Annotated in this window: 51 protein-coding genes and 1 other RNA gene (1 of these 52 only partly in view); 26 read left to right on the top strand and 26 right to left on the bottom strand. The window is 66.1% G+C overall.

Annotated elements, in window-relative coordinates; translation table 11 throughout:
* On the bottom strand, positions 1 to 1,059 hold the beginning of the coding sequence (locus KYK29_RS15255) for a ligase-associated DNA damage response DEXH box helicase (RefSeq protein ID WP_254691771.1). The gene continues 1,473 nt to the left of window position 1, outside the view; 1,059 of the gene's 2,532 nt are visible here — the first part of the coding sequence; it begins with the start codon at positions 1,057 to 1,059; its stop codon lies off the left edge, out of view.
* 112 nt (positions 1,060 to 1,171) lie between these two features.
* Between KYK29_RS15255 and KYK29_RS15250 the strand changes: the two genes are divergently transcribed.
* Both KYK29_RS15250 and KYK29_RS15245 read left to right on the top strand, forming a co-directional pair.
* The gene (locus KYK29_RS15250; protein ID WP_254691770.1) at positions 1,172 to 1,684 is read left to right on the top strand and encodes an RrF2 family transcriptional regulator; all 513 of its coding nucleotides are present in this window, start codon (positions 1,172 to 1,174) and stop codon (positions 1,682 to 1,684) included.
* 27 nt (positions 1,685 to 1,711) lie between these two features.
* Positions 1,712 to 2,164 carry a carboxymuconolactone decarboxylase family protein gene (locus KYK29_RS15245; RefSeq protein ID WP_254691769.1) on the top strand — a complete coding sequence of 151 codons (453 nt, stop codon included), beginning with the start codon at positions 1,712 to 1,714 and terminating at the stop codon, positions 2,162 to 2,164.
* A gap of 32 nt (positions 2,165 to 2,196) precedes the next feature.
* Here KYK29_RS15245 and KYK29_RS15240 read toward each other — a convergent pair whose 3' ends face one another.
* Positions 2,197 to 3,168, bottom strand: coding sequence for a class I SAM-dependent DNA methyltransferase (locus KYK29_RS15240; protein WP_254691768.1), 972 nt, complete (start codon positions 3,166 to 3,168; stop codon positions 2,197 to 2,199).
* A 170-nt stretch (positions 3,169 to 3,338) separates the two neighbouring features.
* Between KYK29_RS15240 and KYK29_RS15235 the strand changes: the two genes are divergently transcribed.
* From KYK29_RS15235 to KYK29_RS15225, 3 genes are all read left to right on the top strand, one after another.
* The gene (locus KYK29_RS15235; RefSeq protein WP_254691767.1) at positions 3,339 to 3,605 is read left to right on the top strand and encodes a DUF6460 domain-containing protein; all 267 of its coding nucleotides are present in this window, start codon (positions 3,339 to 3,341) and stop codon (positions 3,603 to 3,605) included.
* Between the two features lie 2 nt (positions 3,606 to 3,607).
* Positions 3,608 to 4,114, top strand: coding sequence for a CAP domain-containing protein (locus KYK29_RS15230; protein WP_254691766.1), 507 nt, complete (start codon positions 3,608 to 3,610; stop codon positions 4,112 to 4,114).
* A gap of 74 nt (positions 4,115 to 4,188) precedes the next feature.
* Positions 4,189 to 5,469, top strand: coding sequence for an MATE family efflux transporter (locus KYK29_RS15225; protein ID WP_254691877.1), 1,281 nt, complete (start codon positions 4,189 to 4,191; stop codon positions 5,467 to 5,469).
* A gap of 255 nt (positions 5,470 to 5,724) precedes the next feature.
* Here KYK29_RS15225 and KYK29_RS22635 read toward each other — a convergent pair whose 3' ends face one another.
* The 3 genes from KYK29_RS22635 to KYK29_RS15210 form a co-directional block, all read right to left on the bottom strand.
* Positions 5,725 to 5,955, bottom strand: a complete 231-nt coding sequence (locus KYK29_RS22635) for a DUF2934 domain-containing protein (protein WP_437437258.1) — start codon at positions 5,953 to 5,955, stop codon at positions 5,725 to 5,727.
* Between the two features lie 133 nt (positions 5,956 to 6,088).
* Positions 6,089 to 7,177: a quinone-dependent dihydroorotate dehydrogenase gene (locus KYK29_RS15215; RefSeq protein ID WP_254691765.1), complete on the bottom strand. Its 1,089-nt coding sequence runs from the start codon at positions 7,175 to 7,177 to the stop codon at positions 6,089 to 6,091.
* Positions 7,174 to 7,521, bottom strand: a complete 348-nt coding sequence (locus KYK29_RS15210) for a DUF952 domain-containing protein (protein ID WP_254691764.1) — start codon at positions 7,519 to 7,521, stop codon at positions 7,174 to 7,176. The genes KYK29_RS15215 and KYK29_RS15210 overlap by 4 nt, the downstream gene beginning before the upstream one ends.
* A 104-nt stretch (positions 7,522 to 7,625) precedes the next feature.
* Here KYK29_RS15210 and KYK29_RS15205 point away from each other — a divergent pair, with 104 nt between their 5' ends.
* Together KYK29_RS15205 and mscL are read left to right on the top strand one after the other, a co-directional pair.
* A complete protein-coding gene (locus KYK29_RS15205; protein WP_254691763.1) occupies positions 7,626 to 8,051 on the top strand; it encodes a hypothetical protein in 426 nt (141 codons plus the stop codon).
* Positions 8,052 to 8,180: 129 nt separating this feature from the next.
* Positions 8,181 to 8,612: a large conductance mechanosensitive channel protein MscL gene (mscL, locus tag KYK29_RS15200; RefSeq protein ID WP_254691762.1), complete on the top strand. Its 432-nt coding sequence runs from the start codon at positions 8,181 to 8,183 to the stop codon at positions 8,610 to 8,612.
* A gap of 56 nt (positions 8,613 to 8,668) precedes the next feature.
* On the opposite strand, the gene KYK29_RS15195 is transcribed toward mscL, so the two are convergent.
* Genes KYK29_RS15195 through KYK29_RS15180 form a run of 4 tightly spaced genes read right to left on the bottom strand, consistent with a single transcriptional unit; the run spans position 8,669 to position 13,031 of the window.
* Complete coding sequence (locus KYK29_RS15195; protein ID WP_254691761.1) at positions 8,669 to 10,276, bottom strand: 5-guanidino-2-oxopentanoate decarboxylase; 1,608 nt, start codon at positions 10,274 to 10,276, stop codon at positions 8,669 to 8,671.
* Positions 10,273 to 11,463, bottom strand: coding sequence for a pyridoxal phosphate-dependent aminotransferase (locus KYK29_RS15190; protein ID WP_254691760.1), 1,191 nt, complete (start codon positions 11,461 to 11,463; stop codon positions 10,273 to 10,275). The genes KYK29_RS15195 and KYK29_RS15190 overlap by 4 nt, the downstream gene beginning before the upstream one ends.
* A 30-nt stretch (positions 11,464 to 11,493) precedes the next feature.
* A complete protein-coding gene (locus KYK29_RS15185) occupies positions 11,494 to 12,117 on the bottom strand; it encodes a TetR/AcrR family transcriptional regulator (RefSeq protein ID WP_254691876.1) in 624 nt (207 codons plus the stop codon).
* 35 nt (positions 12,118 to 12,152) lie between these two features.
* Positions 12,153 to 13,031: a dimethylarginine dimethylaminohydrolase family protein gene (locus KYK29_RS15180; RefSeq protein ID WP_254691759.1), complete on the bottom strand. Its 879-nt coding sequence runs from the start codon at positions 13,029 to 13,031 to the stop codon at positions 12,153 to 12,155.
* A 211-nt stretch (positions 13,032 to 13,242) separates the two neighbouring features.
* Between KYK29_RS15180 and KYK29_RS15175 the strand changes: the two genes are divergently transcribed.
* From KYK29_RS15175 to KYK29_RS15150, 6 genes are all read left to right on the top strand, one after another.
* Positions 13,243 to 14,016 carry an ABC transporter ATP-binding protein gene (locus KYK29_RS15175; protein WP_254691758.1) on the top strand — a complete coding sequence of 258 codons (774 nt, stop codon included), beginning with the start codon at positions 13,243 to 13,245 and terminating at the stop codon, positions 14,014 to 14,016.
* Positions 14,017 to 14,042: 26 nt separating this feature from the next.
* The gene (locus KYK29_RS15170; protein WP_254691757.1) at positions 14,043 to 14,825 is read left to right on the top strand and encodes a transporter substrate-binding domain-containing protein; all 783 of its coding nucleotides are present in this window, start codon (positions 14,043 to 14,045) and stop codon (positions 14,823 to 14,825) included.
* A 69-nt stretch (positions 14,826 to 14,894) separates the two neighbouring features.
* Positions 14,895 to 15,626: an ABC transporter permease gene (locus KYK29_RS15165; protein ID WP_254691756.1), complete on the top strand. Its 732-nt coding sequence runs from the start codon at positions 14,895 to 14,897 to the stop codon at positions 15,624 to 15,626.
* A complete protein-coding gene (locus tag KYK29_RS15160) occupies positions 15,623 to 16,441 on the top strand; it encodes an ABC transporter permease (RefSeq protein ID WP_254691755.1) in 819 nt (272 codons plus the stop codon). Before KYK29_RS15165 ends, KYK29_RS15160 begins: the two co-directional genes overlap by 4 nt.
* A gap of 1 nt (position 16,442) precedes the next feature.
* Positions 16,443 to 17,612, top strand: coding sequence for a M20 aminoacylase family protein (locus tag KYK29_RS15155; RefSeq protein ID WP_254691754.1), 1,170 nt, complete (start codon positions 16,443 to 16,445; stop codon positions 17,610 to 17,612).
* Between the two features lie 264 nt (positions 17,613 to 17,876).
* Complete coding sequence (locus tag KYK29_RS15150) at positions 17,877 to 18,176, top strand: chorismate mutase family protein (RefSeq protein WP_254691753.1); 300 nt, start codon at positions 17,877 to 17,879, stop codon at positions 18,174 to 18,176.
* Positions 18,177 to 18,188: 12 nt separating this feature from the next.
* Here the strand turns inward: KYK29_RS15150 and galE are convergent, their stop codons facing one another.
* Entirely contained in the window at positions 18,189 to 19,181 is a 993-nt protein-coding gene (gene galE, locus KYK29_RS15145; protein WP_254691752.1) for a UDP-glucose 4-epimerase GalE, read from the bottom strand.
* Positions 19,182 to 19,276: 95 nt separating this feature from the next.
* On the opposite strand from galE, the gene KYK29_RS15140 reads away from it, so the two are divergent.
* Entirely contained in the window at positions 19,277 to 19,819 is a 543-nt protein-coding gene (locus KYK29_RS15140; RefSeq protein WP_254691751.1) for an AAA family ATPase, read from the top strand.
* 42 nt (positions 19,820 to 19,861) lie between these two features.
* Here the strand turns inward: KYK29_RS15140 and metB are convergent, their stop codons facing one another.
* Positions 19,862 to 21,022, bottom strand: coding sequence for a cystathionine gamma-synthase (gene metB / locus KYK29_RS15135; protein ID WP_254691750.1), 1,161 nt, complete (start codon positions 21,020 to 21,022; stop codon positions 19,862 to 19,864).
* Between the two features lie 134 nt (positions 21,023 to 21,156).
* Entirely contained in the window at positions 21,157 to 22,008 is an 852-nt protein-coding gene (locus tag KYK29_RS15130; protein WP_254691749.1) for a LysR family transcriptional regulator, read from the bottom strand.
* 95 nt (positions 22,009 to 22,103) lie between these two features.
* Between KYK29_RS15130 and KYK29_RS15125 the strand changes: the two genes are divergently transcribed.
* Positions 22,104 to 22,751 carry a 5-formyltetrahydrofolate cyclo-ligase gene (locus KYK29_RS15125; RefSeq protein WP_254691748.1) on the top strand — a complete coding sequence of 216 codons (648 nt, stop codon included), beginning with the start codon at positions 22,104 to 22,106 and terminating at the stop codon, positions 22,749 to 22,751.
* A 23-nt stretch (positions 22,752 to 22,774) separates the two neighbouring features.
* Here the strand turns inward: KYK29_RS15125 and KYK29_RS15120 are convergent, their stop codons facing one another.
* Positions 22,775 to 23,890, bottom strand: coding sequence for a polysaccharide deacetylase family protein (locus KYK29_RS15120; RefSeq protein ID WP_254691747.1), 1,116 nt, complete (start codon positions 23,888 to 23,890; stop codon positions 22,775 to 22,777).
* A 105-nt stretch (positions 23,891 to 23,995) separates the two neighbouring features.
* Here KYK29_RS15120 and KYK29_RS15115 point away from each other — a divergent pair, with 105 nt between their 5' ends.
* From KYK29_RS15115 to KYK29_RS15105, 3 genes are all read left to right on the top strand, one after another.
* Positions 23,996 to 24,919, top strand: coding sequence for a glycosyltransferase family 2 protein (locus KYK29_RS15115; RefSeq protein WP_254691746.1), 924 nt, complete (start codon positions 23,996 to 23,998; stop codon positions 24,917 to 24,919).
* Positions 24,920 to 25,047: 128 nt separating this feature from the next.
* Complete coding sequence (locus KYK29_RS15110; protein ID WP_367880999.1) at positions 25,048 to 26,688, top strand: lipopolysaccharide biosynthesis protein; 1,641 nt, start codon at positions 25,048 to 25,050, stop codon at positions 26,686 to 26,688.
* A 3-nt stretch (positions 26,689 to 26,691) separates the two neighbouring features.
* Positions 26,692 to 28,434, top strand: coding sequence for an alpha/beta fold hydrolase (locus KYK29_RS15105; protein ID WP_254691744.1), 1,743 nt, complete (start codon positions 26,692 to 26,694; stop codon positions 28,432 to 28,434).
* Positions 28,435 to 28,452: 18 nt separating this feature from the next.
* On the opposite strand, the gene KYK29_RS15100 is transcribed toward KYK29_RS15105, so the two are convergent.
* From KYK29_RS15100 to alr, 3 genes are all read right to left on the bottom strand, one after another.
* Positions 28,453 to 29,213, bottom strand: a protein-coding gene (locus KYK29_RS15100; protein WP_254691743.1) for an IS5 family transposase whose coding sequence is annotated in 2 segments (ribosomal slippage) — positions 28,453 to 28,874 and positions 28,874 to 29,213 — 762 coding nt in all. Because the reading frame shifts where the segments join, the coding sequence is not laid out codon by codon here.
* A gap of 88 nt (positions 29,214 to 29,301) precedes the next feature.
* A complete protein-coding gene (locus KYK29_RS15095; RefSeq protein ID WP_254691742.1) occupies positions 29,302 to 30,552 on the bottom strand; it encodes a D-amino acid dehydrogenase in 1,251 nt (416 codons plus the stop codon).
* A 37-nt stretch (positions 30,553 to 30,589) separates the two neighbouring features.
* Positions 30,590 to 31,723, bottom strand: coding sequence for an alanine racemase (gene alr / locus KYK29_RS15090; RefSeq protein WP_254691741.1), 1,134 nt, complete (start codon positions 31,721 to 31,723; stop codon positions 30,590 to 30,592).
* Between the two features lie 127 nt (positions 31,724 to 31,850).
* On the opposite strand from alr, the gene KYK29_RS15085 reads away from it, so the two are divergent.
* The gene (locus KYK29_RS15085; protein WP_254691740.1) at positions 31,851 to 32,315 is read left to right on the top strand and encodes an Lrp/AsnC family transcriptional regulator; all 465 of its coding nucleotides are present in this window, start codon (positions 31,851 to 31,853) and stop codon (positions 32,313 to 32,315) included.
* Positions 32,316 to 32,374: 59 nt separating this feature from the next.
* Here the strand turns inward: KYK29_RS15085 and cydX are convergent, their stop codons facing one another.
* From cydX to cydD, 5 genes are all read right to left on the bottom strand, one after another.
* Positions 32,375 to 32,518 (bottom strand): cytochrome bd-I oxidase subunit CydX, encoded by a 144-nt coding sequence (gene cydX / locus KYK29_RS15080; RefSeq protein ID WP_254691739.1) that lies wholly within the window; start codon positions 32,516 to 32,518, stop codon positions 32,375 to 32,377.
* Positions 32,519 to 32,612: 94 nt separating this feature from the next.
* Positions 32,613 to 33,767: a cytochrome d ubiquinol oxidase subunit II gene (cydB, locus tag KYK29_RS15075; RefSeq protein ID WP_254691738.1), complete on the bottom strand. Its 1,155-nt coding sequence runs from the start codon at positions 33,765 to 33,767 to the stop codon at positions 32,613 to 32,615.
* 5 nt (positions 33,768 to 33,772) lie between these two features.
* Complete coding sequence (locus KYK29_RS15070) at positions 33,773 to 35,356, bottom strand: cytochrome ubiquinol oxidase subunit I (protein ID WP_254691737.1); 1,584 nt, start codon at positions 35,354 to 35,356, stop codon at positions 33,773 to 33,775.
* Entirely contained in the window at positions 35,347 to 37,110 is a 1,764-nt protein-coding gene (locus KYK29_RS15065; RefSeq protein WP_254691736.1) for an amino acid ABC transporter ATP-binding/permease protein, read from the bottom strand. Before KYK29_RS15065 ends, KYK29_RS15070 begins: the two co-directional genes overlap by 10 nt.
* On the bottom strand, positions 37,107 to 38,768 hold the full coding sequence (gene cydD, locus KYK29_RS15060; RefSeq protein WP_254691735.1) for a thiol reductant ABC exporter subunit CydD: 1,662 nt from the start codon (positions 38,766 to 38,768) through the stop codon (positions 37,107 to 37,109). The genes KYK29_RS15065 and cydD overlap by 4 nt, the downstream gene beginning before the upstream one ends.
* A gap of 331 nt (positions 38,769 to 39,099) precedes the next feature.
* On the opposite strand from cydD, the gene KYK29_RS15055 reads away from it, so the two are divergent.
* Positions 39,100 to 40,254 carry a fumarylacetoacetate hydrolase family protein gene (locus KYK29_RS15055; RefSeq protein WP_254691734.1) on the top strand — a complete coding sequence of 385 codons (1,155 nt, stop codon included), beginning with the start codon at positions 39,100 to 39,102 and terminating at the stop codon, positions 40,252 to 40,254.
* A gap of 24 nt (positions 40,255 to 40,278) precedes the next feature.
* On the opposite strand, the gene pbpC is transcribed toward KYK29_RS15055, so the two are convergent.
* Both pbpC and KYK29_RS15045 read right to left on the bottom strand, forming a co-directional pair.
* Positions 40,279 to 42,363 carry a penicillin-binding protein 1C gene (gene pbpC / locus KYK29_RS15050; RefSeq protein ID WP_254691733.1) on the bottom strand — a complete coding sequence of 695 codons (2,085 nt, stop codon included), beginning with the start codon at positions 42,361 to 42,363 and terminating at the stop codon, positions 40,279 to 40,281.
* A gap of 11 nt (positions 42,364 to 42,374) precedes the next feature.
* Positions 42,375 to 47,828: an alpha-2-macroglobulin family protein gene (locus KYK29_RS15045; protein ID WP_254691732.1), complete on the bottom strand. Its 5,454-nt coding sequence runs from the start codon at positions 47,826 to 47,828 to the stop codon at positions 42,375 to 42,377.
* 457 nt (positions 47,829 to 48,285) lie between these two features.
* Between KYK29_RS15045 and KYK29_RS15040 the strand changes: the two genes are divergently transcribed.
* Complete coding sequence (locus KYK29_RS15040; RefSeq protein WP_254691731.1) at positions 48,286 to 49,230, top strand: AEC family transporter; 945 nt, start codon at positions 48,286 to 48,288, stop codon at positions 49,228 to 49,230.
* Between the two features lie 71 nt (positions 49,231 to 49,301).
* On the opposite strand, the gene KYK29_RS15035 is transcribed toward KYK29_RS15040, so the two are convergent.
* Positions 49,302 to 50,141, bottom strand: coding sequence for a c-type cytochrome (locus KYK29_RS15035; RefSeq protein ID WP_254691730.1), 840 nt, complete (start codon positions 50,139 to 50,141; stop codon positions 49,302 to 49,304).
* 152 nt (positions 50,142 to 50,293) lie between these two features.
* Here KYK29_RS15035 and KYK29_RS15030 point away from each other — a divergent pair, with 152 nt between their 5' ends.
* From KYK29_RS15030 to KYK29_RS15020, 3 genes are all read left to right on the top strand, one after another.
* Positions 50,294 to 51,049, top strand: coding sequence for a 3-deoxy-manno-octulosonate cytidylyltransferase (locus KYK29_RS15030; RefSeq protein WP_254691729.1), 756 nt, complete (start codon positions 50,294 to 50,296; stop codon positions 51,047 to 51,049).
* A gap of 14 nt (positions 51,050 to 51,063) precedes the next feature.
* A complete protein-coding gene (locus KYK29_RS15025; protein ID WP_254691728.1) occupies positions 51,064 to 51,915 on the top strand; it encodes a prephenate dehydratase in 852 nt (283 codons plus the stop codon).
* 74 nt (positions 51,916 to 51,989) lie between these two features.
* Entirely contained in the window at positions 51,990 to 52,226 is a 237-nt protein-coding gene (locus tag KYK29_RS15020) for a hypothetical protein (RefSeq protein ID WP_254691727.1), read from the top strand.
* Between the two features lie 4 nt (positions 52,227 to 52,230).
* Here KYK29_RS15020 and nudC read toward each other — a convergent pair whose 3' ends face one another.
* The gene (gene nudC, locus KYK29_RS15015) at positions 52,231 to 53,205 is read right to left on the bottom strand and encodes an NAD(+) diphosphatase (RefSeq protein WP_254691726.1); all 975 of its coding nucleotides are present in this window, start codon (positions 53,203 to 53,205) and stop codon (positions 52,231 to 52,233) included.
* Positions 53,202 to 53,648, bottom strand: coding sequence for an HIT domain-containing protein (locus tag KYK29_RS15010; protein ID WP_254691725.1), 447 nt, complete (start codon positions 53,646 to 53,648; stop codon positions 53,202 to 53,204). Before KYK29_RS15010 ends, nudC begins: the two co-directional genes overlap by 4 nt.
* A gap of 99 nt (positions 53,649 to 53,747) precedes the next feature.
* On the opposite strand from KYK29_RS15010, the gene ffs reads away from it, so the two are divergent.
* Both ffs and KYK29_RS15000 read left to right on the top strand, forming a co-directional pair.
* Positions 53,748 to 53,845: signal recognition particle sRNA small type (gene ffs, locus KYK29_RS15005), an RNA gene on the top strand.
* A gap of 44 nt (positions 53,846 to 53,889) precedes the next feature.
* Positions 53,890 to 55,215 (top strand): DNA polymerase III subunit gamma/tau (locus KYK29_RS15000; RefSeq protein WP_254691724.1); only part of this gene is annotated, 1,326 nt, incomplete at its 3' end.

The following is a 55,215-nucleotide window of genomic DNA, read 5'->3' as shown; positions in this document are numbered from 1 at the left end:
GAGCCGCGACGCCCCTTTCGGCGCGCCGACATGGATGACGAGATCGACGTCGCCCCAGTCGATGCCGAGGTCGAGGGTCGATGTGGCGACGACGGCGCGAAGGCGGTTTTCCGCCATCGCCTGTTCCACCTTGCGGCGCTGGCCGACGTCGAGCGAACCGTGGTGCAGCGCGATCGGCAGCGTATCCTCATTGATGTTCCACAGTTCCTGGAACAGGATTTCCGCCTGGCTGCGCGTGTTGACGAAAAGCAGGGTCGTCCGGTGCGCGCGGATCGCTTCGTAGACTTCCGGCATGGCGTATTTCGCCGAATGGCCGGACCAGGGAACGTGTTCCCTGCTTTTCAGAATGGTGATGACCGGTTTCGCTCCGCCGGGGGCGATGACGAGGCCGGCATGGCGCTCTTCGCCGGCCTCTTGTCCGACGAGCCAGCGGCGCAGTTCCATCGGTTCGGCGACGGTGGCCGACAGGCCGATGGTCGAAAGGCGCGGTGCGAGCTGCCGCAGCCGTGAAAGCCCGAGCGAAAGCAGATGCCCACGCTTCGATGTGACGAGCGAATGCAACTCGTCGAAGATCACGTATTTCAGATCCTTGAAGAAACGCGGAGCCTCTGCGTTGGCGATCAGCAGCGCCACCTGTTCCGGCGTCGTCAGCAGGATATCGGGTGGGGCGAGCCGCTGGCGCTGGCGCTTGGCCTGCGGCGTGTCGCCGGTGCGCGTCTCGACGGTGATGGGCAGGTCCATTTCTGAGACGGGCTTCATCAGGTTGCGCTCGATATCGACGGCGAGCGCCTTCAATGGCGAGATATAGAGCGTGTGAATGCCGGTGAAGGGGGAGCCCGGCGGGATCTTCCCGCGCCGTGCAAGATCGGTCAACGCGGGCAGAAAGCCGGCGAGCGTCTTGCCCGCGCCGGTCGGCGCGATCAAGAGCAGGCTTTCGCCACGGCCGGCACGGGCGAGCAGTTCAAGCTGATGGACGCGCGGCTGCCAGCCCTTTTCGGCGAACCAGCCGGAAAAGGGCGGCGACAGCAGGACGGAGGCGGTGGTTTCGGAATAGCGCATCGCCCGAGCAAGCTAGCGGATCGGAGCCGAAAGGAAAGACAGGGGAGAAATGCGGCTTGACCTTCATCGATAATCATGGATAAAATATATCTATGATAGGAAGGAGACCCCGTTGAAACTGGGCGAGGGTGTCGAACAGGCAGTCCACAGCGTGGTGATGCTGGCGCAGCTTTCGCCGGACGGGCTTTTGTCGGCTGCCGCGCTTGCGGAGTTTCACGGTGTGCGCGCGAGCTATCTGCTGAAGCATCTGCAAGCTCTGTCGGGCGCGGGTATCCTGCGGACCCAGCCGGGGCCGAAAGGCGGCTATCGGCTGGCCCGCCCGGTCGGAAATATCTCTCTGCTCGATATCGTTCTCGCCGTCGAGGGACCGGAACCGGCGTTCCGCTGTCTGGAAATCCGCCAGCGCGGGCCGAACCCGCTACCGGGAAAGCCTCTGCGGCCCTGTGCGATCAACAGCGCCATGCAGCGCGCCGAACAGGCCTATCGGGCGGAACTGCGGCGCGTGACCATCGCCGATATTCTTACGGACGTGGGGCGTGATGCCGATGCGTCCGCCATCGCGGCCCGCAGCTGCGCCTTCCTCGCCATCCATGAGCGCAAACAGGAAGCCGGTCGGCTTCGCTGACCGTCGCCACAAAGAGGAGAAGACCCCATGAAAGAACGCTTGAACGCCGCCAGCGTCCAGCCCGCCGCCTATAAGGCGGTGCTTGGATTGGAAAACTATGTCGCGAAATCCTCCGGGCTCGACCCGCATCTGATCCATCTCATCAAGCTGCGCGCATCGCAGATCAACGGCTGCGCCTATTGCGTCGATATGCATGTCAAGGAAGCGCGCCGCGACGGGCTGTCGGAACAGTGGATCAACCTTCTGTCCGTCTGGCGCGAATCGCCGGTCTATAGCGACCGCGAACGCGCCGTCCTGGAGTGGACGGAAGCGGTGACCCGTCTTGCCGATACCGGCGCGCCGGATTCTGCCTACGAGCCGCTGAAGGCGCATTTCGATGAGGCGGAAATCGTCAACATCACGGTCGCCATCGCCACGATCAACGTCTGGAACCGTGTGGCCGTGAGTTTTCGCTCGCAACATCCGGTCGATACAGCCTGATTTCGACGGGTCCGCATCGCCATCGTCGGCGATCAGGCCGCGCAGGCTGCCGACAGGACGTCCTCGCCGTGGCGGGCGAGGAAGAGAAGGCCGGATACCGGGGCGCCTGCATCCATGCGGATCACTTCGCAGCGGCAAGCGAGGATCGCAAAGCCGTTTTCCGCCGCCAGTTGGCGGATGAAGGCGGCGGGGTGGGCATAACGCAGCGAGGGCCGAAGCACCGGGCCGGAAGCCTCGCCGCCGTCCTCCAGGGAAAACGCGAAAAGCCCGCCGGGCCGGAGCAGCCGCGCGACGCTCGGGAAAATGTCGTGCAGGTCGCCGAGATAGATCAGGACATCGGCGGCCGTTGCCAGGTCGCAGCGTCCTTCCGGCACACCGGGCCCGAAAAGACCGCTTTCGGCCGCCGGACGTGAGAGATCGGCTTTGGCGAGCCGGTCGTAAACCGCCTTTTCCGCCGCTTGCGCAAGCATATTGGTTGAAAGGTCGAAGCCTTCGAGCGTGCCGGCATGGGAGCGGATGCGCTGGCCGAACAGGCCGGTGCCGCAGCCGAGGTCCGTCACGACGGGAAAGTGGGCCGTCGCTCCGGCGTGATCGAGGATGAGCGCCGCAAGCTTTTCCGGGACGGTATAGGCGAGGCGCTCGACGAGAGCGGTATCGAAGCGGGCGGCATAGTCGTCGAAAAGCCGCTCGACATAGCCGGCCGGCGGGACGGCGGGCGGGCTGGTGGCGCCGAGGAGCGCGAGCTTCAGGCCGGCGCCGAAGATATCCGCCGGATCAAGCCGCAGCACGGTCGAAAGGGCGGCGATCGCCGCCTTCCTGCCGCCGGATTTCTCGGCATAGTCGGCAAGCTGGAACCAGCCGGCAGCCCAGGCGGGCGCTTGCTCCAGCGCTTGCGTCATCACCTCCGCGGCTTCCGCATGGTGTTTGGATTCGGCCAGCATGCGGGCGTAATCGGCCCGACGGTCCGCAACGGGATCGCCGGAGGAAAATGGGTGTCGTGCCATAGGCGAGGAAGCCGGAGCGGTGGAACTGGCGGATATTTTTCCAGGCTACGGCAAAAGGCAAGCGGTTTTTTCAGGAAAAGCGCAAGCGATCGCCGTCATCGTCGGGCGGCTTGCCGGAAGGGAAGCGTCGGCTTATCTGGAGGGGAAACGATCATCAGGAGAATCAGGGCATGTCGGACGGAGTGAACCGGTTTCTCGGCGATACGCCGCTGCGCATTTTCATCAAGCTCGTCATCCTCTCGGTGGCCGCGGGCTTCCTCATGTCGGTTTTCGGCCTCTATCCGGACGATATCCTCTACATGGCGCGCAATTTCGTTCTGGACGTCTGGCATAAGGGTTTCGCAGCACTCGGCCGGGTCGGCGACTATCTGTTGCTGGGCGCGGTCATCGTCGTGCCGATCTTCCTGCTGATCCGCCTTTTGAGCTACAGGCGCTGATCATGCCGCATCGCCGCTTCCCTTCTGCCCGTCCCGGACGGCGCGCCTTTCTCGCCGGTTCGGCCGCGCTTGCGCTGGCCGCCGCCGCCGGTTGCAACACCCGAGGGCCGGGATCGGGCGCCGGCCGCGACGAGACGGCGGCCACCCTTGCCCTCGTCAATCGGCTGCGCGCCGAAAAGGGGCTGCCGGCGCTCTCCGCCGATCCGGCCGCCCGCCGCGCGGCGCTGGAACAGGCGCGCCGCATGGCCGCCAGCGGGCGGATGGAGCATGTGATCGGGATTGGCGCGAGTTTTCCCGCGCGCATGAAGAGCATGGGGGTGACGCTGCCGGCCGCCGAGAATATCGCCGCCGGGCAGGATAGCGCCGCCAAAGCCTTCGACGCCTGGTATCGCTCGCCGAAACATCTGGAGAATATGCTGGGGGCGCATTATCGCGGGCTTGGCGTGGCGGTGGTATCCGATCCCGCGTCCGGTAATCGTCCCTATTGGGCGATGGTGCTTGCGGGGTGAAGAAGGCGCGTTCTTCCGACGCCGCCGGTTCTTTCGAAGTGACGCATCGGCTGGTGCTGTCGATCTCGGTGCCGATGACGCTGGGTTTCCTCACGACACCGCTGATGGGGCTGACCGGCACGGCCGTCGCCGGACGCCTCGGCTCGCCCGATGCGCTGGCGGGGCTTGCCGTCGGGGCGGTACTCTTCGATCTCCTGCTGGGGACATTCAATTTCCTGCGCGCGTCGACGACCGGCCTTGTGGCGCAGGCTTTCGGCTGCGGCGACCGGCGGGAGGAGGAGGCGATCTTCTGGCGCTCGCTGGTGCTTGCCGTCGCCTGCGGCCTGGCGATCGTGCTGCTGTCGCCATTGCTGCATGTGGCGGGCCTCTTCATCATGGCGCCGTCGGCTGGCGTGGCGCAGGTCACGTCCACCTATTTCCTGATCCGTATCCTGTCGGTGCCGATGGCGCTCACCAACTACACGCTTCTCGGCTTTCTTCTGGGACGGGGGCGTGCCGTCGCCGGCCTTGCTCTTCAGGCGACGATCAATGGTGTCAATATCGCGCTTTCCGTTCTGCTCGGGCTTCTGGCCGGTTGGGGCGTGGCCGGGATCGCCTGGGCGACGGTGGCGGGAGAGACGGTCGGCATGCTGGCCGGGTTCATGCTGGTGCTGTCGCGGTTTCGCGGCGGGGACCGGCCGAAACGGTCCGACATCCTGGCAAGGGAGCGGCTGCGGGCGCTCTTGTCGCTCAATCGCGACATCATGATCCGCACCTTCGTGCTGATCGGGGCCTTCGCCCTGATGACGCGGATCGGTGCGTCCTTCGGGCCGGTCGTATTGGCCGCCAATGCGGTGCTGATGAACCTCTTCCTCGTCGCGGGCTATTATCTCGACGGGATCGCCAATGCCGCCGAGCAACTCGTCGGCCGGGCGTTCGGAGCCAACGACCGCTCCGCCTTCGACCGGGCCGTCCGGCTGACCATGGGCTGGTCCTTCGGGCTCGGTATCGTGACGACGCTGTTGTTCCTGATGGCCGGACCCCATGTGGTCGCCCTGCTGACGACGACGCAAAGCGTGCGGGCGGAAGCGGAACTTCATCTGCCATGGGCGGCATTGACGGCCATAACGGGTGCGCTCGCCTTCCAGATGGACGGGGTCTTCATCGGCGCCGCCTGGTCGTCGGCCATGCGCAACATGATGCTGGCCGCCTTCGCCGGTTATGCGATTGCGCTTGCCGTGCTGGTGCCGCTCTTCGGCAATCAGGGCCTCTGGCTGTCGCTGAACCTGTTTCTTGCCCTGCGGGGGCTGTTCCTGCTCTCCCGCCTGCCGGCGCTGGCGGAGCGCCGCTTCATCCTTGCGCCGGGCCGGGGCTAGAGCAATTCCAGGAAAAGTGCGAAGCGGTTTTCCGTCCGGCATTGCGGAAAAACAAAGAGATAGAGCAATTCCAGGAAAAGTGCGAAGCGGTTTTCCGTCCGGTATTGCGGAAAACCGAAGAGATAGACCAACCCCGGCGAAATCCGGTTCGCCGGGGTTGGTCTCGTCTATTGTTCTCGCCGCATTATCCGGCGCCGGAGCGATCGTGATCCGGCTGGAAATACTCCAGGCCCGGCCCGGCTGCTTCGCTGCCTGTCAGGCGAGCGTCGGGCGCCATCGCCGCATGCCGGCAAGGGCGGACCAGTCCAGCCAGTCCGTCCGGTCGCTGGGCGGCGCGTCTTGCACCCGGTCGGCGATACCGGCGTCCGCCTGCGCGATCTCGCTGCGCGCGCGCAGCCAGCGACTGTATTCCCGGCCTTCGGGACGCCCTTCGGCCTCCCAGATTTCATAGGCTCTTTGCCGGATACGTTCCTCGTTCGTTTGCATTTTCAGTCCCTTCCTGGCCTTTTTGGCCGTTAGACGGGATCAGTGCTGGTCTGGTCGACGAGGGTGCCGGCACAGGCCAGACACGTCATCCGCATCGGGAAAACCCGAAGCGGGGTTTTTGGTTCCGCCCGGGTCAGATCGGCCGGTCCGCCCAATGGGCGACGCGGCTGTCGCGGATATCGCGGATGGAAGATAGCCCATCCCGGTCGCAAAGCCGCACGAGGCCGGTAATTATTCTAGCCGGCAGATCCGGCCCCGCATAGACCATGCAGGAATAAAGTTGGACGAGATCGGCCCCGGCGCGGATTTTCTCCGCCGCCGTTTCCGCCGAGGAAATGCCGCCGACCCCGATGATCGGCAGGGTTTCGCCGACGCGCCGGCGCATTTTCGCCAGCACGGTCGTGGATTTTTCAAACAGCGGCTTGCCGGAAAGTCCGCCCGCTTCGCCGGCCAGGCGGCGGTCGCCAAGGCCTTCGCGGGACAGCGTCGTGTTGGAGACGATGAGACCGTCGAGGGGATGCGAAAGCGCCAGGTCGGCGATGTCGTCCAGCCCTTCTTCGGTGAGATCCGGCGCGATCTTCAGGAAGACGGGAACGTGCCGGCCGCCCCGCGCGGCTTCTTCGGCGCGCGCTGAAAGAACGGCGGAAAGCAGCGCGTCGAGGCTTTCGCGAGCCTGAAGATCGCGCAGGCCCGGCGTGTTGGGAGAGGAGATATTGGCGGTGAAATAGCGCGCGACGCCGTAGAAGGCGCGGATGCCCGCCACATAATCCGCAATGCGATCGGCGCTGTCCTTGTTGGCGCCGATGTTGACGCCGATCAGCGCATCGGGCCGGCAGGCGCGAAGGCGCGCGAGCGCCGCCGCATGGCCGCCGTTGTTGAAACCGAGCCGGTTGATGACCGCCTCGTCCTCGACGAGGCGGAAGATACGGGGCTTCGGATTGCCGGGCTGCGGGAGCGGCGTCAGCGTGCCGACCTCGGCGAAGCCGAAGCCGAGCCGGATCAGCGCTTCCGGCACCTCGGCATTCTTGTCATAGCCGGCGGCGATGCCGAGCGGATTGGCAAAGGAGAGATTGGCCACCGTCCGGGCGAGACGCGGATCGGCCGGCGGCGGGCAGGCCGGAACGATGCCCGCCTTCAGGGCGGCGATCGAAAGCCCGTGCGCCGTTTCCGGATCGAGCAGGAACAGGCCCTTGCGGCCGAGAGCGGAGAGCAGCGACATCATGCGGGCATCTCCGGGAAGCGGTGGAGGCCGTCCTTGCCGAGCGGCAGCGGCTTTTCCCATAGCACCGCGGAAAGGGGAAGCGTGGCGTAGAGGTGGGGGAAGAGATCGCCGCCGCGCGATGGCTCGAACCGTAATCCGTCGCCGAGCGCTCCGGCGTCCACGGCAATGAGCCGCAGATCCTCCTGTCCGGCAAAATGACGGGCGGCGGTCTCGGAAACCTGCATTGCCGTCGAGAAGTGGATGAAGCCGTCGGCAAGGTCCACCGGGGCTCCGGCGAAAAAGCCGGCCTGTTGCGCCTGCCGCCACAGACTGGCCGGAACGATCTTGTAGACTACATTGGACATGGCCTGCTTCCCGATGCTTGCGCTTTCTACCGCAAGCGCTTGCCGCAACGGGCTGCGAATGTCTACCGTTGATGCCGGCCACCGCCGGGTTTTGGAGGACTTTGATGCGAATTCTTTCCCTGTCGCTTGTCATGCTGATCCTCGCCGCGACGGATCCGGCCGCCGCCGGGGGCGAAGGCCGCTATCGCATGGAGAAGACCGGGGACGGTATCCTGCGTCTGGATACGGCGACCGGTGAGATGTCGCTTTGCCGCGAACGGGACGGGCAGATCGCCTGCCGCATGGCGGCAGACGAGAGGGCGGCCTTCGAAGCGGAGCTCGAGCGGTTGACGGACCGCGTCGAGGCGCTGGAAAAGGCCGTCGCGGCCTCGGCGGATGCCAAAGCGCGACTTCCCACCGATGAAGAGATCGACCGCACCATGAGCATCATGGAGAAAATGATGCGGACGTTCATGGGGATCGTGAAGGGCCTCGAGGGCGGCGGGGACGACACGCCCTCCAGCGAGGATGCGGTCCCGCAGAAGACCTGACGGAAATGACGCCTGAGCCCTTGTTCGCCCTTGATCGTGCATAAGTTGAAAAGACTGTCTTTTGCCAGCTTTTCCTGATCGGAAAACTGGATTAGCTTTGCAGGCGCCTCGCAGCAACAGGAGACCCTCATGCTCAACGAGTTCAAGGAATTTATCGCCCGCGGCAATGTCATGGACCTGGCGGTGGGCGTCATTATCGGCGCGGCCTTCAACAAGATCGTCGATTCCGTCGTCAATGATCTGGTCATGCCTATCGTCGGCGCGCTGACGGGCGGCGGCTTCGATTTCTCGAACTACTTCATTGCGCTTTCGAGCAATGTGACGGCGACCTCGCTTGCGGCCGCCCGCGAGCAGGGCGCGGTTTTCGCTTACGGCAATTTCATCACCGTCTTCATCAACTTCCTCATTCTCGCATGGATCATTTTCCTGATGATCAAGGGCGTGAATCGCATGCGTTCCTCTCTCGAGAAGGAAAAGGCCGTCGAGGCCGCCCCGCCGGCGGAGGACGTGCAGCTTCTCGCCGAAATCCGCGATCTCCTGAAGGCGCGTCCGATCGCCTGAGGCCATCGGCCGGAAACTCAGGCCCGGGGTCGTTGCGCCCCCCGGGCCTTTCCCGTTCAGGCCGTTGCGCCGGCGGTCTTTTCCTGATGGATCTCGATAAGGCTGGGGCGGTTTAGCGCGGCGGCCCGTTCCAGCGCTTCCGGCAGCCCGGCCACATCGGCGAGCCGTTCGGCCGGAAGGCCGTAGGCCGCGCCGATGGCGAGGAAATCCGGCGCGGAGGGTTTCACGCCTTCCGGCACGATGCCGGCTTCCAGCATATAGGCCTCGATCTCCTGATAGCCGTCGTTGTTCCAGACGAGGAAGACGACGCGCGCACCGGCATCCGCCGCCGCCCCGATCTCCGCCAGCGAGAACTGGAAGCCGCCGTCGCCGACGAGGCAGACGATCGTCGCGTCGGGCGCGGCAAGCGCGGCGCCCACGGCCGCCGGCGGCGCATAGCCGAGCGCACCGTAGCCGGTGGCGGCATTGAACCAGCTCCGCGGCCGCGGTGGATCGCAATAGTAGTTGCCGGCATAGATCGCCTGCGTCGAATCGCCGACGATGATCGCCGTCGGCAGCGTGCGGTAGATGGTGTCGATGATGCCGATCTCGGTGCGCATCTTGTCGGTCAGCTCGGCCCAGCTGGCCTTGCGCGCGGTTTCGGCGCGTTGCGCGCCGTCGCTTGCTGCGCGATGCCCCTCCAGGAAGCCGGAGATGCCGGCGGCCGCCGCCTTTGCGCTCGAAAGGATCGAGAGCGTCGCCCGGCTGTCGCGCGCAAGCTGTGCCGCGTCGATATCGATGCGGATCAGCGACCGGAGGTCAGGGAAGTCGCCGTCGACGTTGATGTCGTAGTCGGTGGGGCCCATTTCCGTGCCGATGGCCAGCACCCGGTCGGCCTCGGCGAGCAGGCGGCGCACCGCCTTCAGGCTGGGGCTTGCCGGCACGCGCAGCGGATGGCCGGCGAACATGCCGCGGGCATTGACCGTCGTCACGACCGGCGTGTCGATCCGCTCGGCAAGCAAGCGGATTTCGTCTTCGGCGGTGATCGCGCCGCCGCCGAGAAGAATGACCGGATGCCGGGCGTCGGCGAGGAGGACGGCGGCGCGCTGGAGTGTCTCGGCGTCGGCGCGCGGGCGGGTGGCGGTGGCGGCCCGGAAGGGGCCGGGATCGATCTTGGCGGCCATCACATCGGTCGGTATCTCGATATGAACGGGTCCCGGCCGGCCCGAAAGCAGCACGGAGAAGGCGCGTTCGATCACCGCCGGCAGGTCGGTGGGATTGAGCAGCGTGTGCGCATAGAGGGCGAGCGACTTCATCATCCCCAGCTGGTCGGGCAGCTCGTGCAGCAGCCCGTGGCCGTGGCCGAGCGAGCAGCGCCGGTTGACGCCGGAAATGACCAGCATGGGCACCGAATCCTGCCGGGCCTGCGCCATCGCGGTGATCGTGTTGGTGAGACCGGGCCCGGTGATGACGAGCGCGACGCCGGGCTTGCCGGAGACGCGCGCATAGCCATCGGCCATGAACCCCGCGCCCTGTTCGTGGCGGGGGGTGATGTGGCGGATCTTCGAGGCGGCGAGCCCGCGATAAAGCTCGACCGTATGTACGCCCGGAATGCCGAACACGATATCGACGCCATTGGCCTCCAGCAGGTCGACGAGGACTTCTCCAACGGTTCTGGCGGTCATGCGCGGCGCTCCTGCGGCAGGGTGGATCGGGTGGCGAGGCTGGCGATGCGCCGGCAGGCCTCGTCGATATGGTCGTCCGGGACGGTGAGGCTGAGGCGGATGAAGTTTTCCGCCCCTTCGCCGAAGGAGGAACCCGGCATCACCGCCACGCCCTCCTCGCGCAGCAGCCGCCAGGCGAAGGCCTCGCCGTTCATGCCGGTGCCGGAGACGTTAACGACGATGAACATCCCGGCCTCCGGGGGAAGCGGCGACAGGCCCGGCACCGGCTCAAGCGCGGCGGCGAAGCGCTGCGCCCGCCGCCTGTAGGTGTCGCGCATATGCGCGGCGGTGGGGATCCGGTTGTCGAGCGCATAGGCCGTCATATCGGCGATGAAGGGCTGGCCGCCGAACAGCATCGTCTCGGAGACGGACAGCAGGCGCGTGCAGAACTCGGCCGGCCCGATCGCCCAGCCGCTGCGGAAGCCCGGTGCGGCGTGGGATTTCGAGATGGAGGAGACGACGATGGTGCGCTCGGCGAGTTCGGGGTCGTCGAAGGGCGAGGCGAAGACGCCGTCGAAGACCAGCTGTTCGTAAACTTCGTCGCAGACGATCCAGAGGTCGTGCTTGCGGCAGATCGCGCCGATCTTCGAGATTTCCGCCGCCGAAAGCACCGCGCCGGTCGGATTGTGCGGCGTGTTGAGAAGCAGGACGCGGCATTGCGGCGTGATCGCCGCTTCCAGATCGGCCGCCTTCATGTGGAAGCCGTTCTCCGGCCGCAGCGGCACGGTGATGCGTTGCGCGCCGGTGGCGGCGATGACGCCTTCGTAGGTGGCGTAATAGGGATCGCCGACGAGGACCGCGTCGCCGGCCTCGACCAGCCCCAGCATCGCCGCGAAAAGGGCGGTCTGGGTTCCGGGAAAGCACAGCACGTTATCCGCCGTCACGTCGGAGCGGCGGGTGCGGTACTTGCGCACCAGCGCATCGACGACGGAAGGCTCGCCGCGACCGTTGGAATAACGGTAGCGGCCGGCATGCATGGCGCGCGTGGCTTCGGCGAGAAGGCTCTCGTCCGGCGGCACGTCCGGCTCGCCGATGGTCAGCTCGATGATCGGCAGGCCCATGTCCTTCCGGTGCCGGGCCTCGGTGTGGACCGCCCATTTTTCGGCCCCGAGATTGGCGAGCCGGTCTGTGATGGAGGCGTAGCGCATCGTCCTTCTCCGCAAGATGACAGGTGTGGTTTATGCGGAATCCGCCGTCAGGCGGAGACCGAGAAGCGCTTCCACGGTGGCGAGCGCGATGGAGACCAGTTCGCTTTCCCCGAAAAGCTCACCGGCAAGGCAGCCCTCCAGCCAGAGGCCGTCGAGCAGGCCGTTGATGGCGATGGAGAGGCTGCGGCAGCGTGCGGGCGAGGCGTCCTCGCCGCGGGCCGCCAGGAATTCGGCAAGCAGCGCCTCCAGCGCGTCGCGAAAGCCCAGATACCCCTCCCGGTGGATCGCCGCCAGTTCGGGGTCGACGCTGACCCGGCTGATGAAGGAGGCCCAGAGCGACAGGCTGCGGCTGTTGGCGACGGGCTCCGTCAGGTTGATGACGATGAACTCCCGCAGCCGCTCGTCCGGATTGCCGGCCACCCGCGAGGCCTTTTCGGTAAGCCGGGCGATGACGACCCGATAGGCTTCCTGAAGGATCTGTTCCTTGGAATGGAAATAATGCCGGATAAGGCCGGGGGTGACGCCGGCGCGGTCGGCGATCTGCCGGACGGTCGCGCCTTCGAGGCCGGATTCCGCGATGCAGTCGAGCGTCGCCTCGATCAGATCGTGGCGGCGTTCGGCCTCGGGGGCGCGATGGAAGGTCCGGCGCGGCATCACGCGATATCTCCTTTCGTGCGGCGGGTTCCGGCTTACGCGGCGCGGCGCAGCACCGGCCGGGTGAGGCACGTCGGGCCGCCCTCGCAGGCGATGCACAGCGCATCCGCCTCGAACGTCTCGACGGTGCAGCCGGCCTCTTCCATCGCTGCCCGGGTCTTCGGGAAGCCGGCGACCATGATCACCTCATGGGGCCGGGTCGGCAGCACATTGAGCGAGAGGCCGTTGCTGGCGTGGAACTCATCCGCCGGCGCCTCGATCAGCCGGATGCCGCGCTGTTTCAGCAACTGGTAGAACGCCGCCGGCAGGAGCGGCGCGAAGACCAGCGCGAGATCGTCGGCAAGCGGGCTGATCACGCTCATCAGATGCAGGCAGGCCTCCTCGCCCTGCCACAGCGGCAGGTCGTAACCGAGAACCGTCACCCCATGCGGCGCAAGCAGCGCGGCAAGCTGGTCGATGCCCGACTGGTTGGTGCGCACGCCGCGCCCGACGATCAGCGTCTTGGCGTCGAGCCAGATGCAGTCGCCGCCCTCCACCGTGCCCGGCGCGGCGATCCGGCCGAGAATGGGGATCTGGCGTTCGCGATAGGCTTTCTCGTGCAGGTCCGTCTCTCCCGCGCGCAGGGGCTTGCCCATGCGCAGCAGGATCGCCCCGTGGTCCGACATCAAAGACGGGTCATGGGTGAACATCGCATCGGCAAGACCGTCGCCTCCATCTTCCAGCCAGAGGATTTCCGCCCCTGACGTCTCCACCAGCCGGGCGAAGGCCGCATATTGGCTGACGGCCCGCGCGCCGTCGAACGTCGGTCCGTAGTGCCACCGGGCCGGATCGGCCGTCTGGAGGCTTGCGCCCGGACGACGCATCAGAACGCGCAGCAGAGGGGCGGACATTTCCTGTGAACCGTAGGTGGCCATGCGATGCTCCTGGTGGATTGGCGGTGTGAGGAGGGCGGCGGGAAATTCGCCGGCTGCCGTTATTATACGCTTGAATAATTTCTTCACAAGTGCAACCATGGCTGTGCTGGAACGACATGACGGGCCGAAGATGCCCGCATGGACAAGAAAAAAAGGGGAGATTTGGCATGGCCCATGCAGCCTTTTTCCATGCGTGCACGGTGCGTTGGCGATGACGGAGCGCGCCGAGGCCATCGCCGTCCGGGGGCTGCGCAAGCGCTTCGGGCCGCTGGAAGTCCTGAAAGGCGTATCGCTGACGGCGCGTGAGGGCGATGTGATCGCCATAATCGGTGGCTCGGGTTCGGGGAAATCGACGTTCCTGCGCTGTATCAACATGCTGGAACTGCCATCCGCCGGCTCCGTGGCGATCCATGGCGAGACGATTTCCATGAAACCGGACGGTCACGGCGGTCAGACCCCTGCCGATCGCAGGCAGGTGCAACGCATCCGCTCCCGTCTCGGCATGGTGTTCCAGAGCTTCAATCTCTGGCAGCACATGACCATTCTCCAGAATGTGATCGAGGCGCCCGTCCATGTGCTCGGCCTTTCGAAGGGCGAGGCGGTGGAGCGGGCCGAAGGATTGTTGCGCCGCGTCGGCCTGTTCGAAAAGCGCGACGCCTATCCGGCCTTTCTTTCCGGCGGTCAGCAGCAGCGCGCGGCGATTGCGCGGGCGCTGGCGATCCAGCCCCATGTCATGTTGTTCGACGAGCCGACCTCCGCGCTGGATCCGGAACTGGTGGGCGAGGTTCTGGGCGTGATCGGCGATCTGGCGCAGGAGAAACGGACGATGATCCTCGTCACCCATGAGATGAAATTCGCCCGCAATGTCGCCAGTCATGTCGTCTTCCTCGCCGACGGGATGGTCGAGGAGGAAGGTCCGCCCGATGCGATCTTCGACGCGCCGCGGTCGGAACGGCTCCGGAAATTCATCAGCTCCATTCACTAGAAACAGAAACCGACAGAGGGAAAATCATGAAGACTGCCTTGAAGACAATCGCCCTTGCCGCCGCGCTCGGGTTTGCCGCCGCCACCGGGGCGAGTGCTGCGGAAGTGAAGGTCGGCTTTGCGGCCGAACCCTATCCGCCGTTTACCTCGCCCGACGCCTCCGGCAACTGGGAGGGCTGGGAAGTGGAGTTCATGCAGGCGCTCTGCGCCGAGGCCAAGCTCGATTGCGTCATCACGCCGGTCGCCTGGGACGGCATCATTCCGGCGCTGACCTCCGGCAAGATCGACATGATCATCGGTTCGATGTCGATCACCGCCGAACGGCTCCAGACCATCGATTTCTCCGACAAGTATTACAACACGCCGACCGGCGTCATCGGTCCGAAGGGCGAGGATTTCGAGGCGACGCCCGAAGGGCTCTCCGGCAAGACGATCGGCGTTCAGGTCGCCACCGTCCACCAGGTTTATGCCAACAAGTATTTCGGCGCGAACGGGGCCACCGTTAAGGAATATCAGACGCAGGACGAGGCCAACAACGACCTTGCCGCCGGACGCATCGATGCGGTTCAGGCCGATTCCATCGCGCTTGACGCCTTCCTGAAGAGCGAGCAGGGGGCCGCCTGCTGCGAGCATAAGGGCAATGTGCAGGAGGATGAGGAAATCCTGGGTCCCGGCGTCGGCGTCGGCCTGCGCAAGGGCGATACCGAACTCAAGGAGAAGGTCAACGCCGGCATCAAGGCGATCCACGAAAACGGCGTCTATGACGAATTCTCCAAGAAGTATTTCGATTTCGACATCTTCGGCGGCTGATCGCTTCCGCAATCCCGGTGCCGGCGGCGTGGTTCGCCGCCGGCCTTTTTCTGAAACGGACGCAATGTCATGGCCGACGCCGGATCGCTGATCAACTGGAGCCTTCTGGCTCTCGACCCGCCGGGCTGGGGCGGGGTGCTTCTGACGGGCTTCGCCAATTCCATCAAGATCGCCATCGGCGGCTATGCGCTCGGCCTCACGCTCGGCACCGGCGGCGCGTTGGGCAAGCTCTATGGCGGCCCGGTGCTGAAGGATCTTCTGGAAGTCTATACGACGGTGGTGCGCGCGGTCCCCGAACTGGTGCTGATCCTGATCCTCTATTACGCCGGTACGGATCTCCTGAACCGCCTGTCCCTCGCCCTTGGCTACGGATCGGTCGATATCAGCGGCCTTGCGGCCGGCATTTTCGTCATCGGCGTCGTCCAGGGGGCCTATTCGACGGAGGTGCTGCGCGGCGCGATCCGGGCGGTTCCCACCGGCCAGATCGAGGCGGCGCGCGCCTACGGCATGTCGCCGGGCCAGATCCTGCGCCGCGTCACGCTGCCGGCGATGCTGCCGCATGCCATTCCCGGCCTCTCCAATCTCTGGCTGATCGCCACCAAGGACACGGCGCTTCTGGCCGTCGTCGGATTCAGCGAACTGACGCTGGTGACGCGGCAGGCGGCGGGCGCGACGAAGTCCTACCTGCTGTTCTTCTGCGCGGCGGGTGTGCTCTACCTGCTGCTGACGCTGTTTTCCAATATGGTGATCGGTGTGATCGAACGCCGCTACCGGCGCGGCCTTGCGGGGCACGCCTCATGAGCGACGAGACCGTTTCGGCGACGGCGATCACCGAACTCCCGTCACGGGAGGGGTTTTTCAAGCCGCATCGCATCGTGCTGATCGTCATCGCCCTTCTGGTGGTGTTCTGCGCTGTCTGGTTCATGCGCTGGGACTGGGTGCCCCGCTATGCCGGCAGACTTGCCTATGGTGTCGGCGTCACCCTGCTGATGCTCGTCAGCACATCGGTGCTCGGCTTTCTCCTCGCCCTGCCGATCGGTCTCGTGCAGGTGACGGGTCCCTGGCCTCTCAGGATGCTGGCGCGCGGCTTCTGCACCACCATTCGCGGAACGCCGCTGCTTCTCCAGCTCTGGCTGCTCTATTACGGGCTCGGCTCGCTGTTTCCGCAGTTTCCGGAAATCCGCAATTCCTTCCTCTGGCCCTACCTGAGGGAAGCCTGGCCCTACGGCGTCGCGGCGCTGACCATTTCCTTCGCGGCTTACGAGGGCGAAGTGATGCGCGGCGCCTTCGCCGGCGTGCCGCGGGGAGAACTGGAGGCGGCCCGGGCCTTCGGCATGAGCCGCCTCACCGTCTTTCGCCGCATCTGGCTGCCGCGTGCCGTGCATCGGGCGCTGCCGACCCTGAACGGCGAGATGGTGCTGCAACTCAAGGCGACGCCGCTTGTCGCGACCATCACCGTGATCGATGTCTATGCGATCATTTCGAAGGTGCGGCAGGAGACCTATATCACCTATGAGCCGCTCTTGTTGCTGGCGCTCATCTATCTGTGCCTCACCGCCGTTCTGGTGGTGGCTTTCCGCTGGTTCGAAAACCGGATTCCGACGCGTGGTGCCTGACATGACGATTCACGAAAATCTCCGCAATGCGATGACCGGGATGGTGGCGATCCGCCGCGATCTCCACGCCCATCCCGAACTGGGACTCGAAGAGGTGCGCACCTCCGATCTGGTAGCGCGGCAGCTGGAAAGCTACGGCTACAAGGTCACGCGCGGCCTGGCGAAGACCGGTGTCGTCGCGACGCTTTCCAATGGCTCCGGCCGGCGGTCGATCGGCATTCGCGCCGATATGGACGCCTTGCCGATCCAGGAGGAGACGGGGCTCGACTATGCCAGCAGGATCCCGGGCAAGATGCACGCCTGCGGACACGACGGCCACACCGCGATGCTGCTCGGAGCGGCGAAGGCCATCGCCGAGAGGCGGAATTTCGACGGCACCGTACATCTGATCTTCCAGCCGGCGGAAGAGAACGTCGGCGGCGCACGGATGATGGTCGAGGAAGGACTTTTCGAAAAATTTCCCTGCGACGCGGTCTTCGCGCTTCATAACGAGCCGGGCCTGCCTTTTGGCCAGTTCGCCTTGCGCGAAGGGCCGATCATGGCGGCGGTGGACGAGGCCAGGATCACGGTGAACGGCCGCGGCGGCCATGGGGCGGAACCGCAGGAGACCGCCGATCCCGTCGTGGCGGGCGCCTCGATCGTCATGGCGCTCCAGACCGTGGTCTCGCGCAATATCCACCCGCTCGACCCGACCGTGGTGACGGTGGGCGCCTTCCATGCCGGCTCGGCGAGCAACATCATTCCGGAGCGGGCCGAAATCACCGTCGGTATCCGCTCCTTCGATCCGGCGGTGCGCGACGAGCTTGAGCGCCGTATCCGCCTCATTGCGGAGCGGCAGGCCGACAGCTACGGGATGACGGCGACCGTCGCCTACGAACGCAGTTACGATGCGACCATCAACCACAAGGCGGAAACGGATCTCCTGCGCGACCTTGCCATCCGTTTTGCCGGTGCGGACAAGGTGGTCGACCTTGCCCGCCCCTTCATGGGCAGCGAGGATTTCGCCTATATGCTGAAGGAGCGGCCCGGCTCCTATTTCTTCCTCGGCGGACGGACCGGCGAAAACGATCGCCCGCTCCATCATCCGGGCTATAATTTCAACGACGACCTGCTGCCGGTGGGCGCTGCTTTCTGGACGGAACTGACGGAACATTACCTGCGTGGCGCCTGAGCGGGAACCCGATGTTTTCGCAGGCCTTTTCCTGACGAGGTGCTTCCAGCCTCGCGCCAGCTTGCGCGTCTAGGTTCTGCCTCGGCCAGCATGCAGGCCCGATGGTGAAAGACAGGACCGCACCCTCCTTTCGCCAGGCCCCGGGCCTGCATGTGGCCTTTCCTGCCGGCCCGCATATGGCCTTTCCTGCCGGCCTGCGACGCGTCGGCATCTTCCCCCGCAAAACGTCCTCTGCTATCCCCTGCCGCAAGAAGGGAGACCGGAATGGCAAAGATTGCGGCTGAATGCACGACGATGGCGGACATTCGGGAAAACATCGACCGGGTCGATCAGGAACTGATGACCCTTCTTGCCGAGCGCTGGAGCTATATCGGGCGTGCGGCGGAGATCAAGGCCGGGCTCGGCATCCCCGCCGACGTGCCCGAACGGGTGCGCAAGGTTCGCGACAACGCGCGGGCGAACGCCGTCCGCCACGGTCTCGACGGGGATTTCTACGACGCGCTGTGGGGCAGGCTCATCGAGCATGCGATCGACCACGAGAAATCGGTGCTCGGCGAAGAATAGGGCCGTTTCGCCCTATCGCATGTTGCGCTTGCCGAGGTGATCCTCCCAGTCGAGCGCGGTGCGCACGATGAAGGCGAGGTCGTCATGTTTCGGCGTCCAGCCGAGCGCGCTCCTCGCCACCGAGGGGTCGGCGACGATCGAGACCGCGTCGCCCGGCCGGCGGCCGGCGATGCGCACGGCAAAATCACGGCCGGAAACCGCTTTCACCTGATCGAGCACTTCCAGGACCGAAAAGCCGCGGCCATAGCCGCAGTTGGCGACGATGGAGCCTTCGCCGGCGCGCATGCGCTGCAAGGCGTTGAGATGGGCGGCCGCCAGATCGGAGACATGGATGTAATCGCGGATGCAGGTGCCGTCCCGCGTGTCGTAGTCGGTTCCGAAGACCACCATGCCATCGCGCTTTCCAAGGGCTGCCTCGCTCGCCACCTTGATGAGATGGGTCGCGCCGGCCGTCGACTGGCCGGTCCGCCCGCGCGGGTCGGCGCCGGCGACGTTGAAATAGCGCAGGACCGAATAGGTGAGGTCATGGGCGGCCGCGGTGTCGCGCAGCATGATCTCGGTCATCAGCTTCGAGGAGCCATAGGGCGATTCGGGGCGCAGCGCCGCGCCTTCCCTGACCGGATCGGCGCTGTCCGGCGTCCCGTAGACGGCGGCGGTGGAGGAAAAGACGAAATGCGGAATGCCGGCCTCGACGGCGGCGGCGATCAGGGCGCGCGACCTGACCGTGTTGTTCTCGTAATAGGCCAGCGGGTCGGCCACCGATTCGGGCACGACGATGGAGCCGGCGAAATGGATGATCGAATCGATCGTGTTCTCGCGGAAGATCGTCGACAGCAGCTCCCGGTCGGCGATATCGCCCTCGTAGAAGCGCGCCTCGGGTGCGACGGCCCAGCGGAAACCCGTGGTCAGCCGGTCGATGACCACGACGTCCTCTCCGGCGTCGATCAGCGCCCACACCATATGGCTGCCGATATAGCCGGCTCCGCCGGTAACGAGAACTGCCATGCCGTTGCTCCTGCTTGTTTCATGGGCCGAAGGTCGGCTTCGCTCTTAGCAAAGTTCTCGAAGGATGCCGAGGGCCTATCATGACGGGAAAAAGCATGTCCGATCGTTTTGTCTTATTGTCCGGCTGCTCGGGCGGCGGCAAGTCGACGCTTCTTGCAGCCTTGTGGGCGCGCGGACACCCCGTCGTGGAGGAACCGGGTCGCCGGATCGTCCGGAAACAGTTGCAGGACGGTGGGGACGCCTTGCCGTGGGTCGATCTTGCGGCCTTTGCCCGGCGGGCCATTGCCATGGCGATGGTGGACAGGGTGGGGGCGAGCAGGGCGGCGGCGCGGCAGGAGGGCTGGGTTTTCTTCGATCGCGGCCTGATCGATGCGGCTGCCGCACTGGAGGCCGCGACCGGCGAGCCGGCGCTTGCCGCCGTTGCCGCGCATCGCTATCACCGCCGCGTCTTTCTTGCGCCGCCCTGGCCGGAGATCCAGGACCGCGACCATGAAAGACGCCACGACTTCGCGGCGGGGGTCGCCGAATACGAGCGGCTCGCCGCGATCTATCCGGCGCTCGGTTACGAGACGATCCTGCTGCCGAAATGCCCTGTCGGCGAAAGGGCGGATTTCGTGCTTTCGCGGCTTGCCGTCTGAGCGAGAGCGTTTCCGGTGAAAATCGGTTCCCGCTCTGGCCGGTCAGTCCCGGTCGATGGACGCGAGCGCCTGACGGAGATCGTCGATCAGGTCGCCTTCACCCTCGAGGCCCACCGAAAGCCGGAGCAGGCCATCGCCGATCCCGGCTGCGCGGCGGGCTTCCGCCCCCATGCCGGCGTGGGTCATGGTCGCCGGATGGGCGACGAGGCTTTCCACGCCGCCGAGCGATTCGGCGAGCGTGAAGATGCGGACGGCGGCCACGAAGGATTGCACCGCCGGCACGCCGCCGGCGAGATCGAAGCTCAGCATGGCGCCGAAGCCGTCTTGCTGACGTTTGGCCAGCGCGTGGCCGGGATGGCTGGAAAGCCCCGGATAATGCACGGCCGAGACGGCGGGATGGCTCTCCAGGAACGCCGCGACCGCCGCCGCATTCGCCTCCTGCCTTTCCATGCGGGCAAACAGCGTCCGGATGCCGCGCAGCGTCAGATAGGCATCGAAGGGCGAACCGGTGACGCCGGTGATATTGGCCCAGAAGCCGAGCCGTTCGGCGTCGGTTGCGGCCGCGCAGGCGACGGCTCCGCCGACGATGTCGGAATGACCGTTCAGATATTTCGTCGTCGAGTGAATGGCGAAATCCGCACCCAGCGCGATGGGCCGTTGCAGGGCCGGGGACAGGAAGGTGTTGTCGACGGCGACCTTCGCGCCGGCTGCTTTCGCCTGTGTGGCGATGGCGGCGATGTCGACCACCCGCATCAGCGGATTGGAGGGTGTCTCGATCAGCACCAGAACCGGCTTGCGGGCAAGGGCCGCCGCAAGGGCCGCCGGGTCCGACTGGTCGACGAAGACGACGTCGAAATGCCCCTCGGCCTGCCGGGTCGCCAGCAGGCGGTAGGTTCCACCGTAGCAGTCGTGCGGCGCGACGATGAGATCGCCCGGGCGGGCGAGGGAAAGGACGAGATTGACCGCCGCCATGCCGGAGGCCGTGACGATGGCGTCGGCCGCCCCTTCGAGCCTGGCGATCGTTTCGCCGAGAAGGTCGCGGCTGGGGTTGGCGGTGCGGCTGTATTCGTAGCCGCGATGCGTCGCATAGTCCGAAAAGGCAAACGTACTGCTGAGATAGAGAGGCGGCGTCACCGTTCCGTATCTGTCATCGCTGGCGACGCCGTGCGCTGCTGCGATTGTCCTGCGATCCCGTTCCTGCATGTCCTGCCCCGCGCGCGCCGCATTTTCGGCCGGAAAGGCCGGATGTTTCAGTCGGGCGAGACTATTGACGGTTGTTTCGAAGCCAGACAAACGAATGATATTGTTGGCTCACAACAAAAAAATTGCACATGGCTTCACCGGACGGGAAAGGGCCGGGCGACCTGTTTCAGACCGTGCAGCGCCTCCTGCACGTCCGCGCGTCCCTCGGCGGCTTCCGGATAGACGGCATAGGCCGGATAGGTGAAATCCGGTGCGCCCTCCACCCGTTCCAGTTCGCCGGCCTCGATATGGGGCAGGACGGCCCCCTTGCGGAAATAGCCCATGCCGCCGGCGCGCAGGATATAGTGGAGACCGAGAAGGCCGAGATCGACCTGCAATGCGGGCTCGCCGAAGGCCGCTGCCCCAAGCCCGCGCGGGGCGGGAAACTGCGGTCCCCAATCGACCCGCACGTAATCGGTTTCCCCCGCCTGCCCGACGGTCGAGCGCACCAGCACGAGTTCCTCCTCCTCGACCAGTTCCACCCGGAAACCGGGCATCAGCCTCGGCGCATAGAGAACGGCAAGGTCGAGCACACCGGTGCGCAATTGCTCCAGCAACTGGTCCGCCACGCCGACCCGGGCGTCGATGGCGATCTGCGGACGCTCCGTCTTCATCCAGACCAGCCAGTCGAGCAGCAAGGGATTCCACAGGTTGATCTCGCCGCCGGCGGCCACCATGCTGGTGCGCCCGGGCGGGACGGTGAGCTGTTGGCGCGCCCGCTCCCAGACCTGCACGAAGGATTGCGCGAAACGCTCGAATTCCCGGCCGGCCGGGGTCAGCGACGCGCCGTTGCGGGTGCGGTGGAAGAGTTGTCGCCCCAGCGCTTCCTCCAGCGTACGGACGCGCGCGCTGACCGTCGTCTGGGTGACATGCAGCCGCTCGGCCGCCTTGAGGAAGCTGCCGGTATGGACGATTTCGAGGAAGGTTCGGGCCCGGTCGATATCCATGTCCTGCCTTTCAACGCGAAGAGTGCAATTTTTTTGTTATTATATCGTATTTAATTCTCTTTGCATTGGGACCTGCCGTCGCGCAGAGTGAGGAAATGTCAGACGATCCCGAGTTTCCCGGCCTTTCTTCGCCGCCCTGCCTCATGCATGAACTGTCGGCGGATTTCCGCATGGCGGAACGAAGGACCGCCCCCTGGGCGGAGGTCGCACCCTGGCGCAAGGACGAGCGCAAGCGGCTGATCGACGAACGCTTCGATCTGACGGTCGACGAGCGGCAGGCGAGCGCCGCGCGGATTGCCGCCGGGCTCGACGCCGTCATCCCGCTGCCGGTCGGCCGCATCTTCGGTATCTACTGGCCGTTCCGCGGCGAGCCGGACCTGCGCGACTGGGCCATCCGCGTCATGGGCGCCGGGGGGCGGATCGCCCTTCCCGTGGTGATCGAGAAAAAGCAGCCCCTCGAATTCCGCCTCTGGGCTCCCGGTGATCCGCTGGAGCGCGGCGTGTGGGATATCCTCGTTCCGGCGCAGGGAGCCGTCGTCCACCCGCATGTCGTCGTCGCGCCGGTGGTGGGTTTCGACGAAGAGAGATATCGCCTCGGCTATGGCGGCGGCTTTTATGATCGCACGCTTGCTGTTCTGCCGGGAGACCCGCTGAAGATCGGTGTCGGCTATGTGAAAAGCCGGCTGCCCACCATCTACCCCCAGCCGCATGACATTCCCATGGACCTGATCGTCACGGATTGATGCCGTCCGGGGTGACGCCGCCTTCAGGAAAGCGTTGCGACCGGATGGACGAAACCGGCCGACAGGAGACGATGGAGGCCGTTGAGCCGGCTTGCCAGCGCCGAGGCGCTTTGCGGCGCATAGCCGATGTCGATGCGGGGCAGGAGGTGGCGGTGCTCCAGATGGCTGGCGAAGAGATGGCCCGGTCGCGTGGTGAAACCGGTGCGAAAGCCGGCTTCCGCGGCAAGCGCCGCCTCCCTTTCCCCGCAGGCTCCGGCGCTGCCGTAGGGATAGGCGACATGGTCGACCGGACGGTCGAGCAGGCGTTCCAGATAGGACTTGTTGGACTGGAGTTCCGCGCGCGCGTCCGCTTCGTCCAGTCCCGTCAGGAAACGGTGGCTGCGCGTATGGCCGCCCACGGTGACCAGCGGATGGCGGGAGAAGTCGCGAAGCTGTTCTTCGCTCATGACGTAACGGTCGACGAGTGCGGGAATATCCATGCGATAGCGCGCGAAGGTCGGTGCGAGAGCCTCGGCTCTTGCCTGGTCGGTTCCCACCCAAAGGGTGACCTGCCGGATGGCGGCCGCCTTGCTGGCGAAATCGCCGCAGGAGAAGCGGCGTTCCATGGCTGAGACGTCCACCATGTCATTGCTCTTGACCATTTCGCGCAGGGCAAGCCACCAGGCGTAAATCTCCCGCGTGATCATCTCCGTCGGCACGAAGATCGTCATGGGGGCTTCCGCCTGTTCGAGCAATGGCAGGGCGTTATCCCGGTTGTCGAGATAGCCGTCGTCGAATGTCAGCAGCGCGAAGGGCCGGCTGTCCGGTTCGGCAAGCCGGCGCAGCCCTTCATCGATCGTCACGATGTCGCGGCCGGCCGCCCGCACCGCCCTGATGATCCGCGCGGTCTGCCCGATGCCGCAGCCCGTGCGCAATTCCGCATCCACATTCGAATGAACTTCATGAAACATTAGCACGACGCCCTTGCCGGTATAGGGCCGGGCGAGCAACGATCCGAGGCGGCTGCGATGCGCGGCTTCCTCCCACAGCCGTATCAGTTTCGGCCGGACGATCGCGGCGAGCCGGCCGGGCAGGGCCGGGAGCGGTTCGGATTTCAGGTCGCGGACCAGACGCTGGATGTTGTCCAGAAGATACGGCATAGGTTGACGTGCTTTTGGTTGAAGCAATCTTTGGTTGCCGGTGCAGTTTACGAAAAAGAAATGAATCATTCCTTATTTGTCCGGGCATTGTAATTGGATAGCCTCATGACGACGCCCCTGGTATCCGTGGTTGTTCCCTGTTTCAACACCCGGGATTGTATTGTGGGCTCGGTGAAGAGCGCGCTTGCCCAGGACGCCGTTCCGGTCGAGGTCCTCGTAATCGACGACGGATCGACGGACGGCACGCCGGAGGAGGTGGAGCGCGCCTTTGCCGGCGACGCACGGGTGCGTCTTTTTCGCCAGTCCCGCAACCAGGGGCCGTCGCCGGCGCGCAACGTGGGCTTCCGCGCCGCTTGCGGGCAATGGGTGGCCCTTCTCGACGCCGATGATTTCTGGCGGCCGAACCGTCTTTCGCGCCTGCTCGAACATGCCGGCGGGGCGGACTTCATCGCCGACAATCTGATGGCTTTCGATGCGATGGCGGATGTCGAGACCGGTGCGGTCTATAGCGGCCTTTCCGACCGCTATCTGACCTTCTGTGACTTCATGCTGCCGCAGGCCGCCGACCGGCATGATTTCGGATATCTCCAGCCGATCGTGCGGACGGATTTTCTCCGCCGCCATGGCATCTCCTATCGCGAGGACGTCCGGGCGGGAGAAGACCTCCTGTTCAACCTTCGCGTCCTGGCCGCCGGAGGCCGCGCCTTCTACGTCGACGAGCCGCTCTACATCTATGTGACGCCGGTCGGCGCGATCAGCCGGGGCGCGTCGCCCCATTCACGCAGCACGGCCGATATGCGGCCGCTCATCGCGGCGCTTGAGGAACTGCGCGTCGAGATCGGCGATCGTCTCGGCGAGGAGGAGCGGGCGGCCTTCGATCTGCGTCTTTCCGATCTGCGCGCCAAGGCGCCGATCGGCCTGTTCCATCGTGCGCGCGCGAAGCGTGATTATCTCGGCCTGATGAAGCTCGTTCTCACCGAGCCCGTCGTGCGCCGCAAGATGATCGTGCGGCTGCTTGGAAGCGGATAGGGCGCGCAAGTGCTGCTTCCCTGCGAATACGCAGTGATTTGTTTCCTTGCGAATGCGCCGTAATTTTATGCTCGAAATTACATGAAAATAAAGGGATGGCGCATTAAAGCTGTCCCGTTTCTTCCGTAATGCCTGTCGACGGTCGCAAAGACCCCGGCAGGAACGGCGGCGCCGACAGACAATCGGCGCCGATGGATCAGGACGGTCCCCGGGCCTCGGCTGCCTGGATTTTGATAGGGCGCGACAAGACAATGGCGGGTTTCATCAGCTCATCGGCGTTCAGCACCATTGCGGGCCTGATGTCACTGCTTTCCGGCTTCATTAGCAGCATCATCGTCGCGCGGCTTCTGGGGCCGGAAGGAACGGGCGAGGTGACCTTCGCGCTTTTCGTGGTGACGACCGGCGCGATCGTCACGGCGCTCGGGGTTCCGAACGTGCTGCTACGCTATATACAGACCTATGACCGCCCCGGAAATCCGGGCGGCGGTCTCACGCGGCGGCTTGCGCCCTATTTCGCGCTGCCGACGGCGCTTTCCGTGCTGGGGCTGCTCGCCTATGCGGCCTGGCTCCAGGCAAGCGGTGCGAAGACCGACCATATGCCCTCCACCTGGGTGATGACGGCCGTTCTGTTCCTGATCTATATGCTGGCCGCCGTCACCGATTCCGTCTCGCGTGGCCTGAACCGCTTTGCGGAAACGACGAAATACATCTTCTTCGGCTGCCTGCTGCAAATCCCGCTGATCGCCATCGGAGGCTATTTCTACGGTGTCGCCGGCGCGCTCGTCGGTCACGTCGGCCGGCACCTGCCGCAGGCGCTGAGATTGTATCAATATGCCTCCCGCAAACCTGCGCCGGAGGTGGTGATTACCGGCAAGATGCGGGAATTCGGGCGCAACAGCTGGATCTCCTCGGTTATCGGCCTGTTCATCTGGACACGGGTCGAACTGTTCTTTCTCGGCTTCTATTTCGCGACGACCGAAATCGGCCATTATGCCGCCGGCCTCACGCTGGCCGGCCTCGTCGTGCAGCTTCCCGCCCAGATGCTGGGGGCGATGACACCGCATCTCGGCCGGCATCACGACAATGGCGACCGGCCGCGCGTGCGGCGCACCTATCACCGGATCATGCGCTGGCTCGCCCTTCTCGTGCTGCCGATCTGCTTCGGCGGCGCGGCGATCATGGGAACCCTGTTGCCGCTCCTGTTCGGCGAGGAATTCCGCGAGGCGGTGCCGATGGCGCAGGTGCTGTTGGCGTTTGCCTGCCTCACAGCCTTCAGCGGCGTTCCCTCGGGCGTCATCGGAGCCTGTGAGCGCAGTGATTTCTTCCTCCGCGCATCGCCGGTCATCGCGATCCTTTCGCTTGCGATCTTCGCGGTTACGGTGCCCTGGGGCGGCGGGCTTGCGGCGGCCTGGGCGCGTGCGGCCGTTCACGGTGTCTGGCTTGCCTGGCTTGCCGTTTTCTGCTGGCGGCAGCTGGCGGTTCCGCTCAATCTCGTCGATCTGCTTCTGATCGCCTTCGCCGCTCTCCTGTGCAGTCTTTCAGCCTATGCGGTCCTCGTGGAAGTCGGCGGCTTTGGCGGCCTCATGCTCGCCGTGTCGGCGGGAGCGCTCACCTATGTGCTGGCGTTACGCGTGCTGCGGGTGATCCCGCGCGACGATGTGGAAGCGCTGGTCTCCAACCTTCCCGGCCGGATGCCCGAACGATTGGCGCATTATATCTATCACGCGATGACGCTGCTGGTCGCAACGCCTGCCCGGAGCAAGAGCTAGCCGATGCCGAAAACCCTGCCCATCGCCTTTGGTGGCTGCGCCGGCCACCTGACGCTGCCTGTGGATCAGGCCCCTCGGACGACGGGCGTCGTCCTGTGCCGGAGCTGGGGGTTCGACGAGCTTTGCACGCGGAAATTCCTGCGCCTGCTGGCCGAGGCGCTGGCGGAAGCGGGCTTTGCGGTCCTGCGCTTCGACTATCCCGGCACGGTGGATTCTCTCGACGGGCCGGACGGGGGCGGTCTTGCGGCCTGGACGGATGCGGCCGACGCCGCCTGCGATCGCCTGCGGGCGCTTTCCGGATGCGACCGGGTGGCGCTGTTCGGTCTGGGGACCGGCGCGCTGGTCGCCGATACGCTCGCCGCCCGGCGCGAGGATGCGGCCGGACTGATCCTCGCCGCGCCGGTCGTGAACGGGCGCAAACTCCTGCGCGAAACCGGCATCCGGGCGAAGGTGGTTCTGGCGGGGCTCGGCCTTGCCGACGATCCCGACCTGAAGGGGCAGGTGACCATCGGCGGCCTCGTGCTTGCGCCGGATGTCGCCGAAGCGCTGAAGACGGCCCGCCTCGACGGCAACGGTCCGGGGCGGATCATACCGCATCTCGTCGTCGCGCGCGAAGCGGTTGCCACCGACCGGGAACTGGCGGATCAGCGGGCGGCCGCCGGCCATCCGGTCACCACGCAGCCGTTCGATGGTTATGACAAGCTGATGGAGAATCCGACGGCCTCCCGGGTGCGGCGGAGCGTGATCGAGGGCATTGCGGCCTTTGCAACGGACGCCTTTCCCGAAACGATGAATGGCCCGATGCCCGCCGTCCGTAATCCCGAGACGCGGATAACCGGAGCGGAGTTTCAGGAGGAGGGCGTCGTTTTCAGACCGGAAGCCCCGCTCTTCGGCATCCTCTGCCGGCCGGTCTCCACCGGTGCGGCCGCCGCCGACCGGTCGGTCGCGCTGCTCCTCAATTCCGGTTACGACCATCACGGCGGCTGGGCGCGCAGCGGGGTCGCGATCGCGCGGGATCTCGCCCGCCTCGGCATTCCGTCGCTGCGCTTCGATTTCTCCAACATCGGCGACAGCCCGGCCGTCGCCGGTGATCCCGAGCAGGTTCTCTATACGGAAGGGCCGATCCGCGATGTTTCGGCGGCGCTCGACCATCTTGCCGTCGTCTGCCCCGGCTATCCCGTCGTCGTCGGGCGATGCAGCGGCGCCTATACCGCGTTACATGCTGCGGTCCGCGATCCCCGTATCCGCGCGGTGGCGCTCGTCAACCAGCTTCGTTTGATCTGGGATCCGGCGGAAAGTCTGGACGACGTCTCGCGTATGGGCCCGCGCTCCGTCGGTGAATACAGCCGCCGCCTCAGGGATGCCGAAACGTTCCGGCGTCTGCTGAAGGGCCAGGTCAATGTCCGGGCGGTCCTGCGGGGCTTCGCCCAGCACGCCGTGACCCGCGTTTCGCATGGTCTTGCGCCCTTCTTTCCGGGCATATCCAAATATGCCCGTTTCCGCGCGGAGTGCCACCGGATGTTCCGGGAACTCGATCGCCGCGCGATCCCGGTCTTCATGCTGTCCAGCGAGGGCGATGAGAGCCTGGAGCAGATCGCTCTTTATTTCGGACGGAAGCGGCAGGGTCTTCGCGCCTTCCGCCATGTGCGGCTCGAGACCATCGCGCAGGCCGACCACAACATGACGCCGCTCGCCGCGCAGGCGGCGTTGCGGCAGAAGCTCTGCGCGGCGCTCTCGTCGCTTTAGGTCGTGGTGACGATTTAACTATCTGAGCCAGATAGCGATTGCGGCGAGTTTGACGAAGCCCATGAAGTTGGCGAGCAGCTTGTCGTAGCGGGTTGCGACGCGGCGGAAGTGCTTGAGCTTGCTGAAGAAGCGCTCGATGCGGTTGCGTTCCTTGTAGAGATCGGTGTCGTATGTGCGCTGGAGCTTGCGGTTGCGCTTGGGCGGGATGACGACGGCGGTGCCGTTTTCAGCAATCCTGTTGGCGAGATGGTCGGCATCGTATCCCTTGTCGGCGAGGGTCGCCTCGGCCTCGATACCGTCGATCAGGTCATGGGCAAACGCGATGTCGTTGCGCTGACCGGGCGAGCTGATCAGTCGGACGGGAAGTCCGAGCGCCTCGGTAGCGGCATGGATCTTGGTGCTCAAGCCGCCGCGAGACCGACCCAGGCCCTGGGCATCCGCCCCCCTTTAGCCTTGCGCGCGCCAGCGGCGTGCTGGTGGGCGCGCACGATGGTACTGTCGATCATCAGCCATTCCAGATCGGCTTCATGGGCCAGCGTTTCCAGCATGTCATCCAGTACGCCCATCTCGATCCAGCGATAGTAGCGTCGCTTCACCGAGCGATAGTCGCCCAGTCGCTCCGGCAGGTCGCGCCAACGCCCACCAGATCGAGCCATCCACAACAGCGCGTCGAGGAACTTCCGATTGTCGGTGCGCGGGCCGCGTTTGCCTTTGGTGCCGCCCGGCACGAAGCTCTTGATCCGTTCCCACTGGTCGTCCCGAAGTGCGTCACAGTCCATCGCCGATCTCCCAAAATCAGCGTTGAATCTGATTTGCGACCGGATGGGAATCTTAAAACCTTAAATCGTCACCACGACCTAGGATGCCTCAGCCGTAGCGGCTGATGGCGAGGTCGGTCGCGTCGATCTCGGGTTTCCGCCCCGAGACGAGGTCCGCGATGACGCGGGCCGAGCCGCAGCTCATCGTCCAGCCGAGCGTGCCGTGGCCGGTGTTGAGATAGAGCCCGGCGATCCGTGTCGGCCCGATGACCGGCGTGCCATCCGGCGTCATCGGCCGCAAACCGGACCAGAAGGTGGCCTGCGATGCGTCCCCGCCGGGGAAAAGGTCGGTCACCGAATGTTCCAGCGTTCGCCGCCGTGCGGCCCCCAGATCGTTGGTATAGCCCGAAATCTCGGCCATGCCGCCCACCCGGATGCGATCCCCGAGCCGGGTGATGGCGATCTTGTAGGTCTCGTCCATGACGGTCGATTCCGGCGCGCGGGCGGCGTCGGTGATCGGGATCGTCAGGGAATAGCCCTTGACCGGATAGACCGGCAACGCGATGCCGTGCGGCTTGAGGATGAGCGGCGAATAGCTGCCGAGGGCGACCACCACCGCATCGGCGTGATAGGTCTGGCGGCCGGTGACGACGCCGCGCACCCGCCCGCCTTCCACGTCGAGGCTGCGGATATCCGTATCCCAGACAAAGCGCACGCCGAGATTTTCGGCCTGTTCGGCAAGGGCGGTGGCGAACTTGAAGCAGTCACCCGTCTCGTCCTTCGGCGTCAGCAGGCCGCCGACGATCTTCTCGCGCACATGAGCCAGCGCCGGTTCGACGCGGATGCAGCCGGCCGGGTCCAGCACCTCATAGGGGATGCCATCCGCCGCCAATGCCTGGACGTCCTTGGCCGAGGCGTCGAGCTGCTGGCTGGTGCGGAACAGCTGGAGGGTGCCCTGCATGCGCTCGTCATAGGCGATGCCGGTCTCGGAGCGCAGTTCGGCCAGCGCGATGCGGCTGTAGTCGGCCAGCCGCAGCATGCGGCTCTTGTTGATGGCATAGCGGGCGGAGGTGCAGTTCCGCAGCATCCGCGCCATCCAGCCGATCATGGCTATGTCGAGTTTCGGCCGCAGGATGAGCGGAGCGTGCTCCATGAAGAGCCATTTCATCGCTTTCAGCGGAATGCCGGGGGCCGCCCAGGGCGAGCAATAGCCGAAGGAGACTTCGCCGGCGTTGGCGAAACTGGTTTCGAGCGCCGGTCCCGGCTGCCTGTCGAGAACGGTGACCTCATGGCCGGCTTTGGCCAATTGGTACGCGGATGTCACGCCGATGATGCCGGCGCCGAGAACTAGGACTTTCATGTTGACCCCGGATGCGGATTGCGGATGGTGGACGATGTCAGCGGTAACGGCGCTCATAGCGGCTGCCGAGACCGGTCAGGATCTCATAGGCGATGGTGCCCGCGTCGCGGGCGATGTCTTCCAGCGTCTGGTGCGGCCCGATCACCTCGACGAGACTGCCGAGGCGCAGGGCGTTCTCCGGAAGAGCGGAAATATCGACGATCACGCTGTCCATCGACACGCGGCCGACGATGGGAAGGCGGATGCCGTCGTAATAGACCGCGCCGCGATTGCCGAGGCTGCGCGGCAGCCCGTCGGCATAGCCGGCGGCAAGCGTCGCAAGGCGCGTTGTGCGGTCGGTGACGTGGCTGGCGCTATAGCCCACGCGGGTGCCGGCCGGAACCGTTCGGGTCTGCACCACGGCGATGTCGAGGCGGACGACCGGCTCCATCGGGTTTGCCGCGCCGGCGGTCGGCGCGCCACCGTAAAGGGCGATGCCCGGCCGCACCAGCGCGCCATGGAAATCCCTGCCGAGAAAGATGCCGCCGGAATTGGCGAAGCAGAGGTCGATGCCGGGGAAGGCCGCCACCGCCCGGCGCATCTCGGCCTGCTGGTCGCTGTTCTGCGGGCTTTCCGGATCGTCCGCCGAGGCGAGATGGCTCATCACGAAGAGAAGATCCAGTGTGTCCGTCGTCTCGAGAAGCGCGCGCGCCGCCGGCCATTCCGCAGGTGCGATGCCGAGGCGCGACATTCCGGTGTCGACTTGCAGCACGGCCGGAAGCCTGACGCCGCGTCGCGCGGCGGCGGCCGACCAGCGTTCGACCTGTTCCGGCGAATTGAGGACCGGCACGATCCCGAGGTCGGCGCAGGCCGTTTCGTCTCCGGGCAGGAGCCCGTTCAGCACGAAGATCCGGGCGTCGTCCGGCAGGATCGATCTGAGCGCCTCCGCCTCGCGGAAGAGGGCGACGAAGAAATGCCGGCAGCCTTCCCGGTAGAGAACCGGGGCGACCAGCTTTGCTCCGAGGCCGTAGGCATCCGCCTTGACCACGCCGGCGGCGCGCGCCGGGGCGACGCGGCTGCTGAGCGCGCGGTAGTTTCGGGCCAGCGCCGCAAGATCGATGGTCAGATAGCCGGAAGCCACGGGAGCGGGACCGGGTTCTTCGACGGTGCGTTGCAGGGCGACGGCAGTCATGGGTTCCTCGCGGCGATTTTTATGAAGCCTAGTGAAAGAATGAGGAAATTACCATTCGAAGCGTGATTGATTGTTGCGCCAAAGAATATTTGTTGAAAGAAAAAGAGATTCTTTGGAGTATTCTGCGATGCCGGCCCTGGACGCGATCGACCGCAATCTTCTGCGCCTCCTGCGCCTCGATGCGCGCATGAGCAACGCCCGGCTTGCGGCCGAGGTCGGCCTGTCGCCGTCCGCCTGTCTGCGGCGCATCCGGATCATGGAAAAGTCCGGCGCGATCCGCGGTTATACGGCGATCGTCGATGCGGGCAGCGCCGAGGCGATGATCGCCGTGATCATCAATATCACGCTGGAGCGGCAGACCGAGGACCATCTCGACCGCTTCGAGGCGGCGGTGCGCAAATATCCCGAAATCCGCGAATGTTTCCTGATGACCGGCGGTTCGGATTATCTGCTGCGGGTGGAGGTCGCCAATGCCGGCGAGTTCGAGCGCATCCACAAGGAGATCCTCTCCGCTCTGCCGGGCGTGCTCCGCATCCATTCGAGCTTCTCGATCCGCAACGTGCTGGCAACGCGGGGACGGGGCCGGCGTTGAGCCGCGGGACGGGACTTACGTTGAGCCGGGGGACGGGGCTTACGTTGAGCCGGGGACCCTTAATCGTCCGGCGTTGGCCGCCTGCCGGCCTCCACGGCGGAGCGCGCCTTGTCGCGGTCGTCCATGAGTTCGTACCACATGGCGTTGAGCACGGCGAATGCCGCCGCGAGCGGCAGGCCGAGCAACCAGGAAAAATACCACATTCCGTCTCTCCGTCTTTCTGCGGGGGCCGGCCGGTCGGCCGGAACGGTCCCGTGAATTCCAGAGCGTCCTGCGTCCGGGCGCGTGAAGGACCCTCTAGTAAGCGTGCTTGTTCTTGTCGCTGACGCTTTCCTCGTCGACCTTTCCCCACAGCACCCGGTAGACCCAGGCCGTATAGGCAACGATGAGCGGCAGGAAAATCCCGGTTCCGACCAGCATGATGAAGAGCGTCATGTGGCTGGAGGACGCATCCCAGACCGTCAGGCTCGATCGCGGATCGATGGACGACGGCAGGATGAAGGGAAACATGGAAAGCCCCACCGTTGAAATGATGCCGATGATCGAAAGCTTGCTGAACAGGAGCGGGATGACCTCCCGGCGGCTGCGCAGCAGCAGCCAGCTTGCCGCCGCCCCGGCAAAGCCGAGGATCGGCGCGATCACCGTCCAGGGATGGAGCGCATAGTTGGCGAGCCATGCGCCCGCCTGCGGCGCGGCATCCTTCAGCAGCGGGTTGGCGGGGCCGTCCGTCACGGCCGGGCCGACCAGCACATAGCCGTCCATGCCAAAGGAAACCCAGAGGCCCGCAAGAGCGAAAAGGAGGATGACCGCGAGGGCGGCGGTTGCGCCGAAACGGCGCGCCCGTTCGGCGATTTCGCCGTTTGTCTTGAGAACCAGCCAGGCGGCGCCATGCATGACGAACATGGCGAGCGACAGCAGGCCGCAGGCCAGCGCGAACGGATTGAGCAGGCCGAAGAACGACCCCTCATAGAAAATCCGCATGTCGTCGGCGAAGCGGAACGGCACGCCCTGCAAGACGTTTCCGACCGCCACGCCGAAGATCAGCGAAGGTACGAAACCGCCGATAAACAGCGCCCGGTCCCAGTTGTTGCGCCAGCGCGCGCTCTCGCGTTTCGAGCGATACTTGAAGCCGACCGGCCGCAGGATGAGCGCCATCAGGATGGCGAACATGGCAAGATAGAAGCCGGAAAAGGAAACGGCGTAGAGCGGCGGCCAGGCGGCGAAGATCGCCCCGCCGCCGAGGATCAGCCAGACCTGATTGCCTTCCCAGATCGGGCCGATCGTGTTGATGACGATGCGGCGCTCCACGTCGGTCCGGGCGACGAAGGGCAAAAGCGTGCCGACGCCGAGATCGAAGCCGTCCGTAACGGCGAAGCCGAGCAGCAGTATGCCGAGCAGCAGCCACCAGATGATGCGTAGGGTATCGTAGTCGAGCAATTCATGAAGGATCATCGTCTTCACTCCGCCGCGGGCACGACCGCATTCGAGATGATGGGGGCTTCCGGATCGTCATCGTCCGAAGGCCCCTCCCGGATGGCCCTGATCATCAGCGTCATCTCGATGACGATCAGCACCGTATAGAGCGCCGCGAAGCCGAGGATCGTCAGGAGCACGGTTTCCGCACCGAGGCTGGAGACGGCGACCGCCGTCGGCAGCACGCCCTCGATGACCCAGGGCTGGCGGCCGAACTCCGCGACCACCCAGCCGAGTTCCGCCGCCACCCAGGGCAGGGGAATGGCCAGGACGCAAAGTTTCAGCAGCAGGGGATAGCGGTCGAGGCGTCGCCGGGCGGACAGCCAGAAGAAGGTCGCCGTGAGCAGGATGAAGAACATCCCGAGGCCGACCATGATGCGGAAGGACCAGAACAGCGTCGGCACATGGGGGATCGTATCGGCGGCGGCCTTCGCGATCTGCTCGTCCGTCGCCTCGCGCGGGTCGTCGACATAGCGCTTGAGCAGGAGCGCATAGCCGAGTTCGTGGCCGAGTTCGGCGAAAGTGTCCTGCGCCTCCGGTGCTATCGTTTGTTGCTGAAGGCCTGCCGCGCGGATGTTTGCAAGGGCGTCATAGGCTTCGATGCCGCTGCGAATGCGTTGTTCCGCCATTTTTTCCAGTTCGCTGATGCCGGGGATCTCCGTCGTCAGCGAGCGGGTGCCGATGAGGCCCATGACCCAGGGAATATGCACGGCGTAATGGGTCTCGCGGGCCTCCTGATCCGGGAAGCCGAAGGCGGTGAAGGCGGCCGGCGCGGGCTCGGTCTCCCACATGGCCTCGATCGCCGCGAGCTTCATCTTCTGATGCTCGGTGGAAAGATAGCCGCTCTCGTCGCCGAGCACGACCACGGAAAGCGACGAGGCCAGCCCGAAGGAGGCCGCCACCGTCATCGAGCGTTTGGCGAGTTCGATATGGCGTCCCTTCAGCAGATACCAGGCCGAAATGCCGAGCACGAAGACCGAGGCGCAGACATAGCCCGCCGAGACCGTATGGACGAATTTGGCCTGGGCCACCGGATTGAACACCACGTCGAAGAAACTGGTGATCTCCATGCGCATGGTCTGCGGGTTGAGCGCCGAACCGACGGGATTCTGCATCCATCCGTTGGCGATCAGAATCCATAAGGCGGAGAAATTCGAGCCGAGCGCCACGCACCAGGTGGCGACGAGATGGCCGACCTTCGACAGCTTGTCCCAGCCGAAGAAGAAGAGGCCGACGAAGGTCGCCTCGAGGAAGAAGGCCATCAGGCCCTCCATCGCCAGCGGCGCGCCGAAGATGTCGCCGACGTAGTAGCTGTAATAGCTCCAGTTCATGCCGAACTGGAATTCCATGACGATGCCGGTCGCCACGCCGAGCACGAAGTTGATGCCGAACAGGGTTCCCCAGAATTTCGTCATCTGGCGCCAGATCTGCCGCCCGGTCATGACATAGGTCGTTTCCATGATGGCGAGCAGGGTCGAAAGTCCGAGTGTCAGCGGTACGAAGAGGAAGTGATAGAGCGCCGTCAGCGCGAACTGGAAGCGGGAGAGGGCGACGATGTCTAGTTCCATGGTCTTGCCTCCGTTGGATGACCGGAAAGCGGCGTTGCGGCGACAGCGCGGTCTGGCTGACCCGTCCGGAGCCGGGCGAGAAGAGCGTCGAAATGCGGTTGCCCGCGGGTGGCGACGGCCATCAGGCGACCGTCCTCGACAAGTGCGATCCGGTCGGCAAGGGCGGCCTCCCGGTGGAGATGGGTGGCGATGACGATGCTGCGCGCTCCGCCAGCGTCGCGGATGCGGTAAAGGAGATCGCGCGCCGTGGCGTCGTCGAGCCCTTCCGTCGGTTCGTCCAGCAGCCAGAGCGGCGCGCCGTGCAGCAGGAGCCGGGCGAAGGCGAGACGGCGGGCCTGTCCCGTGGAAAGTCCCGCGCCACCCTCGCCAAGCCGGCTGTCGATCCCTTCGGACAGCGAGGCGACATGGGCGGCAAGTCCCGCCCCGTCGAGCGCCAGGCGCAGGCGGCCGTCGTCGGCCTCGGGATCGGCCAGCCGCAGGTTCTCGCCGATGCTGTCTGAAAACAGCTCGCTGTGCTGCGTCAGCAAAACGGCGGCAAGGCGCATCGCCCTTCCGCTTTCCGGGGCGATCTCGCCGGCAAGCACCGCCAGGATGGTCGATTTGCCGGCGCCGCTCGAACCGACGAGGGCCAGGACCTCGCCTTGCGGAAGGGCGAGGGTGATGTCCTGCAAGGCGGGCGTGCGTGCGCCCGGATGGCGCGCCGTCACCGCTTCGAGACGGAAGGCGAAGCCTTGCGGGGGGCGGGGCGGCGGGGCGGGGCGGCCCCCGGCTTCGGCGGCAAGTGATGGCGCGATGCGGCGGCTTGCCAGCAGCGTGCGGCCGAACTCCAGCGCGCCGCGCCGGAGCGCCGCGAAAGGTTCGAAGGCGGCGAGGGCCGCCAGGATGCCGAGGGCGGCGAGCGGCGCGCCGATCCGCCCGCTCTGCGCGGCCTCTCCGAGCGCCAGCAGCAGCCCTGCGAGAAGGAGCGTGGAGGCGAGGCCGAACGCGAAGGTCGCGCCGGCTTCCAGCCGGTTCAGCCGATCCTCCTGTCTTGCCGCATAGGCATCGGCCGCCATCACCGCCGCGACCTGCGCGCGAAGCCGGCCGGCAAGTTGCAATTCGGCCTGGCCGGCGACGAGGTCGATGGTCCGCGCCCGCATCGCCTCCAGCGCGACCCCGCGCCGGCGCGAGGGGCGCACGCCGAGGCGGGTGAGGACGAATGGAATGGCGAGGCCGGCGGCAAGCAGGAGGCCGGCGGCCATCATCCCGATGGCGGGTTCGATCAGCGCCAGGGCGATGGCGAGGACGCCGCCGGTCAGAAGCGCCACGCCGATCGGCAGGAGAAGGCGAAGATGGAGGGAATCGAGTGCGTCGATATCGGCGGTGAGCCGGAAGAGCAGCCGGCGCGGTTGCAGCGCAAGCCGGCGTGCCGCCACCGGTGCGGACCAGGCGACAAACAGGCGTTCGCGCAGCGCGGCAAGCGCCCGGAGCGTGGCGTCATGCGTCGTCAGCCGCTCGCCGTATCGCCCCGCTGTGCGGGCGAGCGCGAGAAAGCGGATCGCCGCCGCCGGTGAGAAGACATCGAAGGTGGCGGCGGTGGCGACGGTGAGGCCGGCAATCGCCGTGGCCGTGATGAACCAGCCCGAAAGGCCAAGCAGGCCGATGCCGGAGAGGACGGCGAGGCAGGCAAGCGCAAAACCGGTAAGCAGCCGGCGGCGGCCCTTGGCGGGAAGAAGCCGCGCAACCGCGGCGAGGCGGGTGACGTCGCGTTTCATTCGGCTGCCTCCGCCAGGATTTTCGGCTCGAGCATGATGATGCGATCCATTCGGGCCGCAAGCTCCATGTCGTGGGTCGCGACGATCAGCGTGCGGCCTTTGGCAAGCGTTGTCAGGCTGCGGGCGATATCCCGCGCCGTTTCGTCATCGAGATGCGCGGTCGGTTCGTCGGCCAGGAGGAGGATGCAGGCCGGGTCCGCGGCGGCCCGCGCGATGGCGAGCCGCATCACCTCGCCGCCGGAAAGCCCCCGCCCTCCTTCCGCAAGCAGGCGCGGCCCGTAGGCGGCGGCCGCACGCTCGAGACGGGCGGTGCGGATCGCCGCATCGACGGCTTCGGCGGGCAGGTTGCGGCCGAGCCGTATGTTGCTGCGGATGGTGCCGGTGAAGACATGCGGCGAGGGGCCGATCCAGCCGATCCGCGTCTGCCGGTCTTGTGCAGGCCGGATCTCGCCGGCGTCTGGAACCAGCAGGCCGGCAATAAGCGCGAGCAGGGTGGACTTTCCGCTGCCGCTTGGGCCGACGAATGCGATGCTCTGCCCGTGTGAAACGGAAAGATCGAACCCTTCCAGCACATAGGGTCCATCGCCATAACCGAAGGTCACGCCGCTGAGGCGCACGGCAGGCTCCATGGTTTCGGAAACCGCAGGGGCGGGTCTTGCGGCCCGAAAGTGCGTTTGTGGCCGGGGCGCGGCCAATCGATCCAGCGCCGCCAAGGCCGCCTGCCCGGCGGCCTTGTCGTGCCAGACGGCGGAAAGATCGCGCAGCGGCTCGAAGAAGGCGGGCGCCAGCAGGAGAACGAAAAGTCCGCTGCGGAAGTCGATCGGCGCGCCCCAGGCGCTGAGATCGATGCTGCCGAGCAGGCTGAAGCCGACATAGACCGCCACCATGGCGATGCCGATGGCTGCGAAAAGCTCCAGCACGGCGGAGGACAGGAAAGCGATCGCCAGCACCCGCATGGTGCGTTCGCGCAGGTCCTCGGCATTCTGCCGCAATCGCCCGGCCGTTCGATCGACGGCGCCGAGCGAGCGAAGGGTGGTCATGCCGCGCAGGCGATCGAGCAGGAAGCCGTTGAGGCTGCCGGTTGCCGCCAGCTGGCGCTCGCTTGCCGCCCGGGCCTGCCAGCCGACAAGCGCCATGAAGAGCGGGATCAGCGGCGCCGAGACGAGAAGGATGACGGCCGCGACCCAGGAATGGAAAAGCACGGCAAGCACCATCACGAGCGGTACGGCCACCGCCTTCACCCGCGCCGGCCGGTAGCGTGTCAGATAGGGAAGGGCAAGATCCGCCTGTTCGGCGAGAATGCTGGCGGCCTCGCCCGAGGCCATTCGGCCGGGGCCGACGGCCGGACGTGCCGAAAGCCCGCCGAGCGCGGCCTCACGCCGCATGCTCAGCGTCGGTCTTGCGCGGCGAAAGGAAAGGCGCACGGCGGCCGCGTCGAAAAGGGCGCGCAACAGGCCGAGGCCGGCGACGGCAAGGGCTGTCACCGGCAGGTCCGGCTGGCCGGCGGCGCTGATCAGCGCGGCGAGACAGTCGGCGATCAGGAACGCCTGCGGCACCCAGAGAACCGCGGCAAGGATCGAGCAGCCGGTGGCGGCGTCAAGCCGGGCATATGTGTCCGGCGATCCTCTTTCACCGTCGGATGGCTGCTTGCGGTTCATCGCATGCGTCCTGCCTTGTCGGCGTTACGATCCTTTCCAGCCCGTCGGGCCGGACCCTCTCAGCCGCGAAGAGTACTCCATTTTCTGGCGTTGTCTCCCCCTTGAGATTGCCCGCTTGCGCCGGCCGTCAAGTCTTGCGGGCCAGGAAAAGAAGGATGACGCGCAAGAGGCGGCAGGGGTCTGCGGCGAAACGGCGCGCTTTTCCGGTGCGGTTGCGGCCTGATGAGGCAGGCCATCCCCAGCCATTCTCACCTGCTGGTCGCGAGGCGATTCCCCTTCCGGCGGAAATGCTCTAGAAGGGGCGGATCATCGAAAGGGAGCATGGACGATCATGGCGGTTGCGGCGGATTTTGCGCGGGGAACCTTTGTCGGGCGGGTCTGGCGGCCGCAGGTCGGCGGACCGGCGGTCGTGGTTTTGCGGGACGGCCGGCTTTTCGACATCACCTCCGCCAGGGCGCCCACCATGAGCGCGCTCCTGGAAATGGACGATCCGCTCGCCTTCGTCCGCGCGGCCGAAGGCGAGGCGCTCGAAAGCCTCGATACGGTTCTCGCCGCCTCGGCGCAGGCTTCGGGGGACCCCGAGCGCCTTCATCTTCTCGCCCCTTGCGATCTCCAGGTGATCAAGGCCTGCGGCGTCACGTTCGCCCGCTCGATGATCGAGCGCGTGATCGAGGAGAAGGCGGCCGGTAATCCGGCGCTGGCGGAGAAGGTGAGGGGCCGGGTCTCGGCCATCATCGGCGACAGCCTGCGTGATCTGAAGGCCGGTTCGCCCGAGGCCGCCGGCGTCAAGGCGGCGCTGATCGAGGAGGGCGTCTGGTCGCAATATCTCGAAGTCGGCATCGGGCCGGATGCGGAGGTCTTCACCAAGGCCCCGGTCCTTTCGGCCGTGGGCTTGGGGGCGGCGGTCGGCCTGCATCCGATTTCCAAATGGAACAATCCGGAGCCCGAAGTCGTGCTCGCCGTCGACAGCCGCGGCCGCGTCAAGGGCGCGACACTCGGCAACGACGTCAATCTGCGCGATGTGGAGGGACGCTCGGCGTTGCTGCTCGGCAAGGCGAAGGACAACAATGCCTCCGCCGCCATCGGCCCCTTCATCCGCCTGTTCGACGAGACCTATTCGCTCGACGACGTGCGCGCCGCCGATCTCACCTTGAAGATCGAGGGCGAGGATGGCTTCGTGCTCGACGGCCGCAGCACGATGCGCGAGATCAGCCGCGATCCTCTGGACCTCGTGGCCCAGACCGTCGGCCGGCATCATCAGTATCCGGACGGCTTCATGCTCTTCATGGGCACGCTTTTTGCGCCGGTCGAGGATCGGGATACGCCCGGCGAAGGCTTCACCCACAAGATCGGCGACCGGGTGACGATCGCCAATGGCGACCTCGGGTCTCTGGTCAATACGGTGCGGCTGTCCACCGAATGCCCGCCGTGGACGTTCGGTGTCGCGGCTTTGATGCGCAATCTCGCCGCGCGCGGCCTTCTCTGACCCCGCCGGGGCTTGCGGACGCGTCTATTCGATGAAGACGCGAACGCTTGCCGCCCGCCCGGCGGCGTCGATGACGGTCAGCGTCGAGAACCCCGTGCCTTCCGGCGTCCATTGCGTCGTGCGCCGCCGCACGGTCTCCGGCAGGACCTTGCCGTTGGCGAGCCAGCGGAAGGGCGCGCGGCCGCCTTGCAGCTTCAATGACAGCGGCATGATGTCCGCGTCTCTTGCGCCGCTCAGTTCCACATGCGCGCCTTCCGGCGGATAGACGATCTGCGGCGCGGGTTCGCGGGCGCGCGTGGCGACGAGGCCGCTTGCGGTGGTGGAGAAGCGGCGAAGGCTGGCCGGCAGTTCCGATTGGGCGATGCGCAGCGCACCCGCCGGCGCGCGCGGAAAGGGTGTGATGGCGACGCCGGCCTGCGCGAAAGCCTCGAACAGGATCGGCGCGGCCGTGTCGTAGCCGGTGAGGCCGGGCACTGCGCCGTTGTCGGCGCGGCCCACCCAGACGCCGAGCACATGCCGCCCGTCGTAGCCGACCGACCACGCGTCGCGATAGCCGTAGCTGGTGCCGGTCTTGTAGGCGATGCCGAGGCGGCGGCTTCCCCGCGGCGGCACGACTGCGGACAGCACGTCCGAGACGTTCCATACCGCCACCGGATCGAGCAGCGGCTCGCCCTCGATCGGCCCCGGCTGTTCGGCGATACCGTTCCCGAGCCGCAGCGGCCGGCCGCGATTGGAAAGCGCTGCATAGAGCTGCGTCAGGTCGTGCAGCGTGATGCCGACGCCGCCAAGCCCGATGGCAAGGCCCGGCGTCTCGCCCTTCGGCAGGTCGGGCCGGACCTGCGCGCGCCGGAAGCGCACCATCAGCCGCGTCGGCCCGACCGCTTCCAGAAGCTGCACGGCCGGTACGTTCAGGGACATTTGCAGCGCCTTGCGCACGCTGACGTCGCCCTGGTAGCGCATGTCGAAATTACGCGGCCGGTAGCCGGAAAAGTCGGAGGGTCGATCCTCGACGATGGTTTCCTGCGCCACCAGTCCCTCTTCGAAGGCGAGGCCGTAGATGAAGGGCTTGAGCGCCGAGCCCGGCGAGCGGCGCACCCGTGTCATGTCGATCCAGCCGGCCCGGCGCGAATCGAAATAATCGGCGGAGCCGACCTCGCCGAGGATCTCACCCGTGCGGGCGTCGGCCATGATCATGGCGATGGACACCTTCGGCCCGATCCGCACGGCCGCCTCGCGCGCCACGGTTTCCAGCGCTTCCTGCACGTTGCGGTCGAGCGTCGTGGGGTGCTCGGCGGCTCCCGGATCCTTGCGCAGCGCCAGTTCGGAAAGATGCGGCGCGAAGGCCGGAAGCTGGCGCCGGTATGCGGGCACGGGCTCGCTGGCGGCGCGTTCCGCCTCGCCGTCGCCGATGACGGCGGAGACCGAAAGGCGCGCAAGGACGCGGTCGCGCGCCTTTTCGGCCGCCTCGCGGTGCCGGTCCGGCCGGCGTTTTTCGGGCAGTTGGGGCAGGGCGACGAGCAGCGCCGCCTCGGCCACCGTCAGCCGTTTGGGCTCCTTGCCGAACCAGGCCAGACTTGCCGCGCGCACGCCTTCGATATTGCCGCCGTAGGGCGCGAGCGTCAGGTAGAGGTCGAGGATTTCCGTCTTGGAATACCGCCGCTCGATCTGTACCGCCCGCGCCATCTGGCGCAGCTTGGCGAGGATCGACCGGCTTTCGCGCGGCTCGATCAGCCGCGCCACCTGCATGGAGAGCGTCGAGGCCCCCGACACGATGCGTCCGTGCGTTGCGAACTGCCCGGCGGCGCGCAGAAGCGCCAGCGGATCGATGCCGTGATGCGCGTGGAAGCGACGGTCCTCATAGGCGACGAGCATGCGCAGGAACTGCGGATCGACATCCGCCGACGTCGTCTTCAGCCGCCAGTATCCATCCGGTGTCGAGAAGGCGCGCAGCAGCCGCCCGTTGCGGTCGAGTACCGTGCGCGAGACGGTTTCCGCCACCTCGACGGGTGGCGGAAAGGCGTGGTCGGCTCGGTCGAGACCGTAGGCAAGGGCGGCCAGCACCGCCGCCCCGGCAAGCGCTCCGATGGCGAACCTGCGCCAGCGCGTCATCGCACCGGCTCCTAATGCGCCGCCCGGACCTGCATGCGTCCGGTCGCCGTGCGGGCGGAATATTGCGGCCGGTACATGTCCTCCACCTGGGCCGCCGGATGATCGTAGGTTCCCGGCGTCACGGCACGCACCACATAGGCGAGCGTGATGTTGCGGTCGTCGCCGGCGCTGCGGTTGAAGGCGGCGACGAAGCGGTCGTAGCGGAATTCCGTATGCGCCGGCTCGACTTCGGTGAGCCAGTCGAAATTCGAAAGCTTCGCGCTGTCGACGAGGCTCGGATTGTCGATCTCGAAGCCTGCGGGCAGGAGATCGGTGACGAGGATGCGCGACGGCCAGTCGTTTTCCTCCGTCAGCGTCAGCACCGCGACATAGCGTTCGTTCTGCGTCGCCTCGGTGATATTCGCCTCCTCGCCGTCGAGCGTGTAGTAGCGCCGCTCGATGCTGAAACCCTCGCCGCCGGCCGGCGGCGGCTGGCTGGGGGCGGCCACCGTCGTCAGCATGGCGGAGACCGGTTCGCCGGTGTGATTGGCGACGGTGAGCGGATGTTGCATGAGCGCATTGCCGGACATCTGCGCGGCATAGCCGCCCTCGTGCGATACGCCGTTGATCTCCAGCATCAGCCCCTTGTCGGCATCCTTCACGCCGCGGGCGGCGAGCAGCATCCAGGTTTGCTCCTGCGTGCTGGTCCGGGACCTGGCGTCCCATTCGTTTGCGACGGTGCGGACGAGATCCGGAATGATCCGCGGCACCGGCCGGGTTTCGGTTGCAAGCGCCAGCACCGCCGCCCCGTCGCGCAGCGAAGAGCCGTAGTCGTTGCGCGACAGGCTGACCCGGGTGACGTCGCGCGCCACGTCGAGGGCATTGGAAAAGAGGCTCCCCGAGCGCTGGGCGTCGCCGTAGAGGCTGAGGGCTGCGGCCAGATGCGCGCGTGCCAGCGGCGTCCTGAACTCCGCCAGCTTCGTGTCGGCATAATAGCGAAGATCGCTGATCGCCGCCTTGCGATTGCGGGCGAGCACATAGAGCGTATAGGCGATCTCCTCGCCCTGTTCCGCCACGTTGTTGGTGTAGGACAGCGCGTTCTGGAGGTTTGCGAGCGCCTGCACCATGGCCTGCTCCGGCACTTCGAATTTCTGTTCGCGCGCCCGCGTCAGGAAATCGGTGATGAAGGCGTCGAGCCAGAGGTCGCCGTAGCCGGGACCCCACAGGCCGAAGCTGCCGGTCGACGATTGATTGGCGAGCACGCGGTAGATCGCCTCCTGCACGCGCTTTTCGGTGTCCGTATCCTCCGCGAGGCCGGATTGTTTCGACAGTTCGCTCAGATAGAGAAGTGGCAGCGCGCGGCTCGCCGTCTGCTCCGTGCAGCCATAGGGATAGCGATCGAGCGACATCAGCAGCGCCGGAATGTCAAAGGCTGAAGCGCGCGAGACATTGAGGCTGACCGAGGCCCCGGACAGCTGGCTGTCGGCCAGCAACTGGTCGTCGATGGTCAGGCTGCCGTTGGCGGCGATCTCGATCGGCCGGCGTTTGGTGATCGGCAGCGCGGCCGGGCGTACCGGCAGGTCGAGAACCTGTTCGAGCGACAGGCCCTCGCCGTTGGAGAGCGTGACGGTGACCTTGCCGTCTCCCGCCTCGCCGCCGGTCAGCGGCAGCGTGAGCGCCGCCTTGCCGCCGGGTTCGAGCCGCACGGTATCGCCGTCGCCGGTCTGGCCGGCCATGACGGAAGCATTGTGCGCCAGCGTGACGGTGTAATCGCCGGCCGGCGCGCCGGTATTGGCGATGTCGAGCCGAAGCTCCGCCTGATCCCCGGGTGCGAGGAATTTCGGCAGGCTTGCCGTGACCACGACCGGATCGCGGATGACCACGTCCTTTTCGGCATGGCCGACGCCGGTCTTCGTCCAGGCGACCGCCATGATCCGCGCCGTGCCGTTGAACTGCGGAATGTCGAAGGAGACCTTCGCCTTTCCGTCCGCGTCGAGCTTCACCGGACCGGAGAAGAAGGCGACGAGCTTTTCCGTCGGCGGGCTGCCTTCGAGTGCGCCCTGGCCGCCGTCGCCGCCGGTGCGCAGCCGGCCTGTCGCGCCGAGCGAGCCGTCGATCAGCCGGCCGTAGAGATCACGGATTTCCATGCCGAGACGCCGCTGGCCGAAATACCAGCCTTCGGGGTCCGGCGTCTCGTAGCGGGTGAGATTGAGGATGCCGACGTCGACGGCGGCGACCGTCACATAGGCGTCTTCCTGCGCGCCTGCGCCGGTCACCGTAAGGGCGATATCGAGCGGCTGGCGCGGCAGCGTCTTTTCGGGGGCGTCGAGTGCTACGGCGAGCTTGCGCTCTCCCGGATCGACCGCAAGCCAGGTGATGCCGATGGCGCGCATCGGCATGCGGCTCTGCTGCGCCGCGCCCGGACGGAACAGCGTCGCGGTGACATAGGCGCCTGCTCCCCAGTCCCCGGTGACGGGAATTTCCACCTCGCCCCCGTCTTCGCCGATCGTCGCGGTCTGCGTGGCGATCAGGCTTTCGGTCCCGACGGTGACCAGAAGCTCGCCGGCATGGCGGGGGGAGACCTTGAGGCGTGCCGTTTCGCCCGCCGTGTAACGCGCCTTGTCGAGCGAGATTTCGAGTGCATCCGGCGTTTCGGTCGAGGTTGCGGCGACATACCAGCCGGCGTCGAATTCGACGCTCGTCGCCGCACCGTCCGCCTCGGCACTTTCGACTTCCAGCCGGTAGCGGCCCCAGGAGACGGGAACGGAAATACGTCCGTCGCCGGCGGAGAGATCGACCGTGCCGTCGGCGATCTGCTTCGTCGACAGCACCGGTTCATAGCGCCAGCTGCTGCCTTCGCGATACCATTGATAATTCCGTTCGACGGAGAGAAGCTTCCAGGTGACGCCGGCCATGGCCTCTTTCGCGCCATCGGGCGAAACCGCCACGACATGGAAACCGGCGAGGCTGTTTTCGGAGAGATCGCCGGAAAATTCCGGCTTCACGCCGATCATCGGTCCGCTCGCCTCGACCGGAAGGGTGAGGGCGCGCTCCACGGCCCTTCCCCCCGCCTCCCGCATTCGAAGCGTCACGATCGCTTCGAGCCGCTGGGTGGTGGACGGAAGCGTGTCCAGGGTGACGTCGAAGGACGTCCTGCCCTCGTCGTCCAGCACCGCCAGCCCTTCGAGCGGCACGCGATTCTCCGCCATCGCTTCCTCGTCGGCGAGGCCGAAGAGATAATCCGGGAATGCGGCATTCTGCCGGGTCGGCTTGAGGGCGACGTCGCCCTCGATTGCGAGTCCCGCGCCGGGCGCGCCGTAGAGATAGCGCCCTTCGACGGTTATCGGGGTCGGTTCGCCGGGCGCAATTTCGCCGGTGGCGCTCGTCATGGTGAATTCGATCCGGTCGGGGACGAAATCATCCACGAGAAACTGTTTTTCGGCGAGCGGCTGGCCCTTCGGGTCGGCGAAGACCTGCATCGTCCAGGTGCCGCGCATGCTGTTGGGTTGCAGCGCCAGGTCGACCGCATGTCCGCCGAGCGCGGCGCCGTCGCTGACCATGCGCCGGTCCTCCACGCCGTCCGGACGGTTGAAGAGGAAGGTGAGCGGCAGCTTCTCTATCGCGGCCGCCTCGATGTCGCGGGCAAGCGCCGTCGCATGCACCGTCTCGCCGGCACGGTAGATGCCGCGTTCCGTGAAGGCGAGCACATCGATGGCGCCGGGCGCCGGCCGTCCTGTGACGCCCCGGTCGGAAAGGTCGAAACCGGCCCTTGTCATGTCGAGGAAAACGAAGTCGTCAGGCCCCTTGCGGGCGAGGATGACGGCGGGTGTCAGCGCCGCCGTGCCGCGGATGAGACCGGCGGTGAAGGTGGCCCGCCCGTTTGCGTCGGTCGTCGCGGTGCCGAGCACCTCGTTGTTGCGGGCGATCAGTTGCAACGTCACCCCTTCGAGCGGGGCGGCGCTGTCGAGCGAGCGTGCGAAGACATTCAGCCCGTCCGTGCCGGCATAGGTCGAAAGGCCGACGTCGGAGACGACGAACCATTGCGTCGCCTTGGTATCCCAGTCGTTGCCGCCGGCGTTGGCTGCGGCGGCCGTCAGAACGTAGACGCCGGGCTTGCGTTCCGGCAGCGCTTCATCGACCGGGAAGCTGGTGACGACGTCCTTGTTCAGTTCCGGTGATATCCCGATTTCGCCCTGCCAGACGAGTTCGCCGCTCTGGCTTTCGATGCGGCCTGCGGAATAGCCGTCGAGCTGGGTGAGGAACTGGCTGTCGGCGAGAAGCGGCGCGATGGCCCGGTCGCCGATGCGGTAGAGCTTCAGATCGGCGCTCTCGGTATTGACGGAAACGATGGGAATGCCGCGGCGCATGCTTCCGGGCAGTACGAAGCTGTCGCCGGTGAAGCGCACGGCCGGCGCGCGGTCCTGCACGTAGATGTCGAGGTCGACGGGGGCGGCGAGCGGTTCGTCGACGGAGGAGGGCAGGCCGGCGCGCAGCGCGATGCGGTAGCGCTGGCCGTGGTTGAGCCCCTCGATGCAGATCTGGCGGTCTTTGGCTTCGATCCCGCGGGGCGTTGCGCCGTCGAGCGTGACGAAGGCTTCGTAGTCGCCCCCGACCTTGAGGAGCGGCTCGGAGAATTCCACGCAGGCGCGGGGCGTGGCGCTGTCGGAATCGATGGTGTGATTGACCACGCGGAAGCCCTGCCGGGCGCGAAGATCCAGATAGGCGGAGCGTACGGCCTCGTCCTCCTTCAGCGCCAAGCTTGCCTTATAGGCTTCGATGCCGGCGCGATAGGTGCCGGAAACCTCGAGCGTGCGCCCGAGCGCCGCCAGCGCCCGTGCGCGGCCCGGCGTGCTGCGGGAAAGCTGATAGGCGTTGATCGCCGCAAGCGCGCCCTGGCCCGCCAGATAGCTGTTGTTGGTGGCGCGGCCCAGCGCTTCCGCCGTCTCGATCCACAGGCGAAGGTCGTCGGGGGCAAGCGAGAGCGCGCCGCGATAGGCGATCAGCGCCTGGTCGAAGCGCGCGGATTCGGTTTCGATCCGGCCGAGCGATGCGAGGCTCTCCACGCCCTGATCCTGATGTTCCGGCGTCCGCGCCAGTTCGTTGCGGAACGTGCGCGCGTCGCGCAAGAGAGGCTCGGAAAGGAAGGGAAGGGCCGGCGGCGCGCCGATATCCGCTTCGCCGTCCGACAGGACGATCCTGCCGGCGACAGCGCCGGCAAACGGATTGAGCTGGTTGAAATCGCTTTTCAGGAAGCACCATTTCACCTTCGGGTTATAGGTGAACGCGCGGCAGGAAAGGTCATCGATGCACTGGCGCTTGCATTGGTCCAGCGTTACCTCCTGCACGGTGCGCAGGTCGAAGCCGAAATAGTCGGCGTTCTCGGTCGTGACGATACTGCGGCTCTCCTGCGCCATCGCCGGCGGCGCGCAGAAGGTGAACGCGGTCAGGAGAAGTGCCGAGAAACCGAAGATTGCGCGTCTAGACATCCTGTCCTCCCTGCGCCGCCGCCCACGTCCCGCGATACTGTTCTAGGCCTGGCCGGCCTTGTCAATGCGAAAAGGGCCGGGTCGGATCGGGTCGCGCACGCAGGAAGAATGTCGCATGGCGGCGGAAAACCCGGCAATCCGGGCGTTAACCTTTTGTTAACCATACGCGGGCATGATGAACGCAATGAACCGGTTTTCGATCTGTCATGCTGTTGTTGCAGGCAGCCGGTAGAAACGAAGCCGAACAGGATCATCGTGTTTCGCATCGCTTTGACCACGGATGTACTGGCACTGCGCGAAACACCACCCGGCCCGGCCGGGATGAGGAAGCGAGGGCAAGCCCCTCGCTTTTTTCATGTTCGTCGCCCCTGTCCCGCCTGCCGGGGCGGAAGGCCGAGCCGCCGGCAGCCCGGCCATGGCCGGGTTCCGGGGCGCAGCCTGTTTCCGGAATGTTTCGATGTCGGACGTCGCCGTTAACGTATTGCCCGTCTTCGCGCTCATCTTCATCGGCTGGCTGCTGGTGAAGACAGGCTACCTGCGGGCCGAACTCGGCGACGGGCTCGGGGAATTCGTCTTCCGTGTCGCCGTCCCGCTGCTGCTGTTCCGCACCATCGCGGAGGCGGATTTCTCGGGTGAATCGCCCTTGCGCATCTGGATCGCCTATTTCGGCGGCGTGGCGGCGACCTGGGCGCTGGCGCATGTCATCGCCACTCTCGGCTTCGGGCGGGATGAGCGCATGGGCGTGCTGGCCGGGGTTTCCGCGGCTTTCGCCAATACCGTCTTCATCGGCCTGCCGCTGGTGGCCCGCTCGGTGGGTGAGCAGGGGCTGGTGGCCATTTCCCTGCTGATCTCGGTGCACCTGCCGGTGATGATGATCGCGGGCAGCCTGCTGATGGAGCGCGCAGAACGGCGCAGCGGCGCCCGCCCGCCGCAGAGCGTGGCCGGCCTGATGGTCGGTGTCGCGAAAAATCTCGCGTGCAACCCGCTGGTGATCGGCCTTGTCGCCGGCGCGCTGTTCCATGCGTCCGGTATTCCGCTTGCCGGCCCCGTCAAGATCGTCGTCGACCAGCTCGCCGCCGTCGCCGCGCCGGCGGCGCTGATTTCCATCGGCATGGCGATCGACAAGTACCGGATCGGCGGCAACGCCAGGCTGGCCTCGGTGATGGCGGCGCTGAAGCTTCTGGTCCTGCCGGGTTTCGTCTATGTCGCCTGCCGGCTCGTCGGTCTCGGCCCGGATTGGGCGGCGGCGATGGTTCTGACCGCCTCGGTGCCGACCGGCATCAACGCGTGGCTTCTCGCCAACCATTTCGGCACCGGCCACGGGCTGGCGTCCTCGACCATCGCCATGACGACGGTTGCCGGCGTCTTCACCGTTTCCTTCTGGGCCTGGCTGCTCGGCTGACCGGATGCCTGAAAAGCAAAAACCCGGCAGGCTGCCGGGTTTCGCATGAAGATCCGTGGAGGGATCGCAGATTACTGTGCTTCCGGCTGTTCCGGAGCGGCAGCGCCCTCGTCTGCAGGAGCGGCTTCTTCGGCTGCCGCAGGGGTGTCGCCCTCGGTCGGGGCGGCTTCTTCCGGCGCGGCGGCAGCGCCACCTTCGGCCGGAGCGGCTTCCTCGGCCGGTGCAGCCTGCTGAGGCTCGGCGGCCGTGCCCTCGCTGGCCGGAGCCGTCTCCTCGCCGGAAGCGGCGGCAGTGCCATTGTCGGCCGGAGCCGCCCCCTCATCCACTGTGGCACCCTCGTCCACTGCGGCGCCCTCGGTCGGGGCCGTCGGCATCGGAGCCGGATTGTCGGAGAGCGTATGCAGATAGGCGAGCAGATTGGCGCGCTCGTCATCCTTCTTGATGCCGACGAAGCCCATGGCCGTGCCGGGAACGTGCTTCTTCGGCGCTTCCAGGAAGTAGTTCAGATGGTCGAAGTCCCAGACGACCGTATGTCCTTCGGAGAAGGTGGTCATGGCGCCGGAATAGCTGAAGCCCTCGTGCGAGGCGATCGGACGGTTCACGATATCCCAGAGATTCGGCCCGACCTTGTTCGGTCCGCCGTTCTCCGTGGTGTGACAGCTCGCACACTTCTTGAAGACGGTTTCGCCCGCGCTCGCATCGGCGCTGGCGAGCAGCGTGGCGATCGGCACGGCGGCCGCGGCTTCACCGCCTCCCGAATCCGCGCCACCGTCCTCTTCCGCGGCGATCGCGAAGCCTTCCTGCTCCGGGAGACCCGAATGGAATATGCCCTCAGATGCGATCGACACGGACATCAGGACGAAAACGGTGCCGAGAAGGGCCCCAACGCCCATGTTCACATACGAGTTCATCCGCAAACGCTCCCCTAGGAACCGGCGCACATGCGCCAGCCGGTCTTGAAATCGCGCGGAACCTATGTCTTTTGCTGCTTCGTTGCAACAGTGTTGTAGCCCCCGCGCTGAGACCTTTTGACACTTTTCAAGGGGGTTTTGAAGGGCTTTCCATGAACGCCGCCAATTTTGACAGGACGCTTGTGCTCATTCCGGCGCGCATGGCTTCCACCCGCCTGCCGGACAAGCCGCTTGCCGATATCGCGGGCCAGCCGATGATCGTCCAAGTGGCGCGTCGCGCCCTGTCGGCAGGCGCGGGCCGCGTCGTCGTGGCGGTGGACCACCGCGACATCCACGACGTGGTGACGGCCGCCGGCTTCGAGGCGGTGATGACCCGGGTCGATCACCAGTCGGGATCGGACCGTATCCACGAGGCGCTGGCGGCGATCGACCCGGATGGCCGCGCCGAGATCGTCGTGAATGTGCAGGGCGACCTGCCGACCATCGACCCCGCGACGATCCGCGCGGCGCTGCGCCCGCTGGAAAACGCCGCGACCGACATCGCGACCCTGGCGACGGAGATCCGCGACGAGGAGGAGAAGACCAATCCGAACGTGGTGAAGGTGGTGGGGTCGCCGACCGGCGAGGCGCGGCTTCGGGCGCTCTATTTCACCCGCGCCACCGCGCCTTACGGGCCCGGGCCGCTCTATCACCATATCGGCCTTTATGCCTACCGCCGCAGGGCGCTCGAAGCCTTCGTCTCGCTCCGGCCGTCGACGCTGGAGCGGCGCGAATCGCTCGAACAGCTTCGGGCGCTGGAGGCGGGCATGCGCATCGATGCGGAAATCGTCGACACGGTTCCCCTCGGTGTGGATACGCCTGCCGATCTTGAAAAGGCCCGCGCCCTGCTTTCGGCCTTCCCCCTTTGATGAATGGAACCGCGATGAACACCGAAGCCAACAGAATTGCCTTCCAGGGCGACACCGGCGCCAATTCCGACATGGCCTGCCGCGACATGTTCCCGGATATGGTCCCGCTGCCGTGCCAGACCTTCGAGGACGCCTTCCTCGCCGTCGAGAACGGCGACGCCGACCTTGCGATGATCCCGATCGAGAATACGATCGCCGGCCGCGTCGCCGATATCCATCACCTGCTGCCCGAATCGCGCCTGCATATCGTCGGTGAATATTTCATGCCGATCCGCTTCCAGCTCATGGTGCTGCCGGGGGTGACGAAGGAAGAGATCCGCACCGTCCACAGTCACATCCACGCGCTCGGCCAGTGCCGCAAGATCGTGCGCCTGAACGGCTGGAAGCCGGTGATCGCCGGCGATACGGCGGGCGCCGCCAAGCTGGTGGCGGAAACCGGCGATCGCACCATGGCCGCGCTTGCGCCCCGGCTCGCCGCCGATCTCTACGGTCTTGCGATCATTGCCGAGAACGTCGAGGATATCGAAAGCAACGTCACGCGCTTCGTCGTGCTTTCGCGTGAGCCGCGGCCGATCGCCCGCGAGGGCGACGAGACCATCGTCAGCACCTTCATCTTCAATGTCCGCAACATTCCGGCCGCCCTCTACAAGGCGCTCGGGGGCTTCGCCACCAACGGCATCAACATGACGAAGCTCGAGAGCTACCAGATCGGCGGGAAATTCTACGCCACCCAGTTCTACGCCGATATCGAGGGGCATCCCGACGACGTCAACGTGCGTCGTGCGCTGGAGGAGCTTGGGTTCTTCTCCGAGAAGGTCCGCATCCTCGGCACCTATCGCGCGCACCCGATGCGCAGCGCCTTGTAACGGAACCATTCCGCAAGGCGCTGCATTCTTCCAGCGAGGGGCCGCATGCGCGGTCCCCGGCAAAGGAGAACGCCATGCGGACGGTCACCTATATAACGCTGGTGGTGTCGATCGTGGTCAATGCTGTCGTCTTCGGCGTCGGCGCGGTTGCGGTCCTCGCCATTCCTGCCCTCAACGACCATGCGAAATACCTGCTGCCCGCCTGGGTTGCCGTGACCTTCCTGGTCAGTCCCGTCATCGGCCGGATCATGGCGCCGCGGCTGCGGCTGCGCGAACACCCGGGAGACCGGCCGCGCTTCGGGCTGCACTGAGGCGTCAGAGGCTCCAGTCGAGCCAGTCGCGCATCAGCCGGTGCGCGATGGCGCCCTTGGGCGGCGGCGCGGTCGTTCCGGGGGCGGTGCCGGTGAGCGCGTTGCGCTCCAGCATGGCGGCCGTTTCGGCGCGGGTGAACCAGCGGCAATCCTCCAGTTCCTGCTCGTCGCGCTGGATGTCGAAGGAGATCGCCTCGCCGTAGCAGCCGATCATCAGCGAATGCGGCATGGGCCAGGGCTGCGAGGCATGGTAGCGCACCCGGCCGACGCGAATGCCCGATTCCTCCAGCGTCTCGCGCCGGACCGCATGTTCAATGGTCTCGCCCGGCTCCACGAAGCCGGCGAGGCAGGAATACATGCCTTCCGGAAAATGCGGCGAACGGCCGAGCAGGCAGACGTCGCGTTCCACGTCGATGACCAGCATGATCGCCACGGGATCGGTGCGCGGGAAAATCGGGTGGTTGCAGGCCGTGCAACTGCGGCGGTAGCCGCCGATTTCCGCGCGGGTCGGCGCGCCGCAGCGACCGCAGAAACGGTTGTTGCCGTTCCAGGTCAGAAGGCTGGAGGCCTGGGCGAACTGGCCGAGAAGCTCGCCGTCGAGCATCTGCTGGCGATAGAGCGTGCGCCCGTCGGCGGCCTTCAGCGGTTCGGCCAGCGTTTCCGGGTCGGCGCGAACGGGGACCGCGATGCGCGGTTCCCCGTTGCGCAGGTAGCCGAGCAGCACCGCCTCGTCGATAACCGGATCGAGACCGGCCAGTTCGTAAGGCGCAAAGAGCGGATCGACGATCTTCTCGTCGTGCTTGACGACGAGCTTGCCGCCGGCAAGCGCGAAGGCGTGCACATTCTCGGCCTTGAAAGCCTGTTCGAGACAGTCCGGCGCACGATATTCCGACTGCCGGTCAAGGCTGTTTTCGGAAAAGGCCACCATCGTGCTCGGTTCGGGATGCGGGCGATAGAGGTCGAACAGGGAAGGCTTCATGGCGTAAGCGCATCCAGGATCCGTTTCGAAAACGCCTGCGTTTCTTCCGCCGTGCGCGGTTGCGCCGTACCGTGGCCCCAGACGGGACCGGGCCAGTTGGCGTCGCCCTCGCTGCGCGCGATCACATGGACATGGAGCTGGCGCACGACATTGCCGAGCGCGCCGACATTGATCTTGGCGGCGCCCGTCACCTTCTTCAGCGCCTCGCAAACGAGCGCCGTCTCGAAGGTGAGCATGGTCTGGTCGAGCGGCGTCAGTTCGAAGATCTCGCTGACGTCCGGCCGCTGCGGTACGAGCACCAGCCAGGGCCAGCGGGCGTCCTTCATCAGGCGCAACTCGCAAAGGCCGATCTTTCCCAGCAGGTCGCTGTCTTGCGCCAGGCGCGCGTCCGGTTGGAATTCGCTCAAGGTTTTCTCCCGCGATGCTTCTGTCGGATAATTCATGACACGGCTCCCGATCGGGCTCCAACAGTTTTTTGCCTTTGCAGTTTTTTCCGGCCCCGTGCCTTGCATTCGGAATGAATATTGCCGATATGGAACGCGGGAGGTTGGTGGTGGACGAGCCACTCGCCAACCGGGTCAGGTCCGGAAGGAAGCAGCCCTAACGAGCCCCGGCACGGGTCATCGTGCCAGCCTCCCACCTTACCGTCCTGTCGGGGCAGACGTTCGATTAACGGCAGGGTCGATGAGCGACGACATCACACATCCGTCCAGTGAAAAGCCCGCCGCATACCGGGTGCTTGCGCGAAAATACCGGCCGAAGGATTTCTCCGACCTGATGGTCGGTCAGGAACCGATGGTCCGTACGCTCACCAACGCGTTCGAGACCGGGCGCATCGCGCAGGCCTATATGCTGACCGGTGTTCGCGGCGTCGGCAAGACGACGACGGCCCGCATCCTCGCCCGCGGCCTCAATTACAAGACCCCCGAGATCGATCGCCCGACGATCGATCTGCGCATTCCCGGCGAGCACTGCCAGGCCATCATGGAGGGCCGGCATGTCGACGTCATCGAGATGGACGCCGCCTCCCATACCGGCATCGACGATATCCGCGAGATCATCGAGCAGGTGCGCTACCGCCCGGTTTCGGCGCGCTACAAGGTCTATATCATCGACGAGGTGCACATGCTCTCGACGCAGGCCTTCAACGGCTTGCTGAAGACGCTCGAGGAGCCGCCGGAACATGTGAAGTTCATCTTCGCCACCACGGAGATCCGCAAGGTTCCGATCACCGTGCTGTCGCGCTGCCAGCGCTTCGACCTCCGCCGCATCGGCGCATCCGATCTGGTCGGCCTCTTCACCACCATCCTCGGCAAGGAAGGCGTGGAGGCCGAGCCCGACGCGCTCGCCATGATCGCGCGCGCGGCCGAAGGCTCGGCCCGCGACGGTCTCTCGCTGCTCGATCAGGCGATCGCGCACGGCAGCGGCCGCGTCGAGACGGATGCCGTGCGCTCCATGCTCGGCCTTGCCGACCGCGCCCGTATCGTCGATCTTTTCGGTCATATCGTGAAGGGCGACGCGGCGGCGGCGCTCGCCGAATTTTCCGGCCAGTACGAGGCGGGGGCGAGTCCGCCGGTCGTTCTGACGGATCTTGCCGATTTCACCCATCTCGTCACGCGTATGAAATATGTGCCCGATGCGGCCGGCGACCAGTCGCTGAGCGAGATCGAGCGGACGCGGGGAGCGGAGTTCGCCGGCTCCGTGGCCGTCACGGCGCTGTCGCGCATGTGGCAGATGCTGCTGAAGGGCATTCCGGAAACGGAAGCGTCCAGCCGGCCGGCCGGGGCCGCTGAGATGGTCATCATCCGTCTGGCGCATGCCGCAAACCTTCCGTCTCCGGAGGATGCCGCCCGCCGCCTGCTGGAGCTTTCGAACGGCGAGGGCGACGGTCCGGGCGGCCGCGCCCCGCAGCCGGGCGGCAACGGCGGCCAGTCGTCTGCGCGGTCCGCCGTTTCGGCGGTTGCCCGTGCGCCCGACGCTGCTGCCGATGCGCTGACCGGTCAGGATGCC

It is taken from the genome of Shinella daejeonensis, assembly GCF_024281235.1.
Taxonomy (GTDB): Bacteria; Pseudomonadota; Alphaproteobacteria; order Rhizobiales; family Rhizobiaceae; genus Shinella; species Shinella daejeonensis.
The sequence above is the reverse complement of the archived record's forward strand: the minus strand, read 5'-3'. Positions and strand labels throughout refer to the sequence as shown.

Bases quoted from the DNA above. Each gene is read 5' to 3' on its own strand.
- KYK29_RS15190 (WP_254691760.1), bottom strand. From the start codon at position 11,463: ATGCGCTACGCCTCCATCACAGACCGGCTCGCCAATCTCGGGGCCGAA.
- pbpC (WP_254691733.1), bottom strand. From the start codon at position 42,363: ATGACGCGCTGGCGCAGGTTCGCCATCGGAGCGCTTGCCGGGGCGGCG.
- KYK29_RS15230 (WP_254691766.1), top strand. From the start codon at position 3,608: ATGCCGCATCGCCGCTTCCCTTCTGCCCGTCCCGGACGGCGCGCCTTT.
- KYK29_RS15160 (WP_254691755.1), top strand. From the start codon at position 15,623: ATGAGCGACGAGACCGTTTCGGCGACGGCGATCACCGAACTCCCGTCA.
- KYK29_RS15085 (WP_254691740.1), top strand. From the start codon at position 31,851: ATGCCGGCCCTGGACGCGATCGACCGCAATCTTCTGCGCCTCCTGCGC.
- KYK29_RS15210 (WP_254691764.1), bottom strand. From the start codon at position 7,521: ATGTCCAATGTAGTCTACAAGATCGTTCCGGCCAGTCTGTGGCGGCAG.
- KYK29_RS15020 (WP_254691727.1), top strand. From the start codon at position 51,990: ATGCGGACGGTCACCTATATAACGCTGGTGGTGTCGATCGTGGTCAAT.
- KYK29_RS15225 (WP_254691877.1), top strand. From the start codon at position 4,189: ATGACGCTGGGTTTCCTCACGACACCGCTGATGGGGCTGACCGGCACG.
- KYK29_RS15120 (WP_254691747.1), bottom strand. From the start codon at position 23,890: ATGCCGTATCTTCTGGACAACATCCAGCGTCTGGTCCGCGACCTGAAA.
- KYK29_RS15055 (WP_254691734.1), top strand. From the start codon at position 39,100: ATGGCGGTTGCGGCGGATTTTGCGCGGGGAACCTTTGTCGGGCGGGTC.
- cydD (WP_254691735.1), bottom strand. From the start codon at position 38,768: ATGAACCGCAAGCAGCCATCCGACGGTGAAAGAGGATCGCCGGACACA.
- nudC (WP_254691726.1), bottom strand. From the start codon at position 53,205: ATGAAGCCTTCCCTGTTCGACCTCTATCGCCCGCATCCCGAACCGAGC.
- KYK29_RS15205 (WP_254691763.1), top strand. From the start codon at position 7,626: ATGCGAATTCTTTCCCTGTCGCTTGTCATGCTGATCCTCGCCGCGACG.
- KYK29_RS15185 (WP_254691876.1), bottom strand. From the start codon at position 12,117: ATGCCGCGCCGGACCTTCCATCGCGCCCCCGAGGCCGAACGCCGCCAC.
- KYK29_RS15140 (WP_254691751.1), top strand. From the start codon at position 19,277: ATGTCCGATCGTTTTGTCTTATTGTCCGGCTGCTCGGGCGGCGGCAAG.
- KYK29_RS15025 (WP_254691728.1), top strand. From the start codon at position 51,064: ATGAACACCGAAGCCAACAGAATTGCCTTCCAGGGCGACACCGGCGCC.
- KYK29_RS15030 (WP_254691729.1), top strand. From the start codon at position 50,294: ATGAACGCCGCCAATTTTGACAGGACGCTTGTGCTCATTCCGGCGCGC.
- KYK29_RS15245 (WP_254691769.1), top strand. From the start codon at position 1,712: ATGAAAGAACGCTTGAACGCCGCCAGCGTCCAGCCCGCCGCCTATAAG.
- KYK29_RS15115 (WP_254691746.1), top strand. From the start codon at position 23,996: ATGACGACGCCCCTGGTATCCGTGGTTGTTCCCTGTTTCAACACCCGG.
- KYK29_RS15175 (WP_254691758.1), top strand. From the start codon at position 13,243: ATGACGGAGCGCGCCGAGGCCATCGCCGTCCGGGGGCTGCGCAAGCGC.
- KYK29_RS15240 (WP_254691768.1), bottom strand. From the start codon at position 3,168: ATGGCACGACACCCATTTTCCTCCGGCGATCCCGTTGCGGACCGTCGG.
- KYK29_RS15215 (WP_254691765.1), bottom strand. From the start codon at position 7,177: ATGATGTCGCTGCTCTCCGCTCTCGGCCGCAAGGGCCTGTTCCTGCTC.
- KYK29_RS15180 (WP_254691759.1), bottom strand. From the start codon at position 13,031: ATGGCCACCTACGGTTCACAGGAAATGTCCGCCCCTCTGCTGCGCGTT.
- KYK29_RS22635 (WP_437437258.1), bottom strand. From the start codon at position 5,955: ATGCAAACGAACGAGGAACGTATCCGGCAAAGAGCCTATGAAATCTGG.
- KYK29_RS15095 (WP_254691742.1), bottom strand. From the start codon at position 30,552: ATGAAAGTCCTAGTTCTCGGCGCCGGCATCATCGGCGTGACATCCGCG.
- KYK29_RS15105 (WP_254691744.1), top strand. From the start codon at position 26,692: ATGCCGAAAACCCTGCCCATCGCCTTTGGTGGCTGCGCCGGCCACCTG.
- mscL (WP_254691762.1), top strand. From the start codon at position 8,181: ATGCTCAACGAGTTCAAGGAATTTATCGCCCGCGGCAATGTCATGGAC.
- KYK29_RS15130 (WP_254691749.1), bottom strand. From the start codon at position 22,008: ATGGATATCGACCGGGCCCGAACCTTCCTCGAAATCGTCCATACCGGC.
- cydX (WP_254691739.1), bottom strand. From the start codon at position 32,518: ATGTGGTATTTTTCCTGGTTGCTCGGCCTGCCGCTCGCGGCGGCATTC.
- KYK29_RS15040 (WP_254691731.1), top strand. From the start codon at position 48,286: ATGTCGGACGTCGCCGTTAACGTATTGCCCGTCTTCGCGCTCATCTTC.
- KYK29_RS15110 (WP_367880999.1), top strand. From the start codon at position 25,048: ATGCCTGTCGACGGTCGCAAAGACCCCGGCAGGAACGGCGGCGCCGAC.
- KYK29_RS15165 (WP_254691756.1), top strand. From the start codon at position 14,895: ATGGCCGACGCCGGATCGCTGATCAACTGGAGCCTTCTGGCTCTCGAC.
- alr (WP_254691741.1), bottom strand. From the start codon at position 31,723: ATGACTGCCGTCGCCCTGCAACGCACCGTCGAAGAACCCGGTCCCGCT.
- KYK29_RS15035 (WP_254691730.1), bottom strand. From the start codon at position 50,141: ATGAACTCGTATGTGAACATGGGCGTTGGGGCCCTTCTCGGCACCGTT.
- KYK29_RS15125 (WP_254691748.1), top strand. From the start codon at position 22,104: ATGTCAGACGATCCCGAGTTTCCCGGCCTTTCTTCGCCGCCCTGCCTC.
- KYK29_RS15195 (WP_254691761.1), bottom strand. From the start codon at position 10,276: ATGACCGCCAGAACCGTTGGAGAAGTCCTCGTCGACCTGCTGGAGGCC.
- KYK29_RS15070 (WP_254691737.1), bottom strand. From the start codon at position 35,356: ATGGAACTAGACATCGTCGCCCTCTCCCGCTTCCAGTTCGCGCTGACG.
- KYK29_RS15010 (WP_254691725.1), bottom strand. From the start codon at position 53,648: ATGAATTATCCGACAGAAGCATCGCGGGAGAAAACCTTGAGCGAATTC.
- KYK29_RS15150 (WP_254691753.1), top strand. From the start codon at position 17,877: ATGGCAAAGATTGCGGCTGAATGCACGACGATGGCGGACATTCGGGAA.
- KYK29_RS15045 (WP_254691732.1), bottom strand. From the start codon at position 47,828: ATGTCTAGACGCGCAATCTTCGGTTTCTCGGCACTTCTCCTGACCGCG.
- cydB (WP_254691738.1), bottom strand. From the start codon at position 33,767: ATGATCCTTCATGAATTGCTCGACTACGATACCCTACGCATCATCTGG.
- galE (WP_254691752.1), bottom strand. From the start codon at position 19,181: ATGGCAGTTCTCGTTACCGGCGGAGCCGGCTATATCGGCAGCCATATG.
- KYK29_RS15170 (WP_254691757.1), top strand. From the start codon at position 14,043: ATGAAGACTGCCTTGAAGACAATCGCCCTTGCCGCCGCGCTCGGGTTT.
- KYK29_RS15235 (WP_254691767.1), top strand. From the start codon at position 3,339: ATGTCGGACGGAGTGAACCGGTTTCTCGGCGATACGCCGCTGCGCATT.
- KYK29_RS15155 (WP_254691754.1), top strand. From the start codon at position 16,443: ATGACGATTCACGAAAATCTCCGCAATGCGATGACCGGGATGGTGGCG.
- metB (WP_254691750.1), bottom strand. From the start codon at position 21,022: ATGCAGGAACGGGATCGCAGGACAATCGCAGCAGCGCACGGCGTCGCC.
- KYK29_RS15065 (WP_254691736.1), bottom strand. From the start codon at position 37,110: ATGAAACGCGACGTCACCCGCCTCGCCGCGGTTGCGCGGCTTCTTCCC.